The organism is Nocardiopsis alba DSM 43377 (assembly GCF_000341225.1).
GTDB lineage: Bacteria > Actinomycetota > Actinomycetes > Streptosporangiales > Streptosporangiaceae > Nocardiopsis > Nocardiopsis alba.
On the sequence record NZ_ANAC01000012.1, the window covers coordinates 115,344 to 173,014 of the forward strand.

Consider the following 57,671-nt stretch of genomic DNA (forward strand, 5'->3'; position numbering starts at 1 on the left):
AGCGAGGACCATCGGCGTCCCTCCTCCGGACGGTCGCGCGCGGTGACAGAAGGACCGTGAAGATGATCGACGGCATCGACGTCGGTCGTGCCCCGAACGAGGAGCACACCGATCTGAGCCGGCTCGCGCTCAACGCCGGCAGGGGAGCCCCGGGTGCGATGGACACCCTGTTCACGCTCACCCGCGACGACGTGACCCGCTATATCGCCCGACGGGTGGACCCCGGCTGGGTGGAGGACCTGACCCAGGAGACCTTCTCCCGGGCCGTGCGCTCCCTGCCCCGCTACGCGGGCCGTTCCCCCGTCCGCGCCTGGCTGCTCTCGGTGGCCCGGCACACCGTGGTCGACCGCTACCGGGCCGTGGGGCGCACGCCCCGCACCGACCCGGTCGACGACTGGGAGCGGTCGCTCGGCACGACGGCGGCAGCCCCGGACCGTTTCGACGAGTACATCGCCCTGCTCGACCTGGTGGACGAACTGCCCGAGGACCGGCGCACCGCCTTCGTCCTCACCCAGGTGCGTCGCCTGTCCTACGCCGAGACCGCGGCGCTCACCGGGGTCCCGGTCGGCACCGTCCGCTCCCGTGTGGCGCGTGGACGCCGGGACCTGATCCGTCTGCTCCGGGAGGCCGCGTGACCTCCCGAACCGCCCACGGCCGAACGTCGGCCGCGAACCCGAGGAGAACCTCCGTGACCGCACTCACGACCCGAGCGGCCCTGGCCGCCACCGCCGTCCTGCTGGCCGCCACCGCCTGTTCGTCGGGCACCGACCTCGCCGACGTCGACTACTACCTCGACCTGTCCGACGACCCGATGCCCGCCTCGGACATGGAGCTGTCCACGCTGGAGGGCGACCCCTGGCGGTTCACCGACGTCGCCGACGACCGGCTCACCCTGCTCTTCTTCGGCTACACGAGCTGCCCGGACGTGTGCCCCATGACCATGGCCGAGATCTCCCTGGCCCTGGAGAACGCGGAGGCCGACGCCGACGACTTCGACGTGGTGATGGTCACCAGCGACCCCGCGCGCGACACCGGCGAGCAGCTCCGCTCCTGGCTGGACCGGTTCGACCCCGACTTCCAGGGGGTGCGCGGCGACATCGACGTCACCGTAGAGGCGGCCCTGGACTACGGCGTGCCCATCGAGGCGCCTCAGGAGACCGACGGCGAGTACCTGGTCTCCCACGGCGGCCGGATCGTCGTGCTGACCCCCGACGGTGAGGCCGCGGGGCTGTTCGAGGAGGGCGTCGAGGCCGACGACATCGCCGAACTGCTGCCGGTCCTGAGCGGGGAACTGCTGTGACCGAGGGGCCCTCCCGACGTGGACTGTTCGCCGGCGCGGGGGCGGCCGGGGCGGTGGGTCTGGTCGCCGGAGGGCTGTTCGGCGCGGGCGCGATCAGGGGTTCCTCCGAGCCCGACCCCGCGCGGGAACTGATGCTCGCCGCGGGCGGGCCCGCCGAGGGCCTCGTGCCCGCGCTGCGGACCCCGACCCCCGCTCACGTGCACGTGGTCGCCGTCGACCTGACCGCCGACACCCCCTCCGCCGTGGCCGCGCAGGCCCGGACGGTTCTGGAGGAATGGCACGATCGGGCCCGGGAACTGCACGAGAGCGGTCTCGCGTCGGTCGTCGAGGGAGCGCCCACCCAGGGGCTGCGTCCGGCCTCCCTGGGCGTCACCCTCGGTCTGGGGCCGAGTCTGTTGGAACGCGCGGGGCTGGAGGATCGTCGGCCCGAGGCCCTGGCCGATCCACCCGCCTTCGACACCGACCGGCTCGACCCGGCCCTGTGCGGCGGCGACCTGATGCTGCACGTGGGCGCCGAGGATCCGGTGGTGGTCGGCTCCGCCGTGCGCCACCTGCTCGGTCGGGTACGAGAGCACACCCGTGTCCGCTGGTCACTGCCGGGCTTCCAACGTTCGGCGGCGGCCGCCGAGGACCCCTCCGCGACGCCGCGCAACCTCATGGGGCAGATCGATGGAACGGTCAACCCGTCCCCGGGGGAGGCGGTGTTCTCCCCACAGGTGCTGGCCTCCCACACCGACCCCGCCGAGGAGTGGATGGACGGCGGTACCTACGTGGTGGTGCGCCGCATCCGCATGCTCCTGGACGACTGGTTCGACCTGTCGAAGGGGGAACGCGAACGCGTGGTGGGGCGGCGCCTCGACGACGGGGCTCCGCTGGGCGGGGAACGGGAGGAGGACCTGCCCGATCTGTCCGCCCGTGACGAGGACGGTGAGCCGGTGATCCCCGCCGACGCCCACATCCGGCTGGCCGGCTCCGAGAGCACCATGGGCGCGCGCATGCTCCGCCGCGGCTTCAACTACGACCTGGGCCTGGACGCGGACGGTGAGCCCGATACGGGGCTGCTGTTCACCGCCTGGCAGGGCGATCCGAACACCGGCTTCACGGCGGTGCAGCGGCGGCTGGACGAGGGTGGCGACGCGCTCAACAGGTACGTCCGCCACGAGGGGAGCGCCGTGTTCGCGGTGCCCCCGCTCCGGGACGACGAACCGTTCGTCTCCCACGGGCTGTGGACGTGAACGGGCGGCACCGCCCCGCCGTGAGGGGCCTCACGCGAGGAGACGGCGGGCGGTGGGAACCCGGGAGGGTCGGACGGCGACTCCCGAAGACGACGGACGAACACGAAAGACGGAGGAACGACATGCGTCACGAGCGGGTACGCGGACTCGGCGGGGTCATTCCGGCCGCCCTGGCCCTGGTGCTCCTGGGGAGCGCCTGCGGGACCGACGGGGAGCCCGAACCGGAGCGGGCGGCCGTCGAGGAGGAACCGGGGGCCGGGGCCGAGGCCGGCGACCTGCTCATCACGGGCGCCTGGATGCCGGAGCCCGCCAACCCGGCCGTGGGCGTGGTCTACCTGGAGGTCTCCAACGACGCCGCGGAGGACGACGCCGTGGTCTCGGTGAGCACCGACGCCTCCGAGGACGCCGAACTGTGCCGTACCGAGACCACCGAGTCGGGCGCCTCCACGATGCGCACCGTCGAGGAGATCCCGGTCCCCGCGGGCGGCACCACCACGTTCGTGGACGGCGGCTACCACATCATGGTCAACGACATCCCCGACCCGTTGGAGGTCGGGGACACCGTCGCCGTCACCCTCGGTTTCGCGAGTCGGACCGAGGTCGAGCTGGACGTTCCGGTGCTGGAGATGACCGGAGGTCCGAGCGGGGGCGAGGACGCCGGGGAGCACGACGGCCACCACTGAGGTCGCCCGCCCGCAGGCCGATCACCGTGTCCACCAGCAGGAACACCGCCAAGGACACGCCCAGGACCGGCATCGCCCACCCCAGGGCGGCCAGGAACACCACCACGGCCGTCTTGAGCGGTGGCGACAGGGCGAGGAAGGATCCGCGGGGGTGGGGCCGTCCCACCCCCGCCATCCGCTCCCGGTCCGGACGGCGCAGCCACCACGACCGGTAGCCCATCGCGATCACGTACACCAGGCCGAGGCACAGCGCCGTCAACGCGATCTGGTTGGGGATCCCGAACAGCACGCCCATGTGCGCGTCCACACCCCATCGGCTGAGTTTGGCCATGAACGGATGGTCGGCGAAGCGCACCACGTCGACCACCTCGCCGGTGTCCTGGGCCAGGGCGGCGGAGTCGGCCTTGGTGGGCCAGGACCGTTCGATCTGCGTGACCACGTAGGGGGAGACGTGGTCGCGGGGGAGGTCGACCGCGACGGGGCCGTCCAGCCCCGCGTCGCGCGCCCGGTCCATCACCCGGTCGATCCCCGCGTCCACGCCGGGGCTGTCCGACGAGGGTCCGGTCGCCACGGTCGGTGTGGTCCACGACAACGCCGCACGCAGATCGGTGACGTTGGCGCCCGCGTACTTCGACCAGGTCAGCCCGGTCGCCGACAGGAACAGCAGGCCCACCAGCAGCCACACTCCCACGGTCGCGTGCGCCGACACCGTGCGGGAACGCGCGGAACCCTCCCCGCGTCCGCTCCAGGGCAGCAGCGTCCGCCGCGCTCCCCGCCGTCGGGCCCGCGCCAGCCACAGCAGACAGCCGCCCAGGGCCACCGGGGCCAGCCAGCTCGCCGCCAACTCGCTGTACAGGCGGCCCACCTCGCCCAGGTGCAGCTCACGGTGGAGCAGATCGATCCAGGTCCGTGCCGGTAGGGCGCCGCTGGTGCCGTAGCTCTCGGAGATCCCCAGGACCTCGCCGCGATGGGGGTCGACGAACACGGCGGTCTGCGGCCCCTCCCGGTAGGGGACGCCCTCGACCGAGCGGTCGAGCAGCACGCGGGTGGAGTCCTCGGGGCCGGTGGCCGGTCGCACCGAGGTGGCCCGGGCCCCGGGGACCTCGTCCTCTGCCAGCCGTACCTGCTCGCTCAGGCTCAGGGAGTGCTCGGAGGCCGGCACCCGCAACAGGTCGTCGTAGAGCGCCCGCTCCACCTGCGGGGTCCACACGTACAGCAGCCCCGAGACCGCCGCCACCAGGACGAAGGGGGCGATCAGCACCCCCGCGTAGAAGTGCGCCCGCAGGATCAGCGGCCGCAGCGCCGCCCACACCCCGCGTCGCCGTTCCCGGTCCGGGCTCGGCGGCCCTCCGGCCCGTTCGTCGGTCGTCTCCACACGGTCCTCCTCTTCCTCGATCTCGACCACTCACGTCGTCCTGGGGAGGCGAAGAGTTCCCGGCGGGTCGGGCGGTTCGAAAACCGGTTGCCGGGGCCGGAGACGGAACGCGAGTCTGATCCGGGCCTCTCGCGAGGAGGGGCCCGTGACGAAGGAGGAACCGTGAAGGACACGACCCTGGTGGTGGGCGCCACCGGCAACGTGGGCGCGCAGGTGAGACGTCTTCTCGTCGAGGCGGGCCGGCCGGTCCGGGCGTTGAGCCGAGACGTCCACCCCGAGGAGGCCGGGGTGGAGTGGGTCCGCGGGGACCTCACCGCCCCCGAGACCCTGATCCCGACCCTGGACGGGGTGGGCGCCGTCTTCCTGGTGTGGCCCGGCCTGGACACCGAATACGCGCGGGAGGTCGCCGGGATCCTCGCCGAACGGGACGCGCACGTGGCCTACCTGTCCTCGGCCGGGATCGACGACGGACGGGACGAGCAGGCCGACCCCATCAACGCGATGCACGCCGAGGTGGAGCGGGCCCTGGACGAGAGCGGGGCGAAGGCGACCCACCTGCGCTGCACGAGCTTCGCCGCCTCCCTGCTCGAATGGGCCGACCAGATCCGCGAGGGGCTGGTCCGCGACGTCTTCGGCGAGGCCCGCCGCACCCTGCTGCACGAACGCGACATCGCCGAGGTCGCGGTCCGGGTCCTGGGCGAGGGCGCCCATCGGGGAGAGCGCCTCCTGCTCAGCGGACCGACCCCGCTCACCCAGGTGGAGCAGGTGCGGATCATCGCCGACACCCTCGGCACGCGGGTGCGCTTCGAAGAGGTCCCCCTCGACGAACTGCGCTCGCACATGCGGTCCGAGGGTTGGGAGGACGCCGACATCGAGGGGATGATCACCGCCTACGCCGCGATGGTCGAGGCCGAACAGCCCGTGTGGGACACCGTGGAACGGATCACCGGACACCCGCCCCTGGGCCTGGACCGGTGGATCCTGGACCACGAGGCCGACCTGCGTTAGGAGAGACCGGGGAGAACGGTCACCCCTGCGGTCCCGTCATGGACAGATGGGCGCGCAGGGCGTGCGCGGTCGCGCTTCCGCCCTCACGGGCCAGACGCTCCGGCGTCCCCTCGAACACCACCCGACCTCCCTCATGGCCGGCCCCGGGCCCCAGGTCCACGACGTGATCGGCGGCGGCCACCACGTCCATGCGGTGTTCGACCACCACCACGGTCGCCCCCTCGTCCACCATGCGATGGAACAGCGCCACCAGCCCGGCGACGTCCCCGCCGTGCAGACCGCTCGTGGGTTCGTCCAGCACGTACAGGCGTGCCGGAGCGGCGAGCTCCCGGGCCAAGGCGAGCCGTTGACGTTCTCCGCCGGAGAGCGTGTCCAGGGAACGGCCCAGCGGCAGATACCCCAGCCCGACCCGATCCAGCCGTTCCAACGCCCCCGTGACCTCGACCCCGGCCACACCATCGAAGAACGCCCGCGCCCGGGCGGCCGACATCGCCGACACGTCGGCGACGCTGTGCCCCGCCAGGGTGTAGGACAGGGCGCGCCGGTTGAAACGCAACCCGTCGCAGTCCTCGCAGACGGTCTCCACCTCCTCCAGGAAGGCGAGGTCGGTGATGATCACGCCGCGCCCACGGCAGGTCGGGCAGGCCCCGGTGGAGTTGGCGCTGAACCATCCCGGTGCCACCCCGTGCGCGCGGGCGAACGCCCCCCGCACCGCGTTCTGGATCCCCAACGCCGTGATCAGGGTGGATCGCGGACCTCCGCGCAGTGGCCCCTGGTCGAGCACCACCGCGTCCGGGCGGACCCGGGGCAGCTCTCCGTGCACCAGCGAACTCTTGCCCGACCCCGCCACACCGGTGACCACGGTCAGCACTCCGGTGGGCAGGGACACGTCGATCCCGCGCAGGTTGTGCAGCCGCGCGTCGCGGATCTCCACGTGGCCGTCGGGCGTCCGCGGCTCTTCGCGCAGCCGTCGTTCCGCGCGCAGGAGGCGTCCCGTGGGGGTGTCGGCCTGGCGCAACCCCTTCACCGACCCCTGGTACACGATCCGTCCGCCCGCGCTCCCCGCGCCCGGCCCCAGGTCCACGACGTGGTCGGCGGCGGCGATCATGGTCGGATCGTGCTCCACCACCAGCACCGTGTTGCCCTCGTCCCGCAGCCGGGTGAGCAGCGAGATGAGCCGACGCACGTCCGAGGGGTGCAGCCCCGCGCCGGGCTCGTCGAGCACGTAGGTCAGCCCGGTGAGCGATCCGCCCAGATGCCGGACGAGACGGACCCGCTGGGCCTCGCCACCGGACAGGGTCGAGGAGACCCGGTCCAGGGAGAGGTAGCCCAGCCCCACCTCCTCCAGACCGCGCAGCCGCTCCGCCAGCGCGGCCGTCACCGGGGCGACCCGGGGGTCGTCGATCCCGGCCACCACCCCGGCGAGCTCGACGATCGGCATCGCGCACAGGTCGGCGATGTTGTACCGGCCGATCCGGCACTCCAACGCCGCCCGGTTCAACCGGGCGCCCCCGCACAGGTCGCAGATGCCCCGTCGCACCACCCGCTCCAGGTCGGCCCGGTCGCGTTCGTTCGGCCGTTCGGTGTCCAGCAGGCTCCGGGTGATCCGGGGTACGACCCCCTCGAACACCCCGGTGACGGGGAACTCCGGGTCCGGGTCGGGCGGGCGCAGGTTCTCGGCGTGCAACAGCAGATCCCTCTGCTCGGGGGTGTAGGAGCCCACGGGCGCGGAGCGGTCGAACAGTCCCGAGTGCACGTAGCGCTTCCAACGCCAGGTGCCGGGGGCGAAGGCGCGCAGGCGGATCGCGCCCTCGTCCAGGGACAGCGCCGGGTCCAACAGCTCGTCGGTGTCGATGCGCCGGGTGGTGCCCAGGCCCTCGCACCCCGGGCACATCCCGCTCGGGTCGTTGAACGAGAATGCCGGCGAGTACCCGGCGGCGGGGGTCCCGATCCGGGAGAACAGCAAGCGCATCGGCGCGGCCAGGTCGGTGGCGGTCCCCACCGTCGAACGCGCGTTGCCGCCGAACCGGCGCTGATCCACGGCCAGGGTCACCGTCAGTCGGGAGATCCGGTCGACGTCGGGGGTGCGCGGCCGGGCCAGCCTGCTCCGGGCGAAGCTGTCGTGGGTCTCGTCGAGCCGGCGTCGCGACTCGGCCGCGATCGTGTCGTACACCAGGGAGGACTTGCCCGAGCCGGACACCCCGGTGAACACGATGAGCCGTTCGCGGGGCAGGGTCACGTCGACGTCCCACAGATTGTTCTCGCGAGCGCCGACCACGGTGATCCCCGGGCGGTCGAGGTCTGGAGTGTTCATGTCGCCACGCTAGGAAAGGTTGTGGTCGGAATCCGGCCACAATTCGAGGAGAATGTCGACCATGGCCGACACCGGACGGCGGATGCTCCGCCTGCTCTCGCTCCTCCAGAACGGCCGTTCCTGGTCGGGGGCGGCCCTGGCCGAGGCCCTGGACACCAGCCCGCGCTCCCTGCGCCGTGACATCGACCGCCTGCGCGAGCTCGGCTATCCGGTGGAGAGTCTGCGCGGCCCCGGCGGCCACTACCGTCTGGTGGCGGGCAACGCCGTTCCGCCGCTGATGTTCGAGGACGACGAGGTCGTCACCGTCGCCCTGGGGCTGCGTATGGTGGCCGGCGGGCTCAGCGGGGTCGAGGACGTGGAGGAGGGGGCCGAGCGTGCCCTGGGCAAGATCGAACGGGTTCTGCCCTCACGGCTGTCCCGACGCGCCGCCTCCCTGTCGGCGGCGGTGGACCCGGGGCGGAGGGTCTGGCCCGGGCCCTCGGCCGACCTGGTCACGACCCTGGGCGAGGCGGTGGCCGCCGGGCATCGGGTGCGGCTGCTCCACCGGGGCCGCGACGGGGCCGAACGACGACGTCGGGTCGACCCCTACCGGCTGATCCTGCTCCGGCGGCGCTGGTACCTGTTCGGCTGGGACCACGAACGCGAGGACTGGCGGTCCTTCCGGCTGGACCGGATCGTCGAGGCGACCCCCACCCACGCCCCCTACACCCGCAGGGAGCCGCCGGCCCGGGACCTGGCCGACCACCTGGAGCGCCGGTTCGGTCGCGCGGAGGAGCGGCACACCGTGACCGTGCTCTTCCACGCCTCGGCCGGCGAGGTGGCCGCGCGGCTGGTGCGGGTGGACGGGACCCTGGAGCCGGTCGGGGCGGACCGGGCCCGTTACACGGCCCGGGTCGACTCCCACGAGTGGATGGCGATGGTGCTGGCCCTGACCGGTCTGGACTTCACGGTGGAGGGGCCCGAGGGGTTCGTCGACCGTATCGCGGAGCTCTCCGCCCGTCTGGCCCGCGCGGTCACCCCGGAGGAAGCAGATGGAGGATCTCCGTCCGATGGCGGTCCACCGCCTCCCGGGAGTACAGCAGCGGAAAGTACGCGTCCCGGGCCCACCGGTCGGTCAGGTCGTCGTAGTGCGGGCTCCGAGGGTCCCCGCTCTGCCCCGGGGCGTTGATCGCCACCGAATGATCCCAGCCGCCCACGTCGATCACGATCCGGAAGGAGGCGCCGTGGTACTGGCGCCCCGAGGAGTCGTAGGCGGTCAGGTTCACGGTGTCGGCGCCGCCCGGGCGGGGGACCCGGCGTCCGAACGCCCAGGCCGGCGGGTCCTCGGCCCGGGCGAGAGGATGATCGAGCCGGGCGAAGTGGTGCTCTCCCCAGTTCCACGCCGGCCCGAGAGGCCCCGAGCGGTCGACCAGGTCCCGGTGGGCCAGGGCCAGGGAACGCGCCACCGGGCCGATCTCGCCGCTCTCGACCGCCTCCTCCAACAGGTTCAGGCCGATCCGGGGGTCGAGCGCCGTGTCCCGACCGGGGGAGACGCCGCGGACGGCCTCCTCGACCCGGTCGGCTCCGACCAGGGGGAGGAGTCGTTCCCTCAGCAGGGCGGGCAGGAGGCGGTGGCGGAACCAGTGCTCGAACAAGGTCGGCTGGGGGAGGTCGACGGCCATGGAGCCGTCCCAGCCGCGCAGGAGCCGCCAGGCCCGCCGGGTGTCCGGCCCGGCCGATGCGAGGGCGTCGGAGTGGCGGCCCAGCGAGGCCAGGGCCGCGCGCGCGACCGGGCTCACCACGTCGGACTGGAGCCGGCAGACGTCCTCGACCGTCCATCCGGTCCGTGAGGACAGCTCCTCGGCGATGCGCTCGTAGCGGGTGGGCGGGGCCCAGTCGCGGGTGACGGTGAACGGCGTCCACGCCCGGGCTCGACCGAGGTTGTTCTCGTTGGCCGAGGCGAACCACCCCGAGGCGGGACGGCGCGCGGTCGGCAGGTCCGATCCGGAGCGCGATCCCGCCCACTCGTGGCCGCCGTCGCCGGGGACCGGCATGGAGCCGTCGCCTCGGGTACGGACCGGCACCCGTCCGGCGGCGATCCAGCCGAAGTCACCCTCGGTGTCGGCATAGACCTGGTTCTCCCCGGGCGTGCCCCACACCCGCAGGGCCTCGCGGAACCCTCGACCGTCGCGGGCCCGCATGTACCGGACCGAGCCCAGGTAAGGGGCCATGCCGTGGTCGAGCCAGGCGGCGCGTACGACCACGGCGGCGCGGCGTTCGAGATCGGTGTACACCACGGGTCCGTAGAGGCTGAAGACCAGCTCGGCCTCGTGGGCGGGGCCGCCCCGGACCGGGATCCGTTCGGTCGTCCTCTCGAAGGGGCGCCAAGAGCCGTGGTGGCGGTAGAGCCCGGGATCGTCGGGGTGGAGCTCGTGGACGTACAGGTCCTCCTGATCGATCGGGAAGATGGTCAGCCCGAAGGCCACGTGACCGTTGTGGCCGATGGACACCCCCGGCAGCGCCGGTTCGCCCGCGCCGATCACGTCGAACTCCGGGCAGCTCAGATGGGTGATGTGGCGCAGGGCCGGGGCACCGACGGTCCGGTGCGGGTCGTTGGCCAGGAGAGGGCGCCCAGTGGCGGTGCGTTCGCCCGAGATCACCCAGTTGTTGCTGCCGTCGGGTTCGAGCGGCGCGGGGCGGGGCCGGGCGCCGGACAGGTCGACGGGAGCGCAGGCCAGGCGGTACACGTCCAGGACCTCGGGCCGTAGTACGTCCGGGTCGAACCCCTCGGGGAGACGGAGGGGGAGGCGCGGCTCGCGGACCGCGCGCAGGTCCTCGGCCTCGGGGCCGAGATCGCGCAGGGTGAGGGCACGGGCCAGTTCCTTCTCGGCGTTGGCGTACAGCCCGTGGGAGCGGATCCGGCACAGGTCCTCGGGCGACCAGCGGGACGGGGTCGTGCCCAGGGCGGCGAAGTCGGGGCCCAAAAGATCGGGTTCGAGTTCGGTGAGGCGGATGTAGGCGTTGATCCCGGCGGTGAAGCGTTCGGCGGCCTCGCGTACCCCTTCACCGTAGGAGGACCACTCGGTGGCCATGTCGCCCCGGTACAGGAAGAGTCGGGCGGCCCGGTCCCGTTCCACGTGGGAGGGGCCAGGGAGTGTTTTTGTGGATGCTTTCGTTCGGCATCGGCGGAGCCGATCCGTGGCGAGCGGCCGCCAGGTGATCTCTCGCCAGACGACGAGCGAGGGGCAGCCCGGGTTTGGCTGTCCGAGTGATGTCGGCGCCGTGAGAGGAAGCCTGGCCACGCGAGCGCGGAATGATCCACAAAAGCACGATCAAGCGCCTGGGAGAGCAGTCCCAGGCCGCGACGGCGCCACAGGTCCAACTGGAACAGACGGTCGCGGGCGGCGGTGAAGCCCTGGGCGACGAAGGCGTCGCCGGCGCTCCGGGCCCTGATGTGGGGAATGCCCCAGCGGTCGACGACGACCTCGACCGGGGCGTCGAGTGCTTCGACGACGTGTGTGCGCTCCATGGCGGGCCTTTCCGTGGGGGCGGGGCTCGCGATGTACCTACCCTCGAGCGCCGGTGGAGGCACCGGAGGCGGGAAGCCGGAGACCAGGGAGGTGATCGGTTTCGCCAGGTTTATTACTCACTGGTAGGTTCGCGTTGTTACCCACAAGTAGGAAGGTGGTCGGAACCGTGCCCGAGGGTGCCCTGACCCGGATCAGACCCGTCCCCCACAGCACGCTCCGGATCTTCGTCCTGCACCACGCGGGCGGATCCCACCTGGGATATCGCGGATGGGTACGGCACTTCCCCGCCGACTGGGAGGTCTGCCTCCTGGACGCCCCGGGGCGGGCCCGCCGGATCGAGGCCGAACCCCTCCGGGATGCCGGCGCCCTGGCCGATCACCTGTGCGAGGTCGTACGCCCCGAACTCGACCGGCCCTACGCCCTCTTCGGCCACAGTATGGGCGCTCTGGTCGCCTACGAGATGACCCGGCGCCTCACCGACACGCCGCCGATCTGGCTGGGCGCCTCCGCCTGGAGTCCGACCCCCGGGGCCGAACGGCGCCGGCCCCGACACCTGTTCTCCGCGGAGGGCCTCCGCGAGGTGATCGTCCGTATGGGCGGTACCCCCAGGAGCGCCCTGGAGGACCCCGACCTGTGGTCCTACGTCGAGCCCCTGATGCGCGCCGACCTCGAACTGGTCGACACCTGGAACCCCGACCCCCGGGCCGCGCCGTTGACCGTCCCCGTGTCGGTGTTCGGCGGCGCCGACGACCAGGGGATGCCGCCCGAACGCCTCTCCGGGTGGGCCGACCACGTCGAGGGCGACATCCGCCACCACACCCTGCCCGGCGGGCACTTCTACTTCACCGGCCGCACCGGAGCGCTGGTCGAACGGATCACCGAGGACATCCGGAGCGTCCTGCGGAGGGCCCCGGGGAGGGTGTGACGCCCCCGCCGGGGCGGGGCCCGGGTCAGAGGCCGTCGCGTGAACCCACCGCGATCACCAGACCCGGCCCCCGGGCGGACAGCTCCACCCCGTCGTCGAAGGAGACCTCGACCTCCCCGACGCTCTCCATCACCGTCGCCTCTCGCAGGCCCAGGTCGGTCGCCGTGGCGCTCGTGGGCCCGTGCGCGCCGTCGGTCAGATGCGCCAGGACCACCTGCTCGCCCAGGGTGCGCAGGAAGGTCATGTGGTGCTCGCCCGCGTCCAGCCAGCGCAGGCCGCCCTCGCTCAGGGCCGGCAGCTCACGGCGCAGGGCCAGCAGGCGCCGGTGGGCCTCGAACACCTCGCGGTCCCACGTCTCGGGCCGGTGCCAGGGCATCGGGGTCCGCGAGTTCTCCCCGTCCCTGCCGGTCAGTCCGATCTCGTCGCCCGCGAAGACGAACGGGACGCCGGGCAGGGTCGCCTGGGCGGCCACGCCCAGGATCTGGAGCAGGGGATCGCCGACCGCGGTCCGGAACCGCGCCGAGTCATGGGTGCTCAACGCGTTCACGCTGTGCGTGCGCACCCGCCAGGGCATTCCGGCGTTGGTCGCCCGCAGCGCCCGCACCGTCTCCACGGCCCCCTGGGAGGGCAGCGGCGCCGAGGTGTGCGTGGCCGCGTAGCGCACCCCTTCGGGGCCAGTGTTCAGCCAGGCCCACACCGGCCGGGTGAACCCCGCGTAGTTCATCACCCCGTGCCATCCGTCGTGCCGGGTATCGGGGCCCGCGTCGTAGAAGTGCTCGCCCAGCAGCCAGGCCTGCGGCGCGACCTCGCGCACGCGCTCCGCGATCCGGCCCGACACCTCGTGGTTGATGTCCAGGGCGCCCAGCCGGCCGGTCATGTTGGCCACGTCGATCCGCCAGCCGTCCAGCGCGTCCTCGCCGACCAACCGCGCCAGCAGCACCGAGTCGTCGGCCTCGTACATCCGCTCGCGCAGCCCGGGGTCGGTGTGGTCGAGCTTGGGCAGGGAACGCACGCCCAGCCAGCTCACGTAGTCGTCCGGGTGGTCGACGAAGTGGTAGAAGCCGGCCTCGGGGGAGTCCACGTCGGCTCGTGCGGCGAGGAACCACTCGTGCCGGTCACCGGTGTGGTTGGTGGTGAGGTCCCCCATCACCCGCAGACCCAGCTCGCGGGCCCGCTCGATCAGCCTGGACAGGGCCGCGTCGCCGCCCAACCACGGGTCGACCTCGTCGAAGGAGGAGGCGTCGTAGCGGTGGGTGGACCCGGCGGGGAAGAAGGGCGTCATGTACAGGACCTCGACGCCCAACTCGACCAGGTGCTCCAGGTGTCGGCGCACCCCCTCCAACGTGCCGCCGAAGTACTCGCGGGGCGCCAGGGGCCCGAACCCGGCGGGCTCGTCGTCCCAGGAGCGGGGCAGAGCCCACTCGGGGTGTTCGGTCGGCGGCTCCACCCCGTCGTCGTCCCGGGCGAAGCGGTCGGGGAAGACCTGGTAGACGGAGGTTCCGGTGACCCAGGAGGGCGGGTTCGGAGCCTCGAGGATCCGGAAGTCGCCGTCGTCGGTCACCTCGTGATCGTGCGGGCCCTCCTGGTTCAACCAGGTGTAGCGCCGATCCCGGATGATCGCGAACCGGTAGGGGGTGACCACCGGCAGCAGGGGCAGGTCGACGCCGTAGACGACCACGCCGTCGCGCTCCGCCTCGACCTCGGTCTCCACCAGACGCGCCTCGCCGTCCTCCACCACGCGCAGATAGACCCCGTCCGCGCCGCCGGGGACCCGCACCCGGAGGCGGGCGTGGTGTTCGTGGAAGGTCACGTGGTCGGGGGAGCCGTCGTGGTGGGGGTCGTGGCGGAAACGCATACGGGTCGCTCCAGGGTCCTAGAGGGTAAGGGGATACGCATTGTCGCAAGAAAACGTCGCTGTGGCGAAAATTTTTACGCAAGCCCTTTGCGAGCAGGGGGCTCCCCACCGGAACACGAACCGAGAACGGACTTTCGACATCAGAGACGGGCGCACATCCCCCACGACCGTTCGTGAACAGGAGTGATCAGTGAACCCCGCCACCGCCCCCGACACCGGAGACCCCGGCTCGCCGAGATCGAGCCGGGTCGCCCTCGGGGGCCGAGGCCGGATACGTCGAACGGTCCTGGCCGTCACCGCGACGGCCCTGCTGGCCATGGGATGCGCCCCGCACATGCCCTCCACCTCGCCCGCGCCTCCGGTGCCCCGTCCGGCCGGGCCCCAAGAGCCCACCCGGGACGACGTCGAGGCCTGGCTCGACGGAACCCTGCCCGCCGCCCTGGAGACCGAGGGGATCGCCGGTGCCACCGTGAGCGTGGTCGCCGACGGCGAGATCCTCACCTCGCGCGGCTACGGCTACTCCGAGACGGGCACCGGCTACGAGTACGGCGAGACCGCCGCCGGAGACGTCGTCGCCACACCGGTGGACCCGGAGGAGAACCTCTTCCAGGTGGGCGAGCTGTCCGAACCGGTGACCGCCACCGCGGCGATGCTCCTCGTCGAGTCCGGCGAACTGGACCTGGACACCGACGTCACCGAATACCTCGACTTCGCGCCGCCGAGCTCCTTCGACACCCCGGTCACCCTGCGCCACCTGCTGACCCACACCGGCGGTTACGAGGAGCGGTACCGGGGGCGGACCCTGCTCGACGACGGCGAGGTCGACCTGCGCGTCCGCCTGACGACCGACCCTCCCGAGCAGGTCCACGAACCCGGGACCGTCCCCTCCCGCTCCGAGTACGGCTACGCCCTGGTCGGCCACATCATCGAACGCGTCACCGGGGACACCTTCGAGGACCACGTTCGCGAGAACGTCCTCGACCCGATCGGCATGTCCGACTCCGACTTCCACCAGGACACCCTCTACGACGGTGACACCTGGCCCTCCGACGGCTACGAGACCGACGACTCACGCCCGACGTGGTTCGAGGGCAGCGCCTCGGCGCCCTCCGGGGCCCTGTCCACCACGGCCGTGGACATGGCCCGCTTCATGCTCGCCCTCCTGGAGGACGGCGAGGGACCGGGGCCGCTGCCCTCCGAGAGCCTCGACCTGATGCGCGAACCAGGCCTGGACGCCGACACCCTCGGCACCCTGGCCGAAGGACCCCGCGCGACCCTCGGCCTCCTGGAGGAGGATCGCGGCGGTCGACGGATCCTCGGCTACGACGGGGACAGCGCGTTCTTCCACTCCCGTATCCGTCTCCACCCCGACGAGGGCACCGGGATCTTCGTCTCCCTCAACAGCAACGGCCACGACGAGTACTCGGCCGCCCGGGTCCTCGACGCCGTGACCGAGGGGTTCACCGACCGCTACCTCCCGGCCGGGGAGGAGGACGGAGAGGACGCGGAGGACATCTCCATCAGTCCGACCCGGGAGGAGCACGCGGCGATGGCCGAGGGCCGCTATGTCTCCTCGCGTTCGTCGCACAGCACCTTCCTCGCCGTCCGGGACCTGTTCGAACAGACCCGGGTCACGGCCCGCCCGGACGGCACCATCGTCGTCTCCCCGGACCCCACGACCGGCGCCCCCGCCGCCTATGAGGAGATCGCGCCGTGGGTGTGGCGCGAGATGGAGGGGGACCGGATCCTCGTCATGCGCGCCGACGACCGGGAGGTCCGGGACCTCGGGTTCGGCGCGGCGCTCACGATGACCAGGGTCGACACCGTACGTGAGGCCCCCACGGCCCTGACCGTCCTCGGTGTCTCCCTCGCGATCCTGCTCCTGGCCGCGCTGTCCTGGCCGATCTCGGCCCTCGTCCGCAGGAGCCTGAAAGGGGAGCCTCGTGCCCGCGACGGCCGGATCGCCCGTGTCCTGACCAAGGGCGCGGTGGTCTGCGCCCTGGCGGCGACGGCGCTGTGGGCCTGGATCGTTCCCGAGGCGACCGGGACCTGGGACGTGGCCTGGAGCCTCATCCGCTCGGCCCAAGGGCTCACGCTCCTGGGGGCCCTCGGGGTCCTGCCCGCGGCCGCGGTGGTCGTCCGCGATCTTCGGGCCAGGGAGCGGTGGTTCCGTGTCCTCGCCGGGACCGTCGTCCTGGTGGCCCTGGTCGGGTTCGCCTGGTCCGCCGCCGTCTCCGGCGTGATGGCCTGGGACATCACCTACTGACGAGGCCCATGGCCGAAGGAAGACCGGAAACAGGGCGTGAACCCCCTGTTCGGGGCCTTTTGTCCGGGTTAACGTGGTGAGTATGAGCCTTCAGCTGCCGACCGACCGACTCCTCATCAGGGAGTGGGAGCTGGGCGACGCCGACGCGGCCCTGAGCGTCTACGGGGCCGAAGAGGTCACGCACTGGCTGACACCGGAATGGCACCCGGTGACCGACATCCGCGCCATGCGCTCGGTGCTCCACGCCTGGATCGAGGCGGGGCCCAACCTGATCCCGCCCGCCGGGCGCTGGGCGATCGTTCGGAAGGAGGACGGTGAACTGGTGGGAGGGCTCGCCTTGAGGCTGCTCCCGCCCTTCGAGGAGGACTTCGAACTGAGCTGGGCCGTCCGCCCCGATCTCTGGGGCCAGGGCTATGCCACCGAGGCGAGCCAGGCCATCATCTCCTGGGCCTTCAGCCAGGGGATCGAGGAGGTCTTCGCGGTCGCCCGCCCCAACAACGAACGGGCCATCTCCGTCGCGCGCAGACTCGGCATGGAATGGGTCGGCGAGACCGAGAAGTACTACGACATGCGTCTCCAGGTGTTCCGCCAGCGTCCGGGCTGACCGTACCCGGCAGATCCCCACGCCCCGGTGTTCAGCCGGCCGCCCGGCGCGGGGGCACGGCCACCGCGCCCGCTTCGGCCAGATAGCGGTACACCTCGCCCGCCAATACCGCCGCCAACCCCACCGGAACCGCATTGCCGATCTGCCGGGCGATCTGCGACTTGCCGCCGCACCAGCGGAAGTCGTCGGGGAACCCCTGGATCCGCGCCGCCTCCAGATGGGTGATGGGACGGTGCGCCGTGGGATGCAGGTAGCGCCCCTTCTCCGGCTTGAAGAACTCGGTACGGATGGTGACCGAGGGACGGTCGATGTACAACCGCCCCATCACGTCCCCGGAGCCGTTCTTGTGCCGCAACCACGCCTTCGTGGACAGCTCCGCGGGCAGGTCGTTACGGTTACCCCCTGGCGGGATCGCCTTGTAACGCTCCAACGACAACGGTTCGGGGTTACGACCCACGTGCAGTTCGGAGGTCAGGTAGCTTCCCGGAAGCCGTACCCCCAAAGGGGCGCAGAAGCGGGCCGGCAGTTCGGTCGTCCGCGTGGTGGGCGGAGAGCCGGCGAAGATCGACCGGACGCTCTCCCAGGGCGGCAGCGCGGGGGCGGGGTTCACCGGGCGACGCGCCCGCCTGCGGTCCACGACCACCTTGGCGTGGGTGGGGTCGGGATAGCCGAGCCCGAGCCCCGACGGATGGGCGGCGCGGACATCACGGCGCGTGGCCAGGACGAACGCCCGACGACGGGTCTGCGGAACCCCGTAGTCGGCCGCGTTCAGCACCCTCGCCTCGGCCAGCTCGTACTCGCGCAGCAGCCCGTCCGGCCTCTCGGTCTCGCCCCGCAGGAGCGAGAACTCGTCGGAGTCCAGGAAACGGCCGACGTTCTCGATCACGAACACCTTCGGCCGCAGCGCCCGCACCACCCGCACATATTCGCGCCAGAGCACGTTGCGTTCGTCGTTCAGGTCCTTGATCAGATTCCTCTTGTTGAGGAGGGAGAACCCCTGGCACGGAGGGCCGCCGAGGATCACGTCCACCGGATCCTCGATCACGGCCGGATCCCACTCCTCGATGTCGCCCGCGTGGATCCGCTCGATCCCCGTGTGCGCCCCGAAATTGGCGGCGTAGGTCGAGGCCGCCGCGATGTCGTGCTCGACCGCGCCCACGGTACGGAAGGGGGAGCCGTCGCGACCCGGGGCGCGGAAGGAGTGGAAGCCCGTGGTGAGCCCGCCGCACCCCGCGAACAGGTCGACGATGTTGATCGAGTCGTCCGTGAGCATGGGTTTCAAGATAGATCAGGTGTATCGGAGCGGCGAACCGAACGGGGAACGTCGGGCCTAGGATCGACCCGTGGACGTACGGAGACCGACGCGGGCGGCGAACGAGGGCACGCGTAAGAGCATGCGGTCGAACAAGGGCCGCGACACCCGACCCGAGCTGGCGATCCGACGCCGTGTCCACGCGGCGGGGCTGCGCTACCGGGTCTCGGCCCGGCCGTTGCCGGGCTTCCGACGCACCGCCGATCTGGTGTTCACCCGGCTCAGGGTCGCCGTGTTCGTCGACGGCTGCTTCTGGCACGGATGCCCCGAACACCACACGGTGGCGGCGACCAACGCCGCCTACTGGGCGGAGAAGGTCCGGGCCAACCGCGCCCGTGACAAGGAGACCACCGAACGGCTCCTCGACGAGGGGTGGCGGGTCGTCCGGATCTGGGAGCACGAGGACCCGGACGCGGCGGCGGCGCGGGTCATCGCCGAGGTCCGCTCCGCCCGGGAGAAGGACGAGAAGGACACCTGAGGCGCGGCCGGGCCGGGGCGCGCGAGGACGCCCCGGCCCGAGGGCGTCAGGACAGGAAACGGCCGATGCGCTCGACCTCGTCCTCGGACAGGCGCACCGCCGCGGCCGCGGTGTTCTCCTCCAGGTGCGCCACCCGGGAGGTCCCCGGGATCGGCAGCATCACGGGGGAACGGTGCAGCAGCCAGGCCAGCGCGAGCTGTACGGGGCTGATCCCGTGTTCGGCGGCGATCGAGGCCAACGGGGAGGTGGGCGCGGCCATCTCCCCGCGATCCACCGGCGCCCAGGGCAGGAAGGCGATCCCGTCCTTCTCGCACTGTTCCAACACGTCCTCCGACTGGCGGAACGAGGGGGCGTACCGGTTCTGTACCGAGGCGATCGGGGCGATGGCGCGGGCCGCGGACAGCTCGTCCACGCTCACCTCGCTCAACCCGATGTGTCGGATCTTGCCCTCGCGCCGGAGCTCCACCAGGGCGCCGAGCTGGTCGGCCAGCGGCACCTCGGGGTCGATCCGGTGCAGCTGCATCAGGTCGATGCGCTCCACGCCCAGATTGCGCAGGCTCAGCTCCACCTGCTGCTTGAGGTACTCAGGACGCCCCAGCTTGTGCCACTGGGCGGGGCCGGTCCGGGCGAAACCGGCCTTGGTGCCGATGACCAGACCCTCCGGATAGGGGTAGAGGGCCTCCTTGATGAGCTGCTCGCTGATCTGCGGACCGTAGGAGTCGGCGGTGTCGATGAAGTCGATGCCCAGCTCGACCGTCCGGCGCAGCACCGCGAGGGCCTCGTCCCGGTCGCGGGGCGGGCCCCACACCCCTTCGCCGACGATCCGCATCGCGCCGAAGCCCAGTCGGTGTACGCGCAGATCACCTCCCAGGAGGAGTGTGCCCGCCTGCTCGGCGATGTGCGGTGTGGTGTGTGCGTCGGTCACGTTGTCCCTTCCAGTACGGCTCGGAGCCGGGTGCGTGCCATCGTTCCGGGTGCCCGGCGGGGAGCCCGTGTGCGGGGCGTCGTGTCGCGGATCACGTTCCGGCCGGGGTCGGAGCAGGATCGCAGGTGGTGAGGCGGGGGCGCAAGGCCGACGCCCACCCTGATCCGGACCCTGGAAGGGGGGATCCTCGCGCGGGGGTGAGAACGCCCTCTGATGTCATGGGTCCATGCACTTGAACCCTTACGGTCAGGATCCGCTCACCCTCGCCGTGGACCTGGTCAACCATCCCCCGGAACACCCCGAGGATCTGGAACGACGCTGTTCGGAGCACCGTCTCCTCCTGGAGCGCGCCGTCACGGGCGAGGACCTGGAGGCGGTCCGAGGGTTCCTGCGCCGCTGGGAGGGGGTGATCGAGGCGCCCGACCTCCCGAGCCGCGCCGAACGGCTCAACCTCCTGCTGGAGGAGTTCTCCGGCCCGCCCCGGCTGACCGACCACGCGGGCACCGGATGGCATCTGCACTACCGCCCGGACCTGCTGCCCGCCCACCGGCAGGTCGCCTCCCTGATCGCCGTGGGCACCGCCCTGCACCTGACCGGCCGGGGCATGGAGCGTCTGGGACGTTGCGCCGCCCGCGGCTGCGCGAACGTCTACGCCGACTTCTCGCGCAACGGCCGTCGACGCTACTGCTCGCCCGTCTGCGGGAACCGGGACGCAGTCCGCCGCCACAGGGCCCGCGCCACCGAGATCGAGGAGGAGGTCGGCTGACCCGGCCGCGCCGTCCCGTTCGAACGTCTCCGCCCCGGCGTACGGTGTTCACCGAACGGGGCACGGGTAGGACCGGCCGGGGACCGTAACGAGAGTCGAAAGAGGCGGACGGATGAGCGTCGAACTCCACCACACCGTGCACGGACCGGCGGACGCACCGCCCCTGGTGCTGGGAGGGTCGCTCGGCTCCACCCTCGACATGTGGGAACCCCAGGTCGAGGCGTTGTCCGCGCGTTTCCGTCTGATCCGGATCGACCACCGGGGCCACGGCGGCTCACCCGACCCCGAGGGCCCCTACACCATGGCCGACCTGGGCGGAGACGTCCTCGCCCTGCTGGATCGGCTGGGCATCGAACGCGCCCACTACGCGGGGCTCTCCCTCGGCGGCATGATCGGCCAGTGGTTGGCGATCGAGGCCCCCGAGCGGATCGACCGTCTCGTCCTGATGTCCACCTCCCCGTACATGGGGCCCGCGCGGAACTGGCGCGACCGCGCCGCCGTGGCCCTGGACCAGGGGACCGGTGCCCTGGCCCCCGGGGTGGTGGAGCGATGGTTCACGCCCGACTACGCGAAGGAACACCCCGAGGACGTCGCCCGGCTGCGCTCCCAGATCACGGACACCTCCGATCGGGGCTACGCCGGATGCTGCGGGGCCATCGAGGGCCACGACACCCGTGCCGACCTGGGGCGGATCGTCGCGCCCACCCTGGTGGTCTCAGGGACCGAGGACCCCTCGACCCCGTTCGAGGAACACGGTTCGGTGCTCGCCGAGGAGATTCCCGGCGCCCGGAACGCGCTGGTGGAGAACGCCGCCCACCTGCTGTCCTGGGAGCGTTCGAACCGGACGAACGCCCTCCTCGTCGAGCACCTGACCGCCACCGCCCCCTGACCGCGAGAAGAGGAACATGGACACCTTGGAGGAGACCCTGCGCGAGCGGGGCGAACGCTTCCACGCACTGCACGGGGGGCCGGGCGCCTTCGTCCTGGCCAACGCCTGGGACGCCGGTTCGGCCCGCCTGCTGGCCGAGGCGGGCTTCGTCGCGCTGGGCACCACCAGCGCCGGGTTGGCGCACTCCCTGGGCCGCGCCGACGGGGCGGGGCTGGTGGACCGGGGCGAGACCCTGGGCAACGCCAAGGCGATCGCCGTCGCCACCGACCTTCCGGTCTCGGTGGACCTGGAGAGCGGTTTCGGCGAGGAACCGGCGGAGGTGGCGCGCACGATCACCCTGACCGGGGCGACGGGGGCGGTCGGCGGGTCGGTGGAGGACGCCACCGGTGACCCGGCAGCGCCGATCCGACCCCTCGCGGAGGCGGTGGAGCGGGTCGAGGCCGCCGTCGAGGCGGCACGACGTCTGCCGTTCCGGTTCACGCTGACGGCGCGGGCGGAGAACTTCCTGTACGGGCGGCCGGATCTGGAGGACACCATCGCCCGGCTTCGGGAGTTCGAGCGAGCCGGAGCGGACGTGCTGTACGCTCCCGGCCTGCCGGACACGGAGGCGATCCGGCGCGTGTGCGCCTCGGTGGAGGCCCCGGTGAACGTCCTGGCGGCCGGTGCCGCGGCCCGGTCGACGGTGGCGGAACTGGGTGCCCTGGGGGCCCGCAGGGTGAGCCTGGGGTCGGGGCTGTCGAAGATCGCGCTGACCCACGCGTTGCGTTCGGCCCGGGAGATCGCCGAGCACGGGCGTCTGGACGGGCTGACGGAGTCCCTGTCCGGATCGGAGCTCGACCGGCTGATGGGACACGGAGCCTAGGGACACGGGACGGGCCCGGCGAGACGCGCCGGGCCCGCTCGGTCATGGCTTGAAGGCGACCCCGGCCAGTTCCCAACGCTTGACGGAGGGGGCCTCGGGGCGGAAGACCGGCGGCCGGTCCTCATGACGCCAGGTCGAGCAGTCCACGGTCCGGGGGCCCTCGTCACGGTCGTCGAGCCAGGGGCTGACCAACTCCAGGCCCTCGAAGGCCCGGGAGGCCTCCTCGGGGCTGCGGACGCGGCCCCAGGGGGTGCCGAAGCCCAGGATCTTCTCGGTCATCCAGGCGGCGGCCTCGTGATCGTCGGAGACGATGTGCGAGTAGATGACGGCGGAGCCGGGGGCCAGCCGCTTCATGAGCGAGCGCACCATGCCGAAGGGGTCGCTGTCGTCGGGCAGGCAGTGCAGCAGGGAGACCAGCATGACGCAGACCGGCCGGTCGAAGTCGAGCAGGTCGATGGCCTCGGGGGAGCTCAGGATGGGGCCGGGGTCGCGGATGTCGGCCAGCAGGAAGGCGGTCGTGCCGTTCTCGCCCAGGAGGGCGCGGCCGTGGGCGAGCACGATGGGGTCGTGGTCGACGTAGAGCACCCGTGCCCCGGGATCGGCCCGCTGGGCCACCTGGTGGGTGTTGTCGGTGGTGGGCAGCCCCGCGCCCAGGTCGAGGAACTGGTCCACCCTGCGCGAGCACACGTACTCGACGGCTCGACCGAGGAAGGCCCGGTTGTCGTTGGCGAAGGAGACGAGTTCGGGGATACCCGCGGCGAGCTCTTCGCAGGCCTTCCGGTCCGACTCGAAGTTGTCCTTCCCACCGAGTAGGTAGTCGTACATCCTCGCGATGCTGGGAGTTTTCATGTCGATGCGAGGGGGGAAGAGATCGGCCATAGGAGAGGTACCAATCAGGGCTCGTGGTGCGGGTCGCCGTCAGGCGAATCGTAACCGTGTTCCGCCCGTCCCGGTGCCGTTTCACGAAAGAAAGTCGATCGGGTTCTCCCGCCTCTCACTTCGACCGGGAAAGGGGCCTGGAAGAAGAGGTGAAACCTGGCAGCTCGTCGGCGACATGCCCTGGGGCTGCGGCCTTGACGCGATCTCCCGAGCCCTCGGGAAGTGCCGGGGGAGGGGGTGGGGCGAGAGTGCCCCAAAAGGCGTGCGGTGAAAGCGGGGACGACGTTCGTGCTCGCGAGGCGAAAACATCCGGGGAAACATCTTCCCCTTCGTGGGAAAGCGGGGAATCGTCTTCGTCCCCGCTCTTACGGTCGGGGGCCTCGGGGGATTTCGTTCCGGCCGCGATCCCCTCGACCAGTTCGATCACCGACCGTTTCTCCAGGCCGGCCCACCGCGTCAATACGAAGGGGTCCCGGTCGGCCTCCTCGCCCAGGGCGCGGACCACCGCCGAGAGATGGTGACAGCGGCCGCTCCACCGGTCGCACGAACACGTGGCGACCAGGCCGCCCCACCCCTCGGGCACCAGGTCCAGACCCAGCAGGGCGAACACCCGCTCCGTCGCCTCGGGCAGCTCCCCGGCCAGCACCCGGGCCCGGAACATCGGCTGGGAGGCCAGCGCCGCGCAGACCCGCGACCACTCCGTATCCGGCCACACGGTCCGGATGAGGCTCACCTCGTGTTCACCGACCCGGGCCAGCGCCTCGCCCGGCCGGACGCGCAGCCGCTCCACCGGTGGCCCACCGGAGGCGCCGAGGGCCTCGGCGACCAGTTCCGACCAGCTCATCCCGCCACCGCCTCGGGCGCCAACCGCACGACCTCGCGCAGGTCCTCCACCGACAGCCCGCTCAGCCACTGTTCGCCGGTGGTCACCGCGCCGTCGGCCAGCGCGCTCTTGCGTTCGATCATCTCGTCCACCCGTTCCTCCACGGTGCCCACACACACCATCTTGCGCACCTGCACGTCCCGGCGTTGGCCGATCCGGAAGGCCCGGTCGGTGGCCTGGTTCTCCACGGCCGGGTTCCACCAGCGGTCCACGTGCACCACGTGGTTGGCCGCCGTCAGGTTCAGTCCGGTCCCGGCCGCCTTGAGCGAGAGCAGGAAGACCGCGGGGCCGGCCATGGTCTGGAAACGCTCGGTCATGCGTTCCCGGTCGGCCCTGGAGGTGCCGCCGTGCAACCACAGCACCGGTACCCCGAGTCGGGAGCGCAGGTAGGGCGTCAGACGTTCGCCCCAACGCGCGTACTGGGTGAAGCACAGGGCCTTATCGCCCTCGGCCACCGCCTCGCCGAGGATCGCCTCCAGTCGCTCCAGCTTGCCGGACCGCCCGGCCAACGCCGAACCGTCGCCCAGGAACTGTGCCGGATGGTTGCAGATCTGCTTGAGACGGGACATGGTCGCCAGCACCAGCCCCTTGCGCTCCTTCTCGTCGGCCTCGGCCATGCGTTCGCCCATCTCGTCCACCACGGCCTTGTACAGCGAGGCCTGTTCGGGGGTGAGCGTGCACCAGGTGCGCATCTGGTGCTTGTCCGGCAGGTCGGCGATGATCGACCGGTCGGTCTTCAAACGGCGCAGCACGAACGGCCCGGTCAACCGGCGCACCAGGTCGGTGCCCTCCCCTTCGCCGCCCTCGGCCTCGGCGCGGCCGGCCACCGTTCGCTGGAAGTCGGCGGAGGTGCCGAGGAGCCCGGGGTTGGCGAACTCCATCACCGACCACAACTCGCCCAGGTTGTTCTCGACCGGGGTGCCGGTGAGCGCGATCCGGGTCGCGGCGGGCAGGGAACGCACCGCCCGCGCCTGGCGGGTGTCGTGGTTCTTCAACGCCTGCGCCTCGTCGCACACCACCCGGTGCCAGGGCATCCCCGACAGTTCCTCGGCGTCACGCGCCACCACGCCGTAGGTGGTCACCACCAGATCGCAGTGGCCCACGATCCGCGCCAACGCGTTCCCCGAAGGCCGATCGGGCCCGTGTTGGACGTGCACGCGAAGCCCGGGGGCGAACCTCTCGGCCTCGCGCCGCCAGTTGCCGACGAGGGAGACCGGGCACACCAGCAGGGTCGGCCCCGGCGCGGGGCCGTCGGCGCGTTCGTCGGTGAGCAGGGCCAGAAGCTGAACGGTCTTGCCCAACCCCATGTCGTCGGCGAGCACCGCGCCCAGGCCCAGCTCCCCCAGGAACCGGAGCCAGGAGGCGCCGCGGTCCTGGTAGGGGCGCAGACTCCCCTCGAAGCCGGCCGGGGTGCCCATCGGTCGGGGTTCGGCCTTGGCCCCGCCGTCGAGCAGGGCCCCCAGCGGTCCGTCGGCCACCACGTCGGTCACCGGGAGCGGGGCGGTCTCGGCGACGCCGATCGCCGTGCGGAGCGCCTCATCGCGGCGCATCCGCCCTCGCCCGGAACGGCGCATCAGTTCCAGGGCGGAGGCGACACTCTCGGGGTCCACCTCCATCCACCGTCCGCGCACCCGCACCAGGGAACGTTTGAGCCGGGCCAGTTCCGCCAGTTCGGCGAGCTCCTCCCCGGTCAGCGGGGCCTCGTTCTCGGGACCGTTCAACAACGCCTCGAAGGAGACGTCCACCAGGTCCGAGGGGCTCACCCCGCCACGCCCCCGCCGCTTCGGCGGTTCGTCGACGGTCATGCGCAGCCCGAGACCGTCGCGTCCGCTCCACTCGGGCAGCACCACGGAGAAACCCGCGGCGGCCAACCGGGCGGCGTGGGTCCCGACGAAGTCCTGCGCTCCGAGGGTGTCCATGGTGAGCCGGTCCGGGGCCAGGGCGCCGAGCACCCGGCCCAGGGCGGGGTAGTGGCGCGCGGCCCGACGCAGGTCGGCCAGGGCGGTGGAGGCCACGTCCTCGGGTAGCCAGGCGCCGCCCTCGCCCGACCACACCTGTTCCAGGGGCAGTCGCAGACCGGGGTCGGTGGTCGAGCGCACCCAGAACTCCAGGGTCCAGGGGCGGGGGCCGTGACGGGGACCCTCGGGTTCGGGCTCGCGCAGGACGAACAGCAGTCGCGCCCGACCGGCGCCCCGGACCCGGGAGCGCCATTCCCGCAACGGGCCGCGCAGGGCGGCGGCGGTCTCCTCGTCCACGCGGGTACGCGACCCGGTGAGCGCGGCGGCGAGGCGGGCCTCCGGTGAGGGAGGGACGTCCTCGGTCTCGGAAGGTCGGCCTCGTCCGGTGGACAGCCGGCGCGCGACCGCGTCGGTGAGCAGTTCCAACGGCGCCAGAACACAGAGCCGGTCGGCGTCGGCCCGATCCCGCGCCGTCAGGTGGGCGGTGGCGGCGGGGGGAAGCGTCGCGGACAGCGCGGCCAGGTGCTCCTCGGCGGTGTCCGAGGGGGCGGGTCGCCATCGGGCCCGGGGCGGGGCGCCGACCAGGTCGGGGAGGACGCAGCCGGCCCCGACCAGTCGTTCGGCGAAGGCGTGGACGGCGCCCAGGTGGGCGAGCGCGGGGCCGAGGGCGACGGACGACGGGTTCGCGAGCGCGCACAGGAGGAGGTCGGCGTCGGCCGGGGACAGTTCCAGGGCCGGGACACGCCAGGGGCGGGGTTCCGAGGGCGTGGTGTCGGTCGAGTCGGAGCGCGCGGGGGCCTCCGCGCCGCCGGGCAGGAACAGGGTCGGCTCGGTGGCGGCCGGAGAAGAGGGATCGATGCCGAGGCGGTCGACCAGGTCGCGCAGGTCCGGAAGGCCGGCGGTGAAGGGATGGACACCCGGGGGACGGTCGGCGTGGGCCTCGCCCTCGGCCCAGATCGTCAACGTGCCCCCGGACCACACGCCGTGCAGTACCCGCACCGAACTCCCCCCGCGTCTGTCGTGTCCTCGGAACGCCGTCGGCCCCGCGATACCACGTCAGTATCGCCGGGGCCGAGGACGTTCCGGACCGTTTCAGAGGTTGTCGGGCACCTTGTTCCCGGCCGCTTCGATCCCCGCCTTCAGGTCGGCGCGCCACAGCAGGAGACCGCCGATGATGAAGAAGATCACCAGGGAGAAGATGGCCGTGCGGAAACCGCCGGTCAGGTTGACGACCAGGGTGATCGAGGCCGCGCCCAGCAGCACCGATCCGCGGTCGGCGAGCTGGAAGAGGCTGAAGTACTCCGCTTCGCGGCCGCGCGGGATGAGCAGGGAGTACAGGGCCCGCGCGAGCGACTGGGTCCCGCCCAGGACCATGCCGATGCCCGCGCCCAGCAGGAGGAACAGCACCGGGTCCCCGGGCGGCAGGTAGTAGCCGCAGGTGACCAGCCCGCACCAGACGACCAGGCTGCCGAGCACGGTGTTCTTCGTGCCGAAGCGCCGGCCGATCCAGCCCATGATCAGGGCTCCGGCGAAGGCCACGAACTGGATGAGCAGGATGGTGGCGCTCAGGATCGCCAGCGACAGGCCCAGGTCCTGGCTCGCGAAGCTGCCCGCGAAGTAGATCACGGCCTGGATACCGTTGTTGAACAGCACGAACGCGATCAGGAACAGCAGCGTGTTCGGGAAGCTCCGCATCTCGCGCAGCGTCCGCCAGTACTGCTTCAGCGAGGCGCCGAGGCGGGGCGCTCCGCTCTCGGCGGCCAGGGCGCCGTACCTGTTACGCAGCAGTCGGATACCGACGATGGAGAACAGCAGCCACCACACGCCCACCGAGGCGAAGGCGATGCGCACCGCGTGTCCCTCCGACACCCCGAGGCTCTCGGCGGAGGCCAGCAGGCCCATGTGGGCCGCGAGGAGGAGCCCGCCGCCCAGATAGGCCAGAGCCCATCCGGTGACGGAGACGCGGTTGCGTTCGTCGGAGGTGGAGATCTCGGGCAGGAAGGCGTTGAACACCACCAGGGACATGCCGTAGAAGGTGTTGCCCAGGATGAACATCAGCGCCGCTGTGCGGTAGTCGTCGGTGAAGTACAGCGAGCTCACGCACAGCGACCCCGCAGCGGCCAGCCAGAGCAGCCACCGCTTCTTGTGCCGGGTGTGGTCGGCCAGGGCGCCCACGATGGGCAGCATCACCAGGAGGATCAGCCCGGCGACCGTGGTCACCAGAGGGTGGAACGAGTTCGGGTGCAGGCCGAACCAATCGAACCCGAGCGGGTGGATCGTCAGCCCCGGTGTCGAGCAGTCGCCGCCGGCCCCCGCCTCGGAACAGGCCAGCCCGGACAGGTAGGGGCCGATGAGCACCGTCACCACCGAGGTGATGAACACCTGGTTGGCCCAGTCGTAGGTGTACCAGCCGCGCTGTTCGCGTCTGCGCTGTCGGGGATCGGTCGACGGCGAGTTGTCCGCCGCCGGGGGAGAGGGTGGGGTGGGCATGGAGGGGACTATCCGTTCTTCGAGGTCTCGGGGAGCTCCCGGTTCCATCGGCCGCGTCGGACGAGCAGGTCGCGCAGGCCCACGGTGTTGTCCGTGATGATGCCGTCCACCCCGGCGTCGAGCAGACGCTCCATCACCGCGGGTTCGTTGACGGTCCACACGTGCACCTGGATACCGAGCCGGTGCGCGGTGCGGATCATGTCCCGGCTCAGGACGGGGAAGACTCCCTGGGAGAGCGGGATCTGCGCGCAGACGGGGGTCCGGCCGGCGATCGGGCGCAGGACCGGGGACAGGGAGGAGAGCCGGAGCCGGGCCACCTCGACCGGGCCGCAGGAGGTGGCCACGCGCGGACCGTAGAGTCGGCGGGCCCGGTTCAGCCGGTTCTGGTCGAAGGAGCCCACGCACACCCGGTCCCAGGCGTCGGTGCGTCGCAGGACCCTCAACAGGGGCAGGACGGCCCGGTCCGTCTTCAGGTCGATGTTGAAACGGACCTCGGGCCAGCTTCCGAGGAGATCCTCCAGGAGGGGGATCGGCTCCTTGCCCGCGACCCGGGCACGGGAGACCTCGGAGTAGGGGAGCGAGGCGATGGCGCCGGTGCGGTCGGTGGTGCGGTCCAGGGTCTTGTCGTGGAAGGCCGTCAGCACACCGTCGGCCGTGGCGTGCACGTCCGTCTCCAGATAGGTGTAGCCGAGGTCGACGGCGTGCTGGAAGGCGACGGCCGTGTTCTCCAGATCGGTGCTGCGCACGCCTTGGTCGTCGATGAGCCACCCGCCCCGGTGCGCGAGGGCCACGGGCGCGGGGGAGGAAAGGTACGCGTGTGTCACGTCAGCCAGTATGACGGCTGCGCGGCCCGGGGGCTTCGTGGTGGACGGGCGGGTCGACGGCCGGAGAAACCTGGAATGCCGGGTGTCACGGGAAGGCGCGAGCGCCCTCTTTGTAGATGGAGGGAGAACCGTTTATCGAAAGGAAGTGGTCCGTTCATGTCACACGCCTACGAACCCCGTCGCTGCCGTCGCGCCGCCTGTGATCGCGTGGCCCCGGCCCGTACCCCTCGACGTCCGGTGCGCACCCCGGCCCGGACCCCGATGCGAAGGATGTCGGTGGGGCGGTGCGGGGCTCCGCTGTTGGCCGGCCATCGGACCCCGGCGGAGGTGCATCGTCTCGCCCAGCACATGGCGGAGGTCCTGGTGGGCCGTAGGGCCCCCGAGGTGCTGCGCGGCCACGTGACCGTGCCGGTGCGCGAGGAGCTGCGTCGGCTGCGCGGCAGCATGGTCTGCGCGATGGCGCCTCGTCTGACCCGGGTCTTCCACCAGCCCTTGGGCGAAGGGGGCATGGAGGCCAGCGCGGTGATCGACTGCGGGGGTCGTGCCCGGGTGTTCGCCTTCCGGTTGCGGAGGGAGGAGGGCGGCTGGGTCTGTACCCGTCTGGAGACCGACCGAGGTCGTCGCTGAGCGGAGCCCGTCGGTCGGTGCAGTGCGGGTCCATAGGTCATCGAAGCGCTGATGAAAAAGGTGGAATAGTCATGGATTTTCCGTATTGAGCGTCGATAAGGTCCCGAAAGGACGCCCCTCGACCGGCACCCATCCGGGAGACGGGACCCCCGTGACCTAGGGAAGGAGACGGCGGGCGGCCCCCACTCCGCCCGCCACCATGTATGAAACCCGCTGACATCGCTCACCTGCACGGCATCGGCGCACCGTCCCTGTCACCCGACGGCTCCCGTGCCGTCTTCTCCGTCGTCCGACCGGACCTGGAGGAGGACGCCTACCTCGGCTCCCTGTGGACCGTGGCCACCGACGGCTCCGAGGAACCCCGAAGGCTCACCCGGGGCGACCGCGACCGTGCCCCGCTCCACTCCCCGGACGGGCGCTGGATCGCCTTCCTGCGCCCCGACGAGAACGAGCGGCCTCAGCTCCACGTCCTGCCCACCGAGGGCGGCGATCCGTGGCGGATCACCGATCACCCCCTCGGAGTGAGCGGACACGCCTGGAGCCCCGACTCCACCCGGCTCGCCTACAACGCCCGGATCCCCGAGGACGGCCGTTACGTGGACGTCGTCCCGGGCAAGGAGCCGCCGCGCCGGATCAGCACCCTCAAGTACCAGTTCGACGGCCTGGGGTATTACACCGACCGGTGGCAGCACATCTTCGTCGGTGCCCCCATCGACCCCTCGGGTGAGGCGGGGGAACCGACACGGGTCACCACGGCCGAGGCCGACCACGGGAACCCGATCTGGACCCCCGACGGTACGACCCTGGTCTTCGGCGCCTCCCTCCACGAGGACCGCGACCTCGACCTGTACCAGGACGTGTGGGCCTGTGCCCCCGAGGCCGGGGCCGAGCTTCGCAGGGTCACCCGGGGCGACCTCAACGCCCGGTCGATCGGCTTCTCCGAGGACGGCGCCACCGTCTACTTCGTCGGTGACGAGATCGGTTCGACCGGACGGGACTTCGTCGGCCGGCAGAGCGGTCTGTGGTCGGTGCCGCTCGACGGTTCCGAGGCGCCCGCGCGTCTGACCGGTACCGAGGACCCGAGGATGACCGGGGAGAGGGCCCAGGGCATCGACCGGGGCGCCCTGGTCCTGGGCGAGAACCGCGGCGCGGTCGAGCTGTACCTGGTCTCCTCCGATGGGGAGCGCACCACTCTGCTGGGCGGAAAACGGCAGGTGCAGTCGTTCGACCACGCCGGAGGCGTCACCGTCGCGGTGGCCGCGGGCGAGCGCGACAGCGGTGAGCTGTACCTCGTCTCCGAGGACGGACCCCGGGCCCTGACCTCCTTCTTCGAGGGCGTCGACCCGTTGCCGGTCGCCGAGGTCACGGCCCAGGCGCCGGACGGATATCCGGTCCACGGTTGGCTGACGGTGCCCGAGGGGGAGGGGCCGCACCCGGTGCTGCTGATGATCCACGGCGGCCCCTTCGCCCAGTACGGGCACTGGCTCTTCGACGAGACCCAGGTGTACGCGGCCGCGGGCTACGCGGTGGCCTTCTGCAACCCGCGCGGTTCCTCCGGCTACGGACAGGAACACGGACGGGCGATCATCGGTTCGGTGGGGGCCTCCTCCTCCACCGACCTGCTGGCCTTCCTGGACGAGGTGCTCCAGGACGAGCGTCTGGACTCCTCCAGGGTCGGCGTGCTGGGCGGTTCGCACGGCGGGTTCATGACGACCTGGCTGGCGGGGAACCACGGCGAGCGTTTCCGGGCGGCGATCAGCGAGCGGGCGGTCAACGCCATCGACAGCTTCCGCGGCTCCTCCGACATCGGGGCGCACTTCGTCGAACCGCTGTACGGGCCGAGGGAGAACTGGGTCGAGCAGAGTCCGATCACCTACGCGGACCGGATCGACGTGCCGTTCCTGATCATCCACTCCGAGCAGGACTGGCGTTGCCCGCTGGAACAGGCGCAGCGTCTGTTCGTGGAGCTCAAGAAGCGCGGGCACGAGACCGAGATGCTGGTGTTCCCGGGCGAGGGCCACGAGTTGTCGCGTTCGGGGCTGCCGAGCCACCGGGTGGCCCGTTTCGAGGCGATCCTCGATTGGTGGGACCGTCACCTGTGATCCGGTTCCGACCGGTGACCGTAGTGGGGTCGGACACGCTCGTGTCCGGCTCCGCCGGCGTTCGGGGGACCCCCTTCCCGAGATTATTGTGATACGTGTCACGGTCAACTCGGGGCTTGGTCCGGTTTTGACCCGCTCTCCTCGGGAAGAATGCGCCCTCATTCGCGCACTCGTGGGCCTTCCCGGGGAAGAAGACTCCCTTCGCAGGTCATCGTGGTCGACCAAGGGAAGGTCACGAAAGGGTCGCGTCGAGTGCGCCGGATGAATTAGTGTTCCCCCAGGTCGGTACGCCCCGGTTCGTCACCACCAGGTGACAGCGTTCCGTCCGCCCGTCGCACTCTGCTCGTCTCGTGCTACAGCCGTCCTTTCCCAGGAGCAGAGGCCGTCGCGACACCCGGCGACCCCTCGCGGAACCTTCACCCCCGCCCGCCGGATCCCCTCTCGCGCATCCCGACGCCGTCCATCGGCGTGTCCTCGGGGTGCCCTGTGACGGTAAACGGGCATGGGAGAAAGGCGGTCGGTGCTTTGACCCGCAACCCCGAATCCACCCGTCGCCTCACGACGGTCGGCTTCGTCGCCCTGGGCGCCGTGGTGCTCTCCTCCGGTGTGGCGTTGGCCGACCCCTCCGAGTCCGAGGCCCGGCAGCGCTACGAGGAGCTCCAGCAGGAGCTGTCCGAACTGAACGAGGCCTACAACACGGCCAAGGAGGACCACGCCGCGGCCGAGGCCCGCAGGGACGACCTCAAGGAGCAGTGGGAGGAGGCCCGGGACGAGCTCGACGAGCGCTCGGGCCGGATCTCCACCATCGTGCAGAGCGCCTACACCGGCACCTCCGGCGACAGTTTCGAGATCTTCTTCGGCGGCGACGCGGACAACGCGTTGCAGAACATCGCCGACCTGGACCACATCTCCCAGGGACAGCAGGACATGCTCGCCGACTACATCGTCGACGCCGAGCACGCCGAGAACCTGTACAACGAGGCCCAGGAGGCCGAGGAGAGCGCGGCGGAGGCCCTGAGCGAGGCCGAGGACGCCCAGGCCCAGGGCGAGAGCGCGCTGGACGAGCAGGCCGAGGTCCTGGAGAGCCTGGGCGGGGTCGACCCGACCGTGGACGAGGGCGCCGCGGCCGACAGCGCGACGGGCGGCTCCGCCGACGGTGGCTCGGCCGCCGTGTCCGGCGACGTCCAGGCCGTCCTCGACTTCGCCCGCGCCCAGATCGGCAAGCCCTACGTCTGGGGCGGTACCGGCCCGGACGGCTACGACTGCTCCGGTCTGACCCAGGCCGCCTGGGCCCAGGCGGGCGTGAGCCTGCCCCGGACCACCTATGACCAGGTCAACGTGGGTACCCCGGTCTCCCGCGACCAGGTCCAGCCGGGTGACCTGCTGTTCTTCTACAGTGCCTCGGCGCCGAGCCACGTGGGCATCTACTCCGGCAACGGCAAGATGATCCACGGCTCCAACCCCTCCAAGCCCCTGGAGGAGGTCTCCCTGGCCGCCTACTGGGACGGCGTCTTCACCGGTGCCGTCCGCGTGGGCTGACCCCTCCCGTCCGGTCCGCCCCGATCCGTTCGGGGCGGACCGACGTGTCTCCGGCGGAGGCCGACGCGTATCCTTCCCCGCATGGGTCGTCTTCTTCTCAAGGTCGTCGCGGGTATCGCCGCCGTTATCGCGGTGTTCTGGATCCTGTCGATGCTGGTGGGCCTGTTGGTGTGGTTGGTGATGATCGCTCTGGTGATCGGCGTGGTCTTCCTGGGCATCAGGATGCTGCGGACCGAGGCCCGTCGTTGAGGCCCCGTCGGAAGATTCGGTGGGAATCCGACACTTCGCGAGGGTCGGCACTCACGCTCTGTAGGGGAACACGGATATAGTGACTCTGTGTCACTGAATAAGCACGTAGGGTCCCATGTAGACGGTGTGTCACACCGTGGTCGGGTGGAACGGGTCGAGGCCCGGGTCTTCCGCAACGACTGGAGCGCGCTGACGCCCCCCGTGACCGGCCACTGGACGCCGGAGCTCGGGGTCAGTGTCGTCATCCCCGCCCGAGGTGGTCAGGACGGTCTCGACCTCGCCCTGGCCTCCCTGTCCGTCCAGACCTATCCCGACCACCTCCTGGAGGTCGTGGTCGTCGACGACCACTCCTCACCGCCCCTGCGTCTGCCCGAACATCGTCCACGCCGCTGCCGGATCGTCTCACCGCCCGACGGCGGCTGGGGCGCCGGCTACGCCCGCGCCTACGGAGCCCACGCCAGCACCGGCGACATCCTGCTGTGGATGGACGCCGACATGATCGCCTGCCCCGAGTTCGTCGAGGCCCAGGCCCGCTGGCACCACGCGCACGCCGAATGCGTCACCCTCGGCCGGATCCGCTTCAGTGACACCGAACCGCGGAGCCCCGAGGACCTTCTGGACGCGATCCGCTCCGACGATCTCACCCGTGTCCTGACCGGGGACCGACGGCACGAGTGGGTGGAACACCTCATCGAGAGCAGCGACCTGCTGCGCGACGCCGACCACCTGGGCTTCCACGCCCACGTCGGCGCCGCCTCCGCCGTCCGGCGCAGCCTCTACGAGGCCGCGGGCGGCGTCGACCCCGACCTCGACCTGGGGCAGGACACCGAGTTCGGCTACCGGCTCTGGCAGGCCGGAGCGGTCATGGTGCCCGAACGCTCCGCCACCGCCTGGCACGTCGGCGTCGCCTCCACCGCGCGCACCCGGCTGCCCTCCGAGCGCTTCCGCACGGAGATCCTGGCCGAACTCATGCCGCACCCGCACGCCTACCGAGAACGCGTCCCCGACCCGCGCCGCCGCATCCCGCTCGTGCACGCCGTCGTCGACGTCACCGGGGCCTCCTACGACCTGGTGCGGGGGTGCGTGGACCGTCTCCTCCGCGGAACCGAGACGGACCTGGCGATCACCCTGGTCGCCGACTGGGAGGGGGTCCGGACCCAGCCCATCGACCTGGACCTGCGCCTGATCCAGGCCAACTACCTGAGAGAACCCAGGATCTCCTTCGCCTCGACCGCGCCGAGGACCGGCTTCCCCTCGCCCTTCCTCCTCCAGGTGCCCGTGGCCTGGGGGTTGGGCGAGCTGGCGCTGTCCCGATTGCTGGCCGGCGCCGAGCGCTCCCGATCGGGGCTCACCGAACTCCTGCCCGCGGCGCCGCCCTCCTGGGAGGACACCGGCGTGCGCCTGTGGCGGACCCGCGCCCTGGCCCGCGCCATGCGGGTCCACGGCCCCGGCGAGGAACTGTCCGAGGTGGTCGACGAACTGCACGGCCGCTACCGGATCCACGGGGGCCAGGGCACGCTCACCGACCTGACCCTGCACCGTTCGGTCCCTCCGATCCCCAGGCCGGTGCCCGAGGCGGAACGGGTCCCCGAACCGGTGGAGCCCCGCGAGGTCGTCGAGACCCCGGCGAAGCCCGCACCGGTCGAGGAGGAGCCGGTGGAGGAGCGGAGACCGCGCCGCACGCTTCGCGCGCGGATCCGCTCACTCTGGTACCGGGCCTGCCGCGCGTCGGGGCGGGAGATGCCCGATGACGACGAGGACCTCGGGGCGGGGGCCGGAGGCCCGACCTCGGCCGGGTCGATGGGGGAAGACACCGACCCGGACGGGGACGGACCCCGTCGCCCACCGCACGGCCGTCCGTCACACGAGTGACCGAGAACGCTACGGTCCGCACTCAAGGTACCGGATCCCTATACGACAACGGGCGCGCGGTGGGCCCACGCGCCCGGAAGCCCCGTGTCCCGGCCCGGCCGGGACACGGAACGTGCGAGGTCAGGAACCGATCGCCTCGATGGACCTCAGGAGCTCGGCCCGCAGATCGTCGTTGACCGGGGTGGAATCGGTCTCGGCGGAGGCCTCCTCCTGACCCTCGGGGCTCACCACGTACCGCAGGAACGCCTTGACCCGGTCGGCCTCGCCCTCGTCCGGGTAGTCCCGGCAGACCGTCTCGTAGCTGACCAGGACCAACGGGTAGCTTCCCGCCTCGGTGGTCCCGTAGTCCAGGTCCAGGGCCAGGTCGAACTCGCTGGTGTTGTCCTCGCGGCGCGGGGAGTCGGCCACGACCTTGGCCGCCGCCTCGGGCGAGATCGGCACGAACTCGTCGCCCACGCCGATGTTCGCCGCCGGCAGTCCGTGCAGGTGCGACATCTCCACGTAGCCGATGGCGCCGTCGGCCCGGGAGACCGTGTCGGCGATACCACTGTTGCCCTGGGCGGACTCGCGCGGCGTGATGGGCCACTGGCCGCCCGGCTCGTGCGGCCAGGAATCCGGCGCGGCCTGCGACAGGTAGTTCGTGAAGTTCTCCGTGGTACCGGAGTCGTCGGCCCTCGTCACCTGGGTGATCGCCAGGTCGGGCAGGTCCAGGTCCGGGTTGTCCGCCGCGATGGCCGGGTCGTTCCAGCGGGTGATGTCCTGGTCGAAGATCCGGGCGACCGTGTCCGGCGACAGGTCGAGCGAGTCGACGCCCTCCAGGTTGAACACCACGGCGATGGCCACCACGTAGGTGGGCAGGTTGATGGTGTCGGAACCGCCGCACCGTTCCATGGCGTCGGCGTTCTCCTCCGGGTCCAGGGCCGCGTCGGTCCCGGCGAAGGACACCGCGCCGTCGATGAACTGGTTACGGCCGCCGCCGGAGCCGATCGAGTCGTAGTAGATGCGCGCGTCCTCGCAGGCCGACTGGAAGCCCGCGATCCACGTCGTCATCGCGTTCTCCTGGGCGCTGGAACCCGAACCGTGCAGGCTGCCCGAGAAGCACTCCAGATCGTCGGGGACGGCGGGAGCCGCGCCCTGGACGGCGTCGTCGCTGCCGCAGGCGGTCGTCGCCAGCATCAGCCCGGCCAGCGCGGCCGAAGCGACGCCCCTGGAGGCGTGGGCCCGGCGCCGGGGGTCGTCCTGGGTACGGGTGCGCTTGTTGGACGGGAGCACGCTGCCTCTATCCCCTTCGTCGGTGTCGGTGGTCCTCATTGTCTTCACCGTTCGCAGCCGGTCACCGGCGCGTTGTCGCTGGTAATGGAACACCGCCGAAGAATTTAACCATTGTCCGACCACCTTCCCCAACGCGGGTGTGTGCCGAACCGGACGTATCCGTGGCGCCTTGGGGGACTGTGGATGGACAAAAGGTGAACAAGGGGTTTTCGGGCGGTGAAAGTTGGCGGGATCGGAACGTTTCATGCCGTTCCGACACCCTTGTGACCAGCGTCGATCCCGGGCGCATGACACGCCCGGGGCAGGGGCAGTGAACTCTGTGATGAGCGAGCACAGAACGTCCCCGAACGGTCCGGCGACCCCGACGTCGACCTACCGCGTGCAGTTGAACCAGGGCCTGACCCTGGCCGACGCGACCGCCCTCCTGGAACACCTGGAACGGCTCGGCGTGGGAGCCGTCTACCTCTCGCCGGTGCTCACCGCGACCCCCGGATCCGACCACGGCTACGACGTGGTCGATCCCACACGGGTCTCCTCCGTCCTGGGCGGTCGAAAGGCCCTCGTCGAACTCTCCGAACGAGCCCACGCCCTCGGCCTCTCCGTGGTCGTCGACATCGTCCCCAACCACATGTCGGTGGCCCGACCCGACGCCGACCCCTGGTGGTGGGACGTCCTGGAGCACGGACGCGACTCCGTCCACGCGCGCTGCTTCGACATCGACTTCGACGCGGGCCCGATCCCCATCCCGGTCCTGGCCGACGACGGGGACGGCGGGCGCGCCGCGCTCGAGGGGCTCACCATCGCGGACGGTCACCTCGTCCACTTCGACCTGCGCCTTCCCCTGGCCCCGGGCACCCACTCCCCGGGCGACGACGTCCTCGACGTGCACGAGCGCCAACACTACCGGCTGGTGTCCTGGCGGCGCGGCGACGCCGAACTCACCTACCGCCGCTTCTTCGACGTCGACCACCTCGCCGCCGTCAGGGTCGAGGACCCGGCCGTCTTCGACGCCTCCCACGCCGAGATCCTGAGCTGGGGGCGGGAGGGGGTCGTCGACGGACTGCGCGTGGACCACGTCGACGGACTCAGCGACCCCGGAGGCTACCTGCGCCGCCTCTCCGAACGCTTCGACGGGTGGATCGTCGTGGAGAAGATCCTCGCCCCCGACGAGACCCTCCCCTCCTCCTGGCCGGTCGCCGGCACCACCGGTTACGACGCCCTGCGCGAGATCTGCGGGGTGTTCGTCGACCCCGAGGCCGAGCCCGCGCTCACCGCACTGGCCCGCGAACACGGGGTGGCCACCGACGTCGCCGAGATCGACCTGAGGGCTCGGGGCCACGCCGCCGCCGACCTCCTGCGCGCCGAGGTACGCAGGATCGCCGCGCTCGTCCCGCCCCACGACGACGGGGCGAACGACCCCTGGACCACAGAGGAGGCCGTGGCCGAGCTCCTGTGCTCCTTCGACGTGTACCGCTCCTACCTGCCCGAGGCCGAACCCGCCTGGACCAGGGCCGTGGGGGTCGCCGTCGAACGCCGCCCCGACCTGCAACCCGTCCTCAAGACCATCGACCTCTCCGTCCGCGAGGAACCCCACGGCGAACTCGCCCGCCGGATCCAACAGACCAGCGGCATGGTCGTGGCCATGGGCACCGAGAACACCGCCTTCTACCGGGGCACCCGTTTCATCGCCCTCAACGAGGTCGGCGGGGACCCCGCCTCGTTCGGGAGCACCGTCGCCGAACTCCACACCGCGCAACTGCGCAGGGAGGCCTCCGAACCGCACACCATGACCACCCTGTCCACCCACGACACCAAACGCTCCGAGGACGTGCGCGCCCGCCTGGCCGTCCTGTCCGAGATCCCCGACGACCTCGCCGACGCGGTACGCCGCTGGAGCGCCCGCGAACCCCTGCCCGAACCCGCCCTCGACCTGCTCGGCTGGCAGACCCTCCTGGGCGCCTGGCCCATCGAGGACGAACGCCTGGTCTCCTACCTGATCAAGGCGGCCCGCGAGGCCCGTCTGGGCACCTCCTGGACCGGACCCGACCCCGAGTTCGAGGACCGGATCCGCTCCTGGCCCGCACGACTGCGCGCCGACGCCGAGCTGTACACCGAGGTCGAGGCCATGGCCGACACCCTCAAGGCGCCCGGCTGGAGCAACTCCCTGGGGCAGAAGGCCGTGCAGCTCCTGGGCCCCGGCGTCCCCGACCTCTACCAGGGCACCGAACTGTGGGACCTGTCCCTGGTGGACCCCGACAACCGACGGCCCGTCGACCACGAGGAACGGGCGCGATGGCTCGCCCGGATCGAGGCCGGGCTGCGCCCGCCGGTGGACGAGACCGGCGCCGCCAAACTCCACCTGGTCCGCACCTGCCTGCGCGCCCGCCGCGATCTGGAACCCACCGGCTACCTGCCATTGATCGCCGAGGGCCACGGGGCCGAACACGCCCTCGCCTTCGCCCGCACCGTGCGAGGCGACCGCCACCACGCCCTGGCGGTGGTCGCCACACGACTGCCCCTGACCCTCGCCGACGCCGGAGGCTGGGGGGACACCGTGCTGCCGCTGCCCTCGGGACCGGGCACCTGGACCGACCTGATGACCGGCCGCTCCATCGCCCCCGAACGCATGGACGGTCTCACCACCGCCCACCTGGCCGAGGTCCTCGACCGCTATCCGGTGGCCGTCCTGCTCAGGGACTGAACCCCGGTAGGCTTGCCGCGATCATGGCGAACACCCACACCGGACCCCGACCGCGCATGCCCGCGTCCGTGGCCGCGGTCCTGACCTGCCCCGTCTGCGGACTCCCCTTGGAAACGGGGGAGCGCGGCCCGTCCTGCGCGAACGGCCACGGCTTCGACGTGGCCCGCGAGGGGTACGTCGGGCTGCTCACCGGCCGCACGCCGCCCGGCTCCGGAGACGACAAGGCGATGGTCGCCGACCGGCTGAGCTTCCAGTCCGGCGGTCACTACGACCCCATCGGTCACGCGCTCGCCCGCGCCCTCGACGAGGAGCTCACCGTCGACGAACCCCTGGTCGTCGACGTGGGAGGCGGTACCGGCCACTACCTGACCCTGATCCTCGACGCGTCGCCGCGCATGGTCGGCCTCACCACCGACGTGTCCAAGTTCGCCGCGCGCAAGGCCGCCAAGGCGCACGAGCGCTCCGGTGCGATCACCGCCGACTCCTGGCGTCCCCTGCCCCTGGCCACCGGCTCCGCCGACGCCCTGATCAACGTGTTCGCGCCCCGTAACGCCGCCGAGTTCCACCGGATCCTGGACCCGGCCGGGGTGCTCCTGGTCGTCACCCCCGAGGCCGACCACCTCACCGAGCTGCGCTCCGCGCTGGGCCTGTTGGATGTGGACCCCCGCAAGGACGAACGGCTGGCCGAGGGGCTGCACGGCCACTTCTCCCCGGAGCGCGCCGAGACCCTGCGCTTCACCATGGACCTGTCCCGCCAGGACGCGCTCACCGTCGTCGGGATGGGCCCCAGCGCCCGTCACATCACCTCCGAACGGCTGGCCGGACTGGTCTCGGGGCTCCCCGAACCCGTACGGGTCACCGCCTCCGTCCGCATCGGCCGCTACCGCCCCCTCCCCGGCACCGAGATCGCCACCGTCGCCGATCGGGGACGCGCCCGGCACGACGGGTGATGGCTCAGAGGGGGTCTTCGAGGGGAGAGACGGCCCGGCGGGTCTCGGAGTAGGCCAGGGCGTCCTCCAACTCGGCCACCGCGAGCCGCACCCGCTCCACCACCGCCGGGTCGACGTACTCGCCCCCCGCGTCCACGCGCGAGCCGGCGCGGGAGACCACCACGCAGTCCACCAGGACGGCGCCCAACAGCGTCAACGTCGGCATGAGCGGAGCGTGGGCGCGCATACCCCCGGCCTGTCCCGGGGAGGCGCTCATCAACAGGGTCGGCCGGCCCATCAGACCGGCGGAACCCACCAGCCAGTCGATGGCGTTCTTGGTGACCCCGGCCGGCCCGTGCGCGTACTCGGGCGTCGCGATCACCACCCCGTCGGCCCGCGCCGCCGCCGCGCGGAACCCCCGCACGGAATCGGGCCAGGACGACTCGTCGTTCTCGACGTCCGGATCGAACAGGGGCAGCCGTCCGGCCAGGTCGGCGCCGATCACCGTGACGTCGGATCCCACCCGGGGCACCAGACGCAGCAGCGCCGCGTTGAACGACCCGCGCCGCAGACTCCCACAGATCCCCAACAGCGTCCGCTCCGCCATACGCCCGTGTCCCCTCGCGCTCGCCGTGTCCGCCGAGACCCTACCCGCGCGGAACCCCCGACACGCCCGGAGCCGACCCTGCTCACCGAGGCGCCGATGCGGCCCCACCCGGGGCGATGTGAGCGCAGCACCCTTCCCACCTGCGACGTTCGGTTCACCCGTCCCTCACGCGGGGTAGACCCACCTGCGTGAACGGACTGGCCACGCAAGCGAACCCGCCCGCCACACCCGGACGCGGAGTCCACGGGGACTTCACCGTCTGGGCCCCCGAGGCCCGACGCGTACGCGTCAGAGTGGGCGGCGTCGACCACCCCATGGAACGCGACGCTCGAGGACGGTGGCACGCCACGGTCGACGGGGCCGGGCCGGGCTCCGACTACGCCTACCTCCTCGACGAGGGGGAGCGGCCCCTGCCCGACCCCCGGTCGCTGAGACAACCCCGCGGGGTGCACTCCGCGAGTCGCGTCTACGACCACGACGAGTTCGTCTGGGCGGACGGCCACTGGACCGGACGGCCGCTGGCCGGGGGCGTCGTCTACGAACTCCACGTGGGCACCTTCACCCCGGAGGGCACCCTCACCGCCGCCGTCGACCGGATCGACCACCTGGTCGAGCTCGGGGTCACCCATGTCGAACTCATGCCGCTCAACGCCTTCGACGGCACCCACGGCTGGGGGTACGACGGCGTCCTGTGGTCCGCGGTGCACGAACCCTACGGCGGCCCCGACGCGCTCAAGGGGTTCGTGGACACCTGCCACCGCCACGGGATCGCCGTCCTGCTCGACGTGGTCTACAACCATCTCGGCCCCTCGGGCGCCTATCTGCCGCGCTTCGGCCCCTACTTCTCCGGCGAGAACGCCTGGGGGCCCTCGCTCAACCTGGACGGACCCCATTCCGACCCGGTCCGCGCCCTGGTGATCGAGGGCGCTCTGGACTGGCTGCGCCACTACCACCTGGACGGTCTGCGGCTGGACGCCGTGCACGCCCTGCGCGACGACCGGGCCGTCCCGATCCTGGCCGAACTCTCCGCCGAGGTCGACGCCCTGGCCACGGGGCTCGGCCGCCCGCTGTCGCTGATCGCCGAATCCGATCGCAACGATCCGTGCACCGTCCTGCCCCGGGAGGCGGGTGGGATGGGCATGACCGCCCAGTGGTCCGACGACCTGCACCACGCCCTGCACGTCGCCCTGACCGGGGAGAAGCACGGCTACTACGCCGACTTCGCCGGACCCCGGGTGCTCGCAGACGTCCTGCGCAGGGTGTTCCTGCACGACGGCGGGCCCTCCTCGTTCCGGGGACGTCGGCACGGGGCTCCGGTCGACACCCACCTGATCCCCGGCCACCGTTTTCTCGGCTACCTCTCCACCCACGACCAGATCGGCAATCGGGCCCGGGGAGACCGTATGGGCGAACACCTCTCGCCCGGCCTCCTGACCTGCGGCGCGGCCATCGTGTTCTGTTCCCCCTACACCCCGATGATCTTCATGGGGGAGGAGTGGGGCGCCACCACACCCTGGCCGTTCTTCGCATCCTTCACCGACCCGGACCTGGTCGAAGGGGTGCGCACGGGTCGCCGCCGCGAGTTCGCCGCCCTGGGGTGGGACGAGGAGGAGATCCCCGACCCGATGGACCCGGCCACCCGTGACGCGGCGGTCCTGGACTGGTCCGAGGCCGACCGGGAGGCGGGCCGACTGATCCTGGACACCTACCGTTCCCTGATCGCCCTGCGGCGGGCCGAACCCGAGCTGAGCGACCCCCGCCTGGACCGCTTCCGAGTCGACGCGGACCGGGAGGGCCGGCGATTGGTCCTGACCCGTGGTTCGCTCCGGGTGGTCTGCAACCTCTCCGAGGAACAGACCGTGGTGGAGCTGGACGCCGCCCCTCGGGAACTGTTGCTGGCCAACGGGTACCCGAGGATCGACGGGGCCGCCCTGGACGTGCCGGGCGAGTTCTTCGCGATCGTGCGCGTCTGACCCGGGTGGGCGGGGTCCGCTCACCCGGATCAGCAGCCCCCGCCCCCACCGTCTCCGCCACCTCCACCGTCACCGGCGCCTCCGTCGGAGCAGTCGGCGGAGTAATCGTCTCCGCCGATGGACCAGCCTCCTCCTCCACCACCGGCTTCGCCCCCGCTCGAGGCGAAGGCCCCGTCTCCACGGCGCGGATCCCTCCGATAACCCTCGGGGTTCTCACGAGAGGAGCCGATACCGATGATGATGAGGACGAGGACGCTGGGAACGATGATGAGGAAGAAGATGAGGGAGGCTGTCGTAGCGTCAGAATCGCTCGCGGCGAGGGCGGTCCGGGCGAGCTCGGGGGTGTCGATCGTCATACCGGTGTGATCCCGCCGTGCCCACGACGGTTCGCGGCCCGCCCCGGCCCGTTCCGGTCAGGGACCGGACCAGGGCCACCCACCGGTCGGGGGCGACCAGACCCACCGGGGCGGACGGATCCACCCCCGCCTCCCGAAGGGCCGACGCGACCCGCCGCGCGGGATAGGCGCGACGCAACGACGCCGACAGGGAACCGCCCACCCCTCCGAAACCGATCTCGACCAGACGGCGGTACTCCCGCAGGTCCTCCCTGGGCAGCAGCGGCTCCTCCCTGCGGCGCAGCACGAGCACACCGGCGTCCACGCGTGGCACCGGCCGGAACCTCTCCCGGCCGATCCTGCCTTCCAGGGACCACGACCACTCGGGCCAGGCCAGCACGGTCAGAAGGGTCCACCGGCCGTACGCCCCGGTGCGTTTGCGCGCGTACTCCCACTGGGTGATGAACGTGGCCGAGGTCAGACCGGGCGCGTTCAGGCACCAGCGGACGATGTCGGCGGTACGGGAGTAGGGGATGTTGCCGACCACCGAGAAGGGGGAGCGGGGCGGGCGCGCCCGGGTGAAGTCCCCGCGTACGATCCGGACGTCTGGGGCGCGCTCCCGGTAGCGCTCGGTCAGCCGGGCGGCCAGGGTCGGGTCGATCTCGTAGGCGATCACCCGACCCGCCTCACGCACGAGGAAACGGGTCAGCGCGCCGTCTCCGGGGCCCACCTCCACGACGGTGGAGTCGGGGGCCGGTCGGGCGATGCGCACCACCCGGCGGGCGGTGGCCGGATCGGTGAGGAAGTTCTGGGACAGTCGCCGCCGATCGTCGTTCGAGCGACGCGGACGACGAGGATCGTGGGAGTGGTGGGCTCGACGAGGGGAGCGTGCCATGCGCGGTCCGTTCCGCCACCGTGGTCGGTGGCCGACGAGGACGACGGCACGACGGAACCCACGCCCGGCACGGGCGTGTCACAGGATCTGTACGGGGTCCACCGGCCGTACGTCCGAAGAGAAGAGGGACGTCGGCTGGGCCTGGACCGGCGCATGGTCGTATCGAGACAGGGGACCCCCTTGGCACCGCCGACGTCGCGCACGATGAGAACGCGGAAACGGCGGTGCCCTCAGAGGGGTCCGATCACCGGTCCGGCAGAGCGGACCGGAGCCGTGCGTGGGCGACCGCGGGCCAGGCCTGCGCGCCCCTGAAGATCGCTTGGAATGCTCCCATGGACATCACCCTAGAGGCGACGGCGAAGAGAGGGCAACGGGTTTTCCGGCGCCCCGGGGCGAGGGGAAAAGGGGTGGCGTCGACCGTCGTGACCCGGGGATACTCGCCCCCATGGCCGATTTCTCGCTCTTCGATACCCGCGACTACCGGACCGTCGACGTGGCCACCGGATACGACGGTTGGTCGGCGACCTACGAGGACTCCGTCCCCGACGCCATGGACCTGGCGCTGCTCGACGGGCTCGCCGTTCCCGACTGGGGCGGGGTGGAGCGCGCCGCCGACCTGGGCTGCGGGACCGGCAGGACCGGGACCTGGCTGCGCGAACACGGTGTGGGGCACGTGGACGGGGTGGACCTGAGCACCGGGATGCTCGCCCTGGCCGAGAAACGTGGAGCCCACGACTCCCTCACCCGGGGGGACGTGCGCTCCACCGGGCTGCCGGAGGAGGGGTACGACCTGGTGATCTCCTCGCTCATCGACGAGCACCTGCCCGACCTCGACCCGTACTACGCCGAGGCCCGCAGACTCACCGCGCCCGGCGGACACTGCGTCCTGGTCGCCTACCACCCGCAGTTCATGATGGTCTCCGGCATGCCCACCCACTTCACCGACGACTCCGGCGAGGACGTCGCCATCGCCACCCACGTCCACCTGATCGGCGACCACGTACGCGCGGCCCTGGCCCACGGGTGGCGTCTGGAGGAGATGTCGGAGGCGGTCGTGGACGACGCGTGGGTGAGCGTCAAACCCAAGTGGGAGAGGTTTCGCGGCCATCCCGTCTCCATGGCCCTGGTCTGGTCCCGGGCCGACTGAACCCCGACCGCTCCGAGCCGGAACGCGGCCGCCCGACCGCCGGGATCGACGGTCGGGCGGCCGGGCCGATCGAGCGGGGGCGCCCCCGCCCCCTCAGCCCTGAAGGTAGATGTAGACGAGCAGCGCCACCACGGCCAGCATCGCCAGGACGGCGAAGGCGATCTTGACCGCGGAGTAGGGGCGTTCGCCCTGGACCTCGCCGGTCTGCCCGTTGATGACCATCTGGTAGCTCTTACCGCCGTGCAGATAGGCCCCGGCCCACACCGGCAACAGCATGAGCTTGCCGGTGACGTCGGAGTAACGGGTGGAGACCGAGTGCACCCGCTGCTCGTCCCCTCCGATGTCGCGACGGCAGTCCTTGTCGATCTGCTTCGCCATGATGCCCTTGGCCCGGTCCAGCCCCTCCTCGGGCTCCATGTCGTAGCGCAGGGCCTCGTGCCCGGCCAGGTAGGCGTGGGTGAAGGGACGCGCCTGTTTCAGGTCCCACGGCTCCAAGGCGGTCACGCGTTCGGGGGAGAGCCTGGTGGTGGCGTTCACCAGCACGTCGTCGAAGTCCCGGGAGACCCGGCCGCTCGCCGGATACCACCGGGTCTTGCGCACCTGCCGGGTCTTGGTGACCGTCTTGCCGTTCTCCTGGGTCGTGTAGGTCTCGGTGACGTAGTAGTACTCCCCGCGTTGGCCCTTGTAGTCCGACGCGGTCGCCGCGTCGAAGGTCCAGTGCGGCAGATAGGTGCTCTTGAGCCGCTCGGCCTCGCCCACCTTCTTGAGACTGTTGGGGGCGAACCATCGTGTCCTCGTCCACGAGGCCAGCGCACCTCGGGCACCGGAGCGGTCCACCGCGAAGGGCAGCACCGCCTCGGGGGGTACGACGTCCTCGGAAGCCGGGTCGATGACCAGAGGAGAGGCGCAGAACTGGCAGTTGTGGGCGAGCTGGTCGCTCTGTAGATGCGCCCCACAGCCCTGGCAGACGAGCTCGTGCGGCACCAGGTCGGCCATCGGGGTACGCCGGAAGAGGTCCTGGACCTTGTGCTCCCGGATCCGCCGCTCGGGGGCGGCCACCTCGTCGGTGTGCCCGCAGTAGGGGCAGAGCATCCTCTCGGTGCCGGGGGCGAACTCCAGTCTCGCCCCGCATCCTCCACAGGGGAAGACACGAGGGCCCTCCGGTGGCGTGGTCGTGTTCTCGGTCATGGTGGTCCTCGGGGGGATCGTTCGAAGCGGCGAGGGTCAGGCGGGGGGCATGGGCGGAGGGGTGTGCGCGAAGAGATCCGCCAGCTCGGGCACCTCTCCCGCCGGGGCCCACTGGGGCATGCCGTTCCGCCAGACCAGGCTCTGTCGGGTCAGGGTGCCTTCGGAGGCCAGCCGGACCAGGCCGCCTCGGTCGAGGGGCCCCTGCTGCTGTCCGTTCACACCGACGTGCCACTGCTCCTGCGGGGGCAGGGGAGGCGGCGCGGCCGCGGCCGGCGGCTGCTGCTGTGCGGGGGCGGGCTGCTGCGGAGCAGCTCCGGGGACCTGGTTCTGCTGCGCCATCTGCTGGGCCATGCCCAGGCCCATCCCCATCCCCATGGCCTCGCCCATGCCGCCGCCCTCGGTCCCGGCGGCCTTCTCCATGGCGTTGGCGGCCTGGAACCTGCCGTAGCGGTCCATGTCGCCGATGATGCCCATCTGGGTGCGCTTGTCCAGCGCCTTCTCCACCTCGGGGGGAAGGGAGATGTTCTCGATGTTGAAGTTCGGGATCTCCAGGCCGACCGAGGCCATGTCCCGGCTGAGCCGGCCCGCGAGGTCACGGCCGAGATCGTCCTGGTGGCTCGCCAGGTCGAGCACCGGGATGTCCTTGGCAGCCGTGGCCAGGGCGTTCCCCAGCCGGCTGACGACCATCTGCCGGAGGTAGTTCTCCACCTCCTCGGTGCGGAACTGCGGGTCGGTGCCCACCAGTTCGGTGAGGAACAGCGGCGGGTCCACCACCCGGGCGCTGAAACCACCGAAGGCGCGCACCCGCACGGCGCCGAACTCGGGGTCGCGCAGCATCACCGGGTTCTTGGTGCCCCACTTGAAGTCGGTGAACTGCCGAACGTTGACGAAGTACACCTCGGCCTTGAAGGGCGAGGAGAAACCGTGCTTCCACCCCTTGAGGGTGCTCAGGATGGGGATGTTCTTGGTCTCCAGGGTGTACGTGCCCGGAGCGAAGACGTCGGCGATGCGCCCCTCGTTGACGAAGACGGTGATCTGCGACTCGCGCACGACCAGCTTCGCGCCCATCTTGATCTCGTTGTCGTAGCGGGGGAAACGCCAGACGATGGTGTCCCGACTGTCGTCGGTCCACTCGATGATGTCGATGAGCTCGCCTTTGAGCGCGTCGAAGAAACTCAAGTTCTACTCCCAATGTGTCGATACCGCCTTGTCATTCGACGTGGCGGAGCCGGGACCTGTTGCCCTTCGCGGATAACGAAGCGGATAACGAATGGGCCGACGGGTCTGGTGTGCGTCTCGCCCCGCGGCGGTCAGGGAGCGTCGGTGAGCGTCCGGATCCAGGCCTCCCGGTGGCGGGCGATGTGGTCGGCGGCGGCGCCCCAATGGTCGGTGTGCCCCTCGGCGTGCAGTCGTGCCCAGGGCATACGTCCGGTCCGGGCACCCTCCTCCAGTACGTCGAACATGGCGCGCACCCGGCGCAGGGCGGCGTCGGGCAGCTCCCGCCGTTGCCGAACGTCGCAGCCGTACCCCTCGGCCAGGGCGCGGAGCCGCCGCCCGTCGATCCCGGGGTCGCCGCCCGCGTGCAAGGGGACGAACCCATGGGCGGCGTACCCCAGGTCCCCCATCCGGCTTCCGGGCGCGGCGCCGTCCCAGTCGATGAGGCACCAGGGCTCCTCATCGCCGTCTCGGGGTGTCTCGGAACGGACCAGGTTCCACGGGGCGAGGTCGTTGTGGCAGACGACCTCGGGCTTCTCCGGCGGGAAGAGCGGATCCCACACCGGTTCTCGCGGGGGCCGGAAGTCGAGGGTGAGGTCGTGCAGCCGCCGGATCATCGCGCCCAGACGGTGGAGCTCCTCCTCGGTCATCGGGGCGGCCCGATCGGCCATGACGCCGGGCACGAACTCCAGGCTCTGCCGCCCCAGGGCATCGCGCCCATAGGCCTCGGGCACCTCGGCGCGGCCGTGTCGGCGCAGGTGACGCAGGAGTTCGGCCACGGTGGAGGAGGAGCGCAGCCAGGGCTTGCGCACGGTGCGCCCCACGCGCAGCACGGTCTCGGAGACGTTGCCGCCCTCCAGGACCTCGACGTCGTTCTCAGGGGAGGGAAGACCCTCGAATGGACTCATAGGACCCATCCTCGGTGGCGGACCGGCCCCGGGCCATCGGATTTCCCCGGATCAGGCCCCTCAGAAGAACTGCCAGGGCCCCTTGGGCGGGCGCTGTCCGACACCCGGCTCCGACCAGTCGCACACCCCTTCGGAGAAGATCTCCCGAGCACGCTCGGTCTGCCCCTCGTCGAACTCCACGGGCTGTTCCGCCTCGTCGAACGGGGTCAGCCGGCACTTGAGCACGTCCGAGGCGAGCGGACCGCCCGCCGCGGTCCTCGGCGAACCGTACACGGGGAAGGCGTCCGCGCAGCGGTCGCCCTCGCCCGGCCCGGCCGTCGTCTGTGGGGCGACCACGCGTTCCCCTTCGATCCAGCACGCGTCGGTGAGCCAGTCCGGCCGGGTCCGTTCCAGGTGTTCGATCGGCTCGCCGCCGGGGCGGGCGCGGGAGCTCTGCGCGGCGGCGGTCACCCAGGCGTCCAGCTCGGTCAGGGCCCGTCCGGCCACCGGCTGGTCGGCCCCGAACACGCCGGGGCGGTGGCGTTCCACCAGCATCACCTGGTTGGCGTCGGTGCCGTTGGCCGCCCGCAGCCGTTCCCGTGTGGAGAAGGAGTGGTAGCGCATGTGGATGTCCCCGCCGGAGGCGTCGTTCTGGTAGGGGCGGTGGTCCACGATCGGGATGTCGGCCAGCCCGCCGCCCCCGTGCAGCAGGCGACCGCTGTCGTAGGCGGCCTCGACGGCCTCCACGTCGCCCTCGGTACGTTCGGCCACGATCCGACCGTCCGTGTCGAAACCGCCGATGTGCTCGTTCAGGTCCAGGAACTCGTCCACGTCGATGACACCCTCGGCCAAGGCGGACAGCCCGTAGCGGACCCCCACGTTGTCCAACGGACGGCGGGGGAGACCGGTGTCGGGGTCGACCCCGTAGACGTTGACGGTGTGCGAGTACAGATCGCAGCGGGCCCCGTCCGGACGATCCCGCGGATGGTAGCGCTCCGATTCGGGCAGCGCGTCCGGACACACCCCGCGAGGGTCGATCCGGGCGGCGGCGTCGGCCATCGCGCCGATCCCCTCCCAGTGGCCGAACCCGGAGACGGCGCGCTGCTGTTCACGGGTGAGCGCGTCGGGACGGGCCTCGGAGTAGGCGCGCAGGAGGGCCGCGTCGGTCGCGGCGGGCACGGTCGCCGACGCCACGTCCGGATAGCTCTGCGAGACGACGATCCCGTCCAACAGCCCCGGCTGGTTGTCGGTGATCTGGTGGGCCTGATAGGCCCCGCCGGAGTGCCCCCAGCCCAGGGTGTGGTCCGGAACCCCCAGGGTGAGCGAGAACCTTTCCTTGACGGCGTTCGCGGTCTCGGCGGCGAGCAGGTCGTTGCAGTTGTTGCCGAACACGTTGAGCGAGGCCGACGCGACCGCGTATCCCCGGGAGAGCATGCCGTGGTCCACCACCCCGGCCGTCCGGTCGCCCTGGACGTACCAGCCACCGGGGCAGCCGCCGCCGAACTTGTACACCAGGCGCCGATTCCACCCGTCGGGGGAGGTCCACGGATCGGGTTCGGGCTCACGGGGGTCGTGCAGGACGGCCGTCTCGTAGACGGAACGGTTGACCGTGCCGGTCTCCACCCGCACCACGTAGGGGACCCTGGCCCCGGTGGAGGTGGTCGTCTCGGCCACGTCGGTGGGGATCCGGCCGCCCTGCGGCAGCGGCGCGAAGTCGCCCCCGAGGGTCCGGTACACGTAGCCGACCCGGGTCCGGACCGAACAATCCTCGTCCAGCGGGGCGCCCAGCCGGCCGCCCCAGGCGAGTTCGAAGTCCTCGGTCCCGCAGACGAAGGGGCTCTGATGCGGTCCGGAGAACACCGGGCCGGTGAGCGGGTGTCCGGTCACGGTGAGCCGTGCGGGTTCGGGAGGGGCCGCGGGGGTGCGGGCCTCGTCCGGGTTCGCGGAACCGTCGTCCTCGATCGAGGCCACCAGGGTGCTCCGCCCCTCGGGGACCCCGGTGACCAGGCCCTCCACCACCTGTCCGACGCCGGGGAGATGGACCGGACGCAGCATGTCCGTGACGTCGCGCCCCTCCACCTCCAGCCGGATCGCGTCGGGCGGATAGGGGCGTGGCGGCCGCACCCGGACCAGCACGGTGTCGCCCATGACGGTGTCCGGGCGTGAGGAGAGCACGTCGATCCTCGGCCGGTCGGGGCGCGTCTCCTCCACCGGAAGCGAGGGCGCGGCGGAGGGGGAGACGCTCCGAGCGGTGGCCCGGTCCGGAAGCGTGCTGCCGGAGAGGACGAACAGGGTCGAGACGAAGGCCGCCCCCAGGCCGAGGGCCACCCGCCTTCCGGCCGGCCTCACCGAGGACGACCAGGGTGGGAGAGCCGTTCCCGACCGGGGACACGGCGAGGTCGGAGGCCGATCTGACCACGGGCGCACAAGGGGATGATCTCCGCACGGCGGCGCGCGGGGAGGGGAACACACCGGGGCTGAGACGGGCTTTGCACTCCCATATCGCCACCGATACCCCGAACCGGTGGAGAACGAACGGGGAATCGGTGGCCGGTCCGTTCACCGGCCACCGACGGTCGCATCGTCCCGCGGAGAGGCCCCGCTCAGGAGCGGTGGATCTCCCTGCCGCTCACCCTTCCGGGGACGATCTTCAGGATCTGATCGCGCGGCCCCTTCGCCCAGGGGAGGGACAGCCGATTCATCGGGATCCGATCCAGTTCGCCGCTGTCCCGGATCCATCGGCAACGTCCGGAGCACAGCACACTCCAGCCCTCACGGCGCTCCTCGTCGAGATGGTCGACCTGGAAGGCCGCGTAGCCTCGCGCGTAGCGCATGATGGTCCCGGCCAACGTGGAACGGAAGACGATGGTGTCGTCGATCAGCGCGTAGTTGACGGGCAACACGGTCGGAGCCGCGTCACCCTCGATGGTGAAGGCGACACGCCCGATACTGCGTTTGCCCAGCAGGTTGAAACAGGTCTGTCGAGCCAGAACGGTGAAACCGGACTGTTCCTCATCGACGAGATCGGCACCGAGCAGGAGTTGTTCGCTCTCCTTGAGTCGTTCGGTGCCGGAGAATCCCTCGACAGCCTCTCGTTGCTCCGGAGGAGAGGTGGCCTCCGTGGCCACGTCCCGCTCTCCGGTGGACGCGTCGGCGCCGCTCGTTCCAGACATCACAGGCCCCCCGAATCCGGTGCCCTCTTCTTCTCGTACCGCCATGATCGTCGGACACGGCCTCGTGAACGTGGGGCCGCGAGTCCCCGATCCACGGCAAAGGTCCTCTCTTGTGCGCACTACCCGGAGGGACGCATGCCTCAAACAAAAAGGGACGTTCGCCCCCTCCTGGAGGCACCCGCTCTGACTAGGGTGGATATGCCCGATCCGAGCCCGGGTGCGAAGGCGAACGCACGCTCCCTCCCGGCCGGCACACCAGCATGGGTCCCGGACCCGTACGCCGGGGCGGCACCGCCCCAGGCCCCCAGTACCGAGGAGGTGCGCGCCCGATGAGCGGCGACACGACGATCCGGGTGTTCCTGGTGGACGATCACGAGATCGTTCGACGGGGAGTGGGATCGCTCCTGGACGACGAGGAGGGCATCGAGGTGGTCGGCGAGGCCGGTACCGCGGCCCAGGCCCTGGCCCGAGTGCCCGCGCTCGAACCCGACGTCGTCGTCCTCGACGTACGGCTCCCCGACGGCGACGGGGTCACCGTCTGCCGGGACATCCGTTCGATGCTCCCCGAGACCCGCATGCTCATGCTCACCTCCTACTCCGACGACGAGGCCCTCTACGGGGCGGTCATGGCCGGGGCCTCCGGCTACATCCTCAAGCAGATCCACGGCACCGACCTGGTGGGCGCCGTCCGGACCGTCGCCGAGGGGCGCTCCCTGCTCGACCCCGAGTCCACCACCCGTATGCTCCAACGCCTGCGCGAGGAGGCCGGACGCAAGGACCCGCTGGGGGAGCTCACCGACCAGGAACGCCGCGTTCTGGAGCTCATCGGAGAAGGGCTCACCAACCGGGAGATCGGTGCCAGGATGTACCTGGCGGAGAAGACCGTGAAGAACTATGTGTCCCGGGTCCTGGCCAAGCTCGGCATGGCCCGGCGTACCCAGGCCGCCGCCTACGCGGTACGCCTGTCCATGGACCCGACCGCCTGACCCCGGGGAACGAGGGGCCTGCACGCGCCGACGGGCGCGGGCCGGCCCCTTCTCACGTCCCCTACCCCTCCTCGAAGCGCGCGGGCGCGGTCCACTCCACCACCGTGCCCTCGCCGGGACCGGAGACCACGCTCATCGACCCTCCCAGCTCCTCGGCCCGCGAGGCGAGGTTGTTCAACCCGCTGCGGGAGACGCCCTCGGGGACACCGCGACCGTCGTCGGTCACCCGGAGCGTGACCTCGTCGTCGGCCACGGACAGCTCCACGTCCACCGAACCGGCCCCCGCGTGGCGGGCCACGTTGGACAGGGCCTCGCGCAGTACCGCCACCAGATGTCCGCCCACCCGCTCGTCGACCGCGTTGTCGACCGGCCCCTGGGTGAGCAGCCGGGGCGCGAACCCCAGGGTCTCCGAAGCGGCGTTGACCAGCTCCAACACCTGGGAACGCAGCCACGAGGAACCGTGCTCGGCCGGGCTCTGGAGGGCGAAGATCGTGGACCGGATCTGTCGGATGGTGTCGTCCAGGTCGTCCACCGCGTTCCGGACCCGCTCGGCGGAGGTCCCGTCGTCGATCCGGCGCACCGTCCCCATCAGGGTGATGGCGGTGGCGTACAGCCGCTGGATGACCGTGTCGTGCAGGTCCCGGGCGATCCGATCCCGGTCCTCCAGCACGCTCAACCGTTCCGAGTCCAGCCGCGCCTCGGCCAACTCCAGGGCGACCGCCGCCTGGTCCGCGAACGAGGACAGCATGTTCGGCCAGCCGTTCTGGAACTCCTCGGCCCCCTGGAAACGGGCGAGGACGAGCACGCCCCGGGCGCCGTCGGGAGGCCCGAAGGGCAGGATCAGCACCGGGCCCACCCCCATCCGGGTCAGGAAGTCGACCCCCTCGTACCCGCCGGAGGACACGTCCGTCCGCAGCGGCCCCCCGGGCAGATAGGCCCGCCCCAGCAGGGTCTCGGGGGCCCGGGACAGCGTGACCCCACGGGTCTCGGCGGTGAGGGGCCCGCAACGCTCGGCGGGGCCGTCCCAGACCCGGACGGTGAGGGTCTCCGGCTCCTCCCCGGGCATGGCGATCACCGCGACGTCGGCCTGCGCCATCACCCGGGCCCGCCGGGCCACCAGCCGCAGGACCTCCTCGGGCGCGGCACCGGACAGCAGACGCGTCGTGATCTCTCCCGAGGCGTCCAGCCAGGTCTCCCTGCTCTGCGTCTGGGCGAACAGCTGGGCGTTCTCGATCGCGGTGCCCGCCGCCGTGGCCAGGGCGCGCAGGAGCAGCTCGTCGTCGCCGGTGAACTCGGCGCCGTCGATCTTGTCGGTCATGTACAGGTTGCCGAACACCTGGTCGCGGATGCGGATGGGCACCCCGAGGAAGGTGTGCATCGGCGGATGCCCCTGCGGGAAGCCTCGCGACTCGGGATGGTCGCGCACGTCCCTCAACCGCAGGGGCTCGGGCCGCTTGATGAGCAGACCGAGGACGCCCTCGCCCTTGGGCCAGTGCTCGATCCGGGCGATCTCCTCCGGCTCCAGTCCCACCGGGATGAACCGGCTCATCTCGCCGTCGGGCCCGATCACCCCGAGCGCCCCGTAGCGCGCGTTGACCAGACGGGTGGCGGTCTCGGTGATCCGCAGCAGGAGCGGTTCCAGCTCCAGGCCCTCGCCGATCGAGACGACCGCCTCCAACAGGGTGCGGATGCGCTCCTGGGTCTGGGAGATCTCGCTCATCCGGGAGCGGACCTCGTCGAGCAGATCGTCCAGGCGCACCTGGGGCAGCGACATACGGTCGGGTCCACGCCGGTCGTCGTGGCCACCGTCTGTCTCGCGCATGGGGGACTCTCTCCTGCTGTCGTCCAAGGATCCGGGAATGAGTCTATGACCGGTTCCTCCCGCTTCGACGCCGACTCGGCTCTGACCGTGAGTCCCGGATCACCCCGTCCGACCAGGCCCTTTCCCGAGCTGCCGCGCAGTGGGAGGCAAGGGACCAAGGCCCTCCGGAAAGAGGCCCTTCGCCCTCGAGGGCTCACCGGTCAGTAGGACCACTTCCATTTCCATCTGTCCTGTGGTCCCTTCTTGACCAGGAGGGGTAGACGTTCGTGCACCACGCGGGAGGTCGCCCCGACCCCTTCGGCGCCGATGACCGTGCGGCGTTCGGACTTGGCGATCTCGATGGTGAGACCTTCGACCCCGGCCAGTTCGGTCAGATCCACGGGTCCTTCGCCGTGCACACGTATGATCTCCAAGTTCGGCATATCACGCAGCCACACGGGAAGACGCGCGGTCTCTCTGTAATGAGTCACCTCCAAGCGGCGTACCGAGGGCAGGGAGAGCAGGGTCTTTATGGTCCGTTCGGTACCGAGGTGTTTCCGACTCAACTGAAGGTTCTCCAGGAGAGGAAGCTCCTTCAGCGGTGTCAGGTCGAGAGTGTGATCGACACTTCCGTAACAGGAGAAATGAGTGAGTGAGGCCTCCTGAGAGGTCAGGCCCTCGATGCTCCGCAGAGAGGGGCAGTGAACGAGCATCAACCTGCCGACTCCGCCGGGGATCGAGGTCAGGCGGCTCAGATCGTCGAGCCGTTCGTGATATCGAAAACGGAGCTCCGTCAACCGGTGAGAGGGCAGGACATGGCCCAACGGTGCCCGGGGCAGCCGTTCGTCGAACACCACTGTTTCAAGGGACGTGAGGTCACCGAGGAGTTCGATGTCCTCGATGAGGTCCGGGCGGTTGAGCGAGAGATCGGTCAGTGGGCTGTCCTTCAGGGCGGTGAGACTCGACGTGGTAGCGAACAGTGAGAGGGAGAAGCTGTAGAGCGAGTCCATACCGCGCAGAGGGGCGAGGTCGATACCGGTCCAGTGCTCCCCCGGGGCGGCCTGAAGAACGAGGGAGGACAGCTTCGGTGCGCGCGCGAGTGCCTTGATCGTGTCGTCGCCACGCCCCCGGATGAAGTGACGACGGATCCCAGGGGCGCGGTCGATCGCGAGGTCGAGGTGTTCGACCTGGATCGGGAAGGCGTACAGGTACGTCTCGATGGTGTCTTCCAGAAGTACCTCGGCCAGCTCCGGTATGGGGTTGTGCTCCCAGGCGTTCTGCGCGGCGAGGAAGACCCCATGACTACGGAACGGCAGTGCCCGTTCGATGATGGGGATCGAGTCCGGGCCGCCGATGAGCGAGGCGGTATCGATCACCTTGGCGGCCTGTCTGGCGTTCTTCGGCGGCGCCTCGGCCAGGAGCGGAAGTACCGATTCGCCCACCAGGGTCAGCGCGTGGACGTGTTCCTTCGTCCTCGGCGGCAGGATGCTCCGGACCTTCTCCTCGACCTCCTCCCGGAGCCGCCGCGCCAGTTGAGGCGAGGTCTCCAGGCAGGCGAAGGCCGCCAACAGCATCCGGTCGCGGTGGCTCTTGACCCGGTCGGCCCGCTCCAGCAGCCCGGCCACCAGCTCCTCGCGCTGGGCGGGCGAGGCGTGGCCCGCGGCCATGACCAGCACCTCGTGCCACTGGTCGTCGTGTGCGTGCCGGACCAGCAGCGGCAGGCTGTCCTCCTCCACGAAGGCCTTGGCGGCCAGATACTCCTCGAAGGTGCGGTGCAGGAAGCTCACCCGATCGACCGCGGGGCTCTGCAACAGGCCGCTGCGGACGAGGAGATGGCCGAAGACCTCCTCGGGTTCCTCGGCGATGTGGTGCATGCTCGCCAGGGCACGGGCGATCTGTCTGTGCGCCGTGGCGATCGGGGCGTCCGAGCTGCCGTTGACGATCAGCCACCGGGCCAGCTCCTGCAACAGCAGCACCAGTTCCCGCCGGGACAGGTCCACCCCGGGCACGCCCCGCTGGTGGTCGCGCTCCTTGAGCAGCATCGTCAGCGCCGCCTCGTACACCTCCATCCGGTCCCGGGGCAGCGAGGTGTGCCGGTCGCGGTGGAGCGCGCACAACAGGGCGCACAGCAGCGGGGTCGAGGCGATGGATCTCAGGTGGCCGCGTCCCAGTACCTTGCGGGTCAGCTCGGTCTCGTACCGGGCGAGCAGCGCGCGTTCGGCCTCCTCGGCGACCTCGCCGCGCACCGCCTCGTGCCAGTGGTGGACGAAGGACCGTACGTCCTCGTCGGTGAGCGGCTGGAGTTCGGCGTTCACGAACCCGTCCGTCTCCAACCAGGTCTCCGAGGCCGCCCCGGGACGGGTGGTGACCACGTAGCGGCAGTCGGGGAAGTCGGCGATCAGCCCCTGGAGCCACCGGCGGGCCGCCTCGCGTTCGCCTCCGGGGAGCTCGTCCACCCCGTCCACCAGGACGACCCCGAGTCCCCGGGACAGGACCTCGGTGGCCCACCCCTCGGGCGCCTGGTCGGCCAGGTGGCGGCCGGTGTGCCGGACCAGATCGGCGGGTTCGGGCAGAGGCGCGCCCACGTACTCTCGCAGCGGCACGAGGAAGGGCACGAGCCCGTTCCAGGAGGACAGCGGGTCGGGGAAGTCGCCCTGGCCGGCCCGTACCCCCACCCAGCGCAGGAGCGTGGTCTTACCGGAGCCGGCCGGGCCGCGCAGGAAGGTCCGTCGGTGCCGGGCCAGGACCTGTTCCACCCGCAGGTCGCCGGTGGGGAAGAGGGGCTCGCGGTCGAAGAGGCCCTCGAGGTCCCCCTCCCGCCACTCCCCGGCGA

General features: G+C 71.3%; 44 protein-coding genes and 2 pseudogenes (1 of these 46 only partly in view). 23 read left to right on the forward strand and 23 right to left on the reverse strand.

The window, feature by feature from the left end:
- Positions 1-62 precede the first annotated feature (62 nt).
- From D451_RS0112915 to D451_RS26485, 4 genes are all read left to right on the forward strand, one after another.
- Complete coding sequence (locus D451_RS0112915) at positions 63-635, forward strand: sigma-70 family RNA polymerase sigma factor (RefSeq protein WP_017534728.1); 573 nt, start codon at positions 63-65, stop codon at positions 633-635.
- A 53-nt stretch (positions 636-688) separates the two neighbouring features.
- Positions 689-1,300 (forward strand): SCO family protein, encoded by a 612-nt coding sequence (locus D451_RS0112920; protein WP_017534729.1) that lies wholly within the window; start codon positions 689-691, stop codon positions 1,298-1,300.
- On the forward strand, positions 1,297-2,535 hold the full coding sequence (locus tag D451_RS0112925) for a Dyp-type peroxidase (RefSeq protein WP_017534730.1): 1,239 nt from the start codon (positions 1,297-1,299) through the stop codon (positions 2,533-2,535). The genes D451_RS0112920 and D451_RS0112925 overlap by 4 nt, the downstream gene beginning before the upstream one ends.
- Before the next feature lie 122 nt (positions 2,536-2,657).
- Positions 2,658-3,218, forward strand: coding sequence for a copper chaperone PCu(A)C (locus D451_RS26485; protein WP_017534731.1), 561 nt, complete (start codon positions 2,658-2,660; stop codon positions 3,216-3,218).
- On the opposite strand, the gene D451_RS0112935 is transcribed toward D451_RS26485, so the two are convergent.
- On the reverse strand, positions 3,106-4,623 hold the full coding sequence (locus D451_RS0112935) for a PepSY-associated TM helix domain-containing protein (RefSeq protein WP_017534732.1): 1,518 nt from the start codon (positions 4,621-4,623) through the stop codon (positions 3,106-3,108). The genes D451_RS26485 and D451_RS0112935 overlap by 113 nt on opposite strands.
- Before the next feature lie 132 nt (positions 4,624-4,755).
- Between D451_RS0112935 and D451_RS0112940 the strand changes: the two genes are divergently transcribed.
- Positions 4,756-5,601, forward strand: a complete 846-nt coding sequence (locus tag D451_RS0112940) for an NmrA family NAD(P)-binding protein (RefSeq protein WP_017534733.1) — start codon at positions 4,756-4,758, stop codon at positions 5,599-5,601.
- A 19-nt stretch (positions 5,602-5,620) separates the two neighbouring features.
- Here the strand turns inward: D451_RS0112940 and D451_RS0112945 are convergent, their stop codons facing one another.
- Positions 5,621-7,915: an ATP-binding cassette domain-containing protein gene (locus D451_RS0112945; RefSeq protein ID WP_017534734.1), complete on the reverse strand. Its 2,295-nt coding sequence runs from the start codon at positions 7,913-7,915 to the stop codon at positions 5,621-5,623.
- 61 nt (positions 7,916-7,976) lie between these two features.
- Here D451_RS0112945 and D451_RS0112950 point away from each other — a divergent pair, with 61 nt between their 5' ends.
- Positions 7,977-9,083: a helix-turn-helix transcriptional regulator gene (locus tag D451_RS0112950; RefSeq protein ID WP_017534735.1), complete on the forward strand. Its 1,107-nt coding sequence runs from the start codon at positions 7,977-7,979 to the stop codon at positions 9,081-9,083.
- Here the strand turns inward: D451_RS0112950 and D451_RS28610 are convergent.
- Both D451_RS28610 and D451_RS27335 read right to left on the reverse strand, forming a co-directional pair.
- Positions 9,031-10,986 (reverse strand): annotated as a pseudogene (locus tag D451_RS28610) (penicillin acylase family protein); the annotation flags it as partial. The gene D451_RS0112950 and the pseudogene D451_RS28610 sit on opposite strands and share 53 nt — an antisense overlap.
- Positions 10,987-11,222: 236 nt before the next feature.
- Positions 11,223-11,423: pseudogene (locus D451_RS27335) on the reverse strand (penicillin acylase family protein); the annotation flags it as partial.
- Between the two features lie 167 nt (positions 11,424-11,590).
- Between D451_RS27335 and D451_RS0112965 the strand changes: the two are divergent.
- Positions 11,591-12,349, forward strand: a complete 759-nt coding sequence (locus D451_RS0112965; protein ID WP_026125029.1) for a thioesterase II family protein — start codon at positions 11,591-11,593, stop codon at positions 12,347-12,349.
- 25 nt (positions 12,350-12,374) lie between these two features.
- Here the strand turns inward: D451_RS0112965 and D451_RS0112970 are convergent, their stop codons facing one another.
- A complete protein-coding gene (locus tag D451_RS0112970; RefSeq protein ID WP_017534739.1) occupies positions 12,375-14,204 on the reverse strand; it encodes a glycoside hydrolase family 13 protein in 1,830 nt (609 codons plus the stop codon).
- A gap of 190 nt (positions 14,205-14,394) precedes the next feature.
- Between D451_RS0112970 and D451_RS0112975 the strand changes: the two genes are divergently transcribed.
- Positions 14,395-16,470 carry a serine hydrolase domain-containing protein gene (locus D451_RS0112975; protein WP_017534740.1) on the forward strand — a complete coding sequence of 692 codons (2,076 nt, stop codon included), beginning with the start codon at positions 14,395-14,397 and terminating at the stop codon, positions 16,468-16,470.
- 82 nt (positions 16,471-16,552) lie between these two features.
- Positions 16,553-17,074 (forward strand): GNAT family N-acetyltransferase, encoded by a 522-nt coding sequence (locus D451_RS0112980; RefSeq protein WP_017534741.1) that lies wholly within the window; start codon positions 16,553-16,555, stop codon positions 17,072-17,074.
- 31 nt (positions 17,075-17,105) lie between these two features.
- Here D451_RS0112980 and D451_RS0112985 read toward each other — a convergent pair whose 3' ends face one another.
- Positions 17,106-18,347, reverse strand: a complete 1,242-nt coding sequence (locus D451_RS0112985; protein ID WP_017534742.1) for a DNA cytosine methyltransferase — start codon at positions 18,345-18,347, stop codon at positions 17,106-17,108.
- Positions 18,348-18,417: 70 nt separating this feature from the next.
- Between D451_RS0112985 and D451_RS0112990 the strand changes: the two genes are divergently transcribed.
- The gene (locus tag D451_RS0112990; protein WP_085994769.1) at positions 18,418-18,864 is read left to right on the forward strand and encodes a very short patch repair endonuclease; all 447 of its coding nucleotides are present in this window, start codon (positions 18,418-18,420) and stop codon (positions 18,862-18,864) included.
- Positions 18,865-18,910: 46 nt separating this feature from the next.
- Here the strand turns inward: D451_RS0112990 and D451_RS0112995 are convergent, their stop codons facing one another.
- Complete coding sequence (locus D451_RS0112995) at positions 18,911-19,789, reverse strand: aldo/keto reductase (RefSeq protein ID WP_017534743.1); 879 nt, start codon at positions 19,787-19,789, stop codon at positions 18,911-18,913.
- Positions 19,790-20,015: 226 nt separating this feature from the next.
- Here D451_RS0112995 and D451_RS0113000 point away from each other — a divergent pair, with 226 nt between their 5' ends.
- The 3 genes from D451_RS0113000 (at position 20,016) to D451_RS0113010 (ending at position 22,306) form a co-directional block, all read left to right on the forward strand.
- On the forward strand, positions 20,016-20,555 hold the full coding sequence (locus D451_RS0113000) for a CGNR zinc finger domain-containing protein (protein ID WP_017534744.1): 540 nt from the start codon (positions 20,016-20,018) through the stop codon (positions 20,553-20,555).
- A 112-nt stretch (positions 20,556-20,667) separates the two neighbouring features.
- Entirely contained in the window at positions 20,668-21,444 is a 777-nt protein-coding gene (gene pcaD / locus D451_RS0113005) for a 3-oxoadipate enol-lactonase (protein ID WP_014911676.1), read from the forward strand.
- A 16-nt stretch (positions 21,445-21,460) separates the two neighbouring features.
- On the forward strand, positions 21,461-22,306 hold the full coding sequence (locus D451_RS0113010) for an isocitrate lyase/PEP mutase family protein (protein ID WP_014909840.1): 846 nt from the start codon (positions 21,461-21,463) through the stop codon (positions 22,304-22,306).
- Between the two features lie 42 nt (positions 22,307-22,348).
- Here the strand turns inward: D451_RS0113010 and D451_RS0113015 are convergent, their stop codons facing one another.
- From D451_RS0113015 to D451_RS0113035, 5 genes are all read right to left on the reverse strand, one after another.
- Positions 22,349-23,185 carry an SAM-dependent methyltransferase gene (locus D451_RS0113015; RefSeq protein WP_017534745.1) on the reverse strand — a complete coding sequence of 279 codons (837 nt, stop codon included), beginning with the start codon at positions 23,183-23,185 and terminating at the stop codon, positions 22,349-22,351.
- 115 nt (positions 23,186-23,300) lie between these two features.
- A complete protein-coding gene (locus D451_RS0113020; RefSeq protein WP_017534746.1) occupies positions 23,301-24,029 on the reverse strand; it encodes an SWIM zinc finger family protein in 729 nt (242 codons plus the stop codon).
- The gene (locus D451_RS0113025) at positions 24,026-27,025 is read right to left on the reverse strand and encodes a DEAD/DEAH box helicase (RefSeq protein ID WP_017534747.1); all 3,000 of its coding nucleotides are present in this window, start codon (positions 27,023-27,025) and stop codon (positions 24,026-24,028) included. The genes D451_RS0113020 and D451_RS0113025 overlap by 4 nt, the downstream gene beginning before the upstream one ends.
- 93 nt (positions 27,026-27,118) lie before the next feature.
- A complete protein-coding gene (locus tag D451_RS0113030) occupies positions 27,119-28,516 on the reverse strand; it encodes an MFS transporter (RefSeq protein WP_026125030.1) in 1,398 nt (465 codons plus the stop codon).
- 8 nt (positions 28,517-28,524) lie between these two features.
- Complete coding sequence (locus tag D451_RS0113035; protein ID WP_026125031.1) at positions 28,525-29,340, reverse strand: glycerophosphodiester phosphodiesterase; 816 nt, start codon at positions 29,338-29,340, stop codon at positions 28,525-28,527.
- 156 nt (positions 29,341-29,496) lie between these two features.
- On the opposite strand from D451_RS0113035, the gene D451_RS0113040 reads away from it, so the two are divergent.
- The 5 genes from D451_RS0113040 (at position 29,497) to D451_RS0113060 (ending at position 35,729) form a co-directional block, all read left to right on the forward strand.
- Positions 29,497-29,967, forward strand: a complete 471-nt coding sequence (locus D451_RS0113040) for an Rv3235 family protein (RefSeq protein ID WP_017534749.1) — start codon at positions 29,497-29,499, stop codon at positions 29,965-29,967.
- Positions 29,968-30,170: 203 nt separating this feature from the next.
- The gene (locus D451_RS0113045) at positions 30,171-32,069 is read left to right on the forward strand and encodes a S9 family peptidase (RefSeq protein WP_017534750.1); all 1,899 of its coding nucleotides are present in this window, start codon (positions 30,171-30,173) and stop codon (positions 32,067-32,069) included.
- Between the two features lie 525 nt (positions 32,070-32,594).
- The gene (locus tag D451_RS0113050; protein WP_014912620.1) at positions 32,595-33,608 is read left to right on the forward strand and encodes a C40 family peptidase; all 1,014 of its coding nucleotides are present in this window, start codon (positions 32,595-32,597) and stop codon (positions 33,606-33,608) included.
- Positions 33,609-33,689: 81 nt separating this feature from the next.
- Positions 33,690-33,857: a hypothetical protein gene (locus tag D451_RS28275; protein WP_014909191.1), complete on the forward strand. Its 168-nt coding sequence runs from the start codon at positions 33,690-33,692 to the stop codon at positions 33,855-33,857.
- Between the two features lie 126 nt (positions 33,858-33,983).
- A complete protein-coding gene (locus D451_RS0113060) occupies positions 33,984-35,729 on the forward strand; it encodes a glycosyltransferase (RefSeq protein ID WP_017534751.1) in 1,746 nt (581 codons plus the stop codon).
- Between the two features lie 120 nt (positions 35,730-35,849).
- On the opposite strand, the gene pstS is transcribed toward D451_RS0113060, so the two are convergent.
- Complete coding sequence (gene pstS, locus D451_RS0113065) at positions 35,850-37,040, reverse strand: phosphate ABC transporter substrate-binding protein PstS (RefSeq protein ID WP_017534752.1); 1,191 nt, start codon at positions 37,038-37,040, stop codon at positions 35,850-35,852.
- A 283-nt stretch (positions 37,041-37,323) separates the two neighbouring features.
- Here pstS and treY point away from each other — a divergent pair, with 283 nt between their 5' ends.
- Positions 37,324-39,702 (forward strand): malto-oligosyltrehalose synthase, encoded by a 2,379-nt coding sequence (treY, locus tag D451_RS0113070; RefSeq protein ID WP_026125033.1) that lies wholly within the window; start codon positions 37,324-37,326, stop codon positions 39,700-39,702.
- 23 nt (positions 39,703-39,725) lie between these two features.
- A complete protein-coding gene (locus tag D451_RS0113075) occupies positions 39,726-40,652 on the forward strand; it encodes a putative RNA methyltransferase (RefSeq protein ID WP_017534754.1) in 927 nt (308 codons plus the stop codon).
- 4 nt (positions 40,653-40,656) lie between these two features.
- Here the strand turns inward: D451_RS0113075 and D451_RS0113080 are convergent, their stop codons facing one another.
- The gene (locus D451_RS0113080; protein WP_017534755.1) at positions 40,657-41,238 is read right to left on the reverse strand and encodes an NADPH-dependent FMN reductase; all 582 of its coding nucleotides are present in this window, start codon (positions 41,236-41,238) and stop codon (positions 40,657-40,659) included.
- A gap of 188 nt (positions 41,239-41,426) precedes the next feature.
- On the opposite strand from D451_RS0113080, the gene treZ reads away from it, so the two are divergent.
- The gene (gene treZ / locus D451_RS0113085) at positions 41,427-43,211 is read left to right on the forward strand and encodes a malto-oligosyltrehalose trehalohydrolase (protein ID WP_017534756.1); all 1,785 of its coding nucleotides are present in this window, start codon (positions 41,427-41,429) and stop codon (positions 43,209-43,211) included.
- A 29-nt stretch (positions 43,212-43,240) separates the two neighbouring features.
- Here the strand turns inward: treZ and D451_RS28410 are convergent, their stop codons facing one another.
- Positions 43,241-43,567, reverse strand: coding sequence for a hypothetical protein (locus tag D451_RS28410; RefSeq protein WP_017534757.1), 327 nt, complete (start codon positions 43,565-43,567; stop codon positions 43,241-43,243).
- Positions 43,512-44,441 carry an ErmE/ErmH/ErmO/ErmR family 23S rRNA (adenine(2058)-N(6))-methyltransferase gene (gene erm, locus D451_RS0113095; protein WP_017534758.1) on the reverse strand — a complete coding sequence of 310 codons (930 nt, stop codon included), beginning with the start codon at positions 44,439-44,441 and terminating at the stop codon, positions 43,512-43,514. Before erm ends, D451_RS28410 begins: the two co-directional genes overlap by 56 nt.
- Positions 44,442-44,886: 445 nt before the next feature.
- On the opposite strand from erm, the gene D451_RS0113100 reads away from it, so the two are divergent.
- Positions 44,887-45,588, forward strand: coding sequence for a class I SAM-dependent DNA methyltransferase (locus D451_RS0113100; protein ID WP_017534759.1), 702 nt, complete (start codon positions 44,887-44,889; stop codon positions 45,586-45,588).
- A gap of 93 nt (positions 45,589-45,681) precedes the next feature.
- On the opposite strand, the gene D451_RS0113105 is transcribed toward D451_RS0113100, so the two are convergent.
- From D451_RS0113105 to D451_RS0113125, 5 genes are all read right to left on the reverse strand, one after another.
- Entirely contained in the window at positions 45,682-46,776 is a 1,095-nt protein-coding gene (locus tag D451_RS0113105) for a hypothetical protein (RefSeq protein ID WP_014912326.1), read from the reverse strand.
- A 36-nt stretch (positions 46,777-46,812) separates the two neighbouring features.
- A complete protein-coding gene (locus tag D451_RS0113110; RefSeq protein WP_017534760.1) occupies positions 46,813-47,955 on the reverse strand; it encodes an SPFH domain-containing protein in 1,143 nt (380 codons plus the stop codon).
- Between the two features lie 131 nt (positions 47,956-48,086).
- On the reverse strand, positions 48,087-48,899 hold the full coding sequence (locus D451_RS0113115) for a phosphotransferase enzyme family protein (protein ID WP_017534761.1): 813 nt from the start codon (positions 48,897-48,899) through the stop codon (positions 48,087-48,089).
- 60 nt (positions 48,900-48,959) lie between these two features.
- Positions 48,960-51,206 carry a DUF6351 family protein gene (locus tag D451_RS0113120; protein WP_017534762.1) on the reverse strand — a complete coding sequence of 749 codons (2,247 nt, stop codon included), beginning with the start codon at positions 51,204-51,206 and terminating at the stop codon, positions 48,960-48,962.
- Between the two features lie 275 nt (positions 51,207-51,481).
- Positions 51,482-52,051 carry a pyridoxamine 5'-phosphate oxidase family protein gene (locus tag D451_RS0113125; protein WP_026125034.1) on the reverse strand — a complete coding sequence of 190 codons (570 nt, stop codon included), beginning with the start codon at positions 52,049-52,051 and terminating at the stop codon, positions 51,482-51,484.
- 329 nt (positions 52,052-52,380) lie between these two features.
- On the opposite strand from D451_RS0113125, the gene D451_RS0113130 reads away from it, so the two are divergent.
- Positions 52,381-53,037 carry a response regulator gene (locus tag D451_RS0113130; protein WP_014913594.1) on the forward strand — a complete coding sequence of 219 codons (657 nt, stop codon included), beginning with the start codon at positions 52,381-52,383 and terminating at the stop codon, positions 53,035-53,037.
- Between the two features lie 61 nt (positions 53,038-53,098).
- Here D451_RS0113130 and D451_RS0113135 read toward each other — a convergent pair whose 3' ends face one another.
- Both D451_RS0113135 and D451_RS0113140 read right to left on the reverse strand, forming a co-directional pair.
- Positions 53,099-54,859, reverse strand: coding sequence for a GAF domain-containing sensor histidine kinase (locus D451_RS0113135; RefSeq protein ID WP_017534764.1), 1,761 nt, complete (start codon positions 54,857-54,859; stop codon positions 53,099-53,101).
- Positions 54,860-55,059: 200 nt separating this feature from the next.
- Positions 55,060-57,671, reverse strand: partial view of an NACHT domain-containing protein gene (locus D451_RS0113140; protein WP_017534765.1) — the 3' portion only. 709 nt of this gene lie beyond the right edge of the window; 2,612 of the gene's 3,321 nt are visible here — the last part of the coding sequence; its start codon lies beyond the right edge, outside the window; the stop codon is at positions 55,060-55,062.

What these genes read in the sequence shown, in the direction of transcription:
- D451_RS0113125 (WP_026125034.1), bottom strand. Translation starts at nt 52,051, where the DNA reads ATGTCTGGAACGAGCGGCGCCGACGCGTCCACCGGAGAGCGGGACGTG.
- D451_RS0113040 (WP_017534749.1), top strand. Translation starts at nt 29,497, where the DNA reads ATGTCACACGCCTACGAACCCCGTCGCTGCCGTCGCGCCGCCTGTGAT.
- D451_RS0112970 (WP_017534739.1), bottom strand. Translation starts at nt 14,204, where the DNA reads ATGCGTTTCCGCCACGACCCCCACCACGACGGCTCCCCCGACCACGTG.
- D451_RS0112915 (WP_017534728.1), top strand. Translation starts at nt 63, where the DNA reads ATGATCGACGGCATCGACGTCGGTCGTGCCCCGAACGAGGAGCACACC.
- D451_RS0112985 (WP_017534742.1), bottom strand. Translation starts at nt 18,347, where the DNA reads ATGCTCACGGACGACTCGATCAACATCGTCGACCTGTTCGCGGGGTGC.
- D451_RS0113130 (WP_014913594.1), top strand. Translation starts at nt 52,381, where the DNA reads ATGAGCGGCGACACGACGATCCGGGTGTTCCTGGTGGACGATCACGAG.
- D451_RS0113000 (WP_017534744.1), top strand. Translation starts at nt 20,016, where the DNA reads ATGCACTTGAACCCTTACGGTCAGGATCCGCTCACCCTCGCCGTGGAC.
- D451_RS0113105 (WP_014912326.1), bottom strand. Translation starts at nt 46,776, where the DNA reads ATGACCGAGAACACGACCACGCCACCGGAGGGCCCTCGTGTCTTCCCC.
- D451_RS0112950 (WP_017534735.1), top strand. Translation starts at nt 7,977, where the DNA reads ATGGCCGACACCGGACGGCGGATGCTCCGCCTGCTCTCGCTCCTCCAG.
- D451_RS0113080 (WP_017534755.1), bottom strand. Translation starts at nt 41,238, where the DNA reads ATGGCGGAGCGGACGCTGTTGGGGATCTGTGGGAGTCTGCGGCGCGGG.
- treY (WP_026125033.1), top strand. Translation starts at nt 37,324, where the DNA reads ATGAGCGAGCACAGAACGTCCCCGAACGGTCCGGCGACCCCGACGTCG.
- D451_RS0112980 (WP_017534741.1), top strand. Translation starts at nt 16,553, where the DNA reads ATGAGCCTTCAGCTGCCGACCGACCGACTCCTCATCAGGGAGTGGGAG.
- D451_RS28410 (WP_017534757.1), bottom strand. Translation starts at nt 43,567, where the DNA reads ATGACGATCGACACCCCCGAGCTCGCCCGGACCGCCCTCGCCGCGAGC.
- pcaD (WP_014911676.1), top strand. Translation starts at nt 20,668, where the DNA reads ATGAGCGTCGAACTCCACCACACCGTGCACGGACCGGCGGACGCACCG.
- D451_RS0113010 (WP_014909840.1), top strand. Translation starts at nt 21,461, where the DNA reads ATGGACACCTTGGAGGAGACCCTGCGCGAGCGGGGCGAACGCTTCCAC.
- D451_RS0113100 (WP_017534759.1), top strand. Translation starts at nt 44,887, where the DNA reads ATGGCCGATTTCTCGCTCTTCGATACCCGCGACTACCGGACCGTCGAC.
- D451_RS26485 (WP_017534731.1), top strand. Translation starts at nt 2,658, where the DNA reads ATGCGTCACGAGCGGGTACGCGGACTCGGCGGGGTCATTCCGGCCGCC.
- D451_RS0113075 (WP_017534754.1), top strand. Translation starts at nt 39,726, where the DNA reads ATGGCGAACACCCACACCGGACCCCGACCGCGCATGCCCGCGTCCGTG.
- D451_RS0113020 (WP_017534746.1), bottom strand. Translation starts at nt 24,029, where the DNA reads ATGAGCTGGTCGGAACTGGTCGCCGAGGCCCTCGGCGCCTCCGGTGGG.
- D451_RS0113135 (WP_017534764.1), bottom strand. Translation starts at nt 54,859, where the DNA reads ATGCGCGAGACAGACGGTGGCCACGACGACCGGCGTGGACCCGACCGT.
- D451_RS28275 (WP_014909191.1), top strand. Translation starts at nt 33,690, where the DNA reads ATGGGTCGTCTTCTTCTCAAGGTCGTCGCGGGTATCGCCGCCGTTATC.
- D451_RS0113115 (WP_017534761.1), bottom strand. Translation starts at nt 48,899, where the DNA reads ATGAGTCCATTCGAGGGTCTTCCCTCCCCTGAGAACGACGTCGAGGTC.
- D451_RS0112945 (WP_017534734.1), bottom strand. Translation starts at nt 7,915, where the DNA reads ATGAACACTCCAGACCTCGACCGCCCGGGGATCACCGTGGTCGGCGCT.
- erm (WP_017534758.1), bottom strand. Translation starts at nt 44,441, where the DNA reads ATGGCACGCTCCCCTCGTCGAGCCCACCACTCCCACGATCCTCGTCGT.
- D451_RS0113045 (WP_017534750.1), top strand. Translation starts at nt 30,171, where the DNA reads ATGAAACCCGCTGACATCGCTCACCTGCACGGCATCGGCGCACCGTCC.
- D451_RS0113030 (WP_026125030.1), bottom strand. Translation starts at nt 28,516, where the DNA reads ATGCCCACCCCACCCTCTCCCCCGGCGGCGGACAACTCGCCGTCGACC.
- pstS (WP_017534752.1), bottom strand. Translation starts at nt 37,040, where the DNA reads ATGAGGACCACCGACACCGACGAAGGGGATAGAGGCAGCGTGCTCCCG.
- D451_RS0113015 (WP_017534745.1), bottom strand. Translation starts at nt 23,185, where the DNA reads ATGGCCGATCTCTTCCCCCCTCGCATCGACATGAAAACTCCCAGCATC.